This window comes from Schleiferilactobacillus harbinensis DSM 16991, assembly GCF_000425885.1.
Lineage (GTDB): Bacteria > Bacillota > Bacilli > Lactobacillales > Lactobacillaceae > Schleiferilactobacillus > Schleiferilactobacillus harbinensis.
Genome location: NZ_KE384471.1, coordinates 40,343 through 97,014 on the forward strand (window position 1 = coordinate 40,343; position 56,672 = coordinate 97,014).

Annotated in this window: 58 protein-coding genes and 2 riboswitches (1 of these 60 cut by a window edge); of the genes, 26 read left to right on the top strand and 32 right to left on the bottom strand. The window is 54.0% G+C overall.

The features are described from left to right. Positions 1 to 25 precede the first annotated feature (25 nt). The gene (locus H627_RS0115585; RefSeq protein WP_027829656.1) at positions 26 to 1,585 is read right to left on the bottom strand and encodes a hypothetical protein; all 1,560 of its coding nucleotides are present in this window, start codon (positions 1,583 to 1,585) and stop codon (positions 26 to 28) included. Further along, a complete protein-coding gene (locus H627_RS0115590) occupies positions 1,582 to 4,509 on the bottom strand; it encodes a hypothetical protein (protein WP_152319350.1) in 2,928 nt (975 codons plus the stop codon). The genes H627_RS0115585 and H627_RS0115590 overlap by 4 nt, the downstream gene beginning before the upstream one ends. A 688-nt stretch (positions 4,510 to 5,197) precedes the next feature. On the opposite strand from H627_RS0115590, the gene metE reads away from it, so the two are divergent. The 3 genes from metE to H627_RS0115605 are packed head-to-tail and all read left to right on the top strand — an operon-like array spanning position 5,198 to position 8,754. Beyond that, a complete protein-coding gene (gene metE, locus H627_RS0115595; RefSeq protein ID WP_027829658.1) occupies positions 5,198 to 7,486 on the top strand; it encodes a 5-methyltetrahydropteroyltriglutamate--homocysteine S-methyltransferase in 2,289 nt (762 codons plus the stop codon). Next, positions 7,464 to 8,336, top strand: a complete 873-nt coding sequence (gene metF, locus H627_RS0115600; protein WP_027829659.1) for a methylenetetrahydrofolate reductase [NAD(P)H] — start codon at positions 7,464 to 7,466, stop codon at positions 8,334 to 8,336. Before metE ends, metF begins: the two co-directional genes overlap by 23 nt. 55 nt (positions 8,337 to 8,391) lie before the next feature. Continuing rightward, positions 8,392 to 8,754 carry an iron chaperone gene (locus tag H627_RS0115605; RefSeq protein WP_027829660.1) on the top strand — a complete coding sequence of 121 codons (363 nt, stop codon included), beginning with the start codon at positions 8,392 to 8,394 and terminating at the stop codon, positions 8,752 to 8,754. Positions 8,755 to 8,781: 27 nt separating this feature from the next. On the opposite strand, the gene H627_RS0115610 is transcribed toward H627_RS0115605, so the two are convergent. Together H627_RS0115610 and H627_RS0115615 are read right to left on the bottom strand one after the other, a co-directional pair. After that, positions 8,782 to 9,111 (bottom strand): hypothetical protein, encoded by a 330-nt coding sequence (locus tag H627_RS0115610; protein WP_027829661.1) that lies wholly within the window; start codon positions 9,109 to 9,111, stop codon positions 8,782 to 8,784. A 70-nt stretch (positions 9,112 to 9,181) separates the two neighbouring features. Then, entirely contained in the window at positions 9,182 to 10,639 is a 1,458-nt protein-coding gene (locus H627_RS0115615; protein ID WP_027829662.1) for an NCS2 family permease, read from the bottom strand. 224 nt (positions 10,640 to 10,863) lie between these two features. On the opposite strand from H627_RS0115615, the gene H627_RS18830 reads away from it, so the two are divergent. From H627_RS18830 to H627_RS0115655, 8 genes are all read left to right on the top strand, one after another. Beyond that, entirely contained in the window at positions 10,864 to 11,340 is a 477-nt protein-coding gene (locus H627_RS18830; protein ID WP_051225497.1) for a DUF2975 domain-containing protein, read from the top strand. 43 nt (positions 11,341 to 11,383) lie between these two features. Beyond that, positions 11,384 to 11,830: a DUF2975 domain-containing protein gene (locus tag H627_RS0115625; protein WP_027829663.1), complete on the top strand. Its 447-nt coding sequence runs from the start codon at positions 11,384 to 11,386 to the stop codon at positions 11,828 to 11,830. A gap of 13 nt (positions 11,831 to 11,843) precedes the next feature. Beyond that, positions 11,844 to 12,047, top strand: coding sequence for a helix-turn-helix domain-containing protein (locus H627_RS0115630; protein ID WP_027829664.1), 204 nt, complete (start codon positions 11,844 to 11,846; stop codon positions 12,045 to 12,047). A 63-nt stretch (positions 12,048 to 12,110) separates the two neighbouring features. Beyond that, positions 12,111 to 12,812, top strand: a complete 702-nt coding sequence (locus H627_RS0115635; RefSeq protein WP_226999181.1) for an EAL domain-containing protein — start codon at positions 12,111 to 12,113, stop codon at positions 12,810 to 12,812. Between the two features lie 21 nt (positions 12,813 to 12,833). Beyond that, positions 12,834 to 14,219, top strand: coding sequence for an FAD-dependent oxidoreductase (locus H627_RS0115640; protein WP_027829666.1), 1,386 nt, complete (start codon positions 12,834 to 12,836; stop codon positions 14,217 to 14,219). A gap of 9 nt (positions 14,220 to 14,228) precedes the next feature. Further along, a complete protein-coding gene (locus tag H627_RS0115645; RefSeq protein WP_035441401.1) occupies positions 14,229 to 15,377 on the top strand; it encodes a GGDEF domain-containing protein in 1,149 nt (382 codons plus the stop codon). Positions 15,378 to 15,482: 105 nt separating this feature from the next. Then, positions 15,483 to 15,632 carry a 50S ribosomal protein L33 gene (rpmG, locus tag H627_RS0115650; protein WP_027829668.1) on the top strand — a complete coding sequence of 50 codons (150 nt, stop codon included), beginning with the start codon at positions 15,483 to 15,485 and terminating at the stop codon, positions 15,630 to 15,632. 411 nt (positions 15,633 to 16,043) lie between these two features. Beyond that, positions 16,044 to 16,328: a hypothetical protein gene (locus H627_RS0115655; protein WP_027829669.1), complete on the top strand. Its 285-nt coding sequence runs from the start codon at positions 16,044 to 16,046 to the stop codon at positions 16,326 to 16,328. A gap of 37 nt (positions 16,329 to 16,365) precedes the next feature. On the opposite strand, the gene H627_RS0115660 is transcribed toward H627_RS0115655, so the two are convergent. Next, complete coding sequence (locus tag H627_RS0115660; RefSeq protein WP_027829670.1) at positions 16,366 to 17,763, bottom strand: 6-phospho-beta-glucosidase; 1,398 nt, start codon at positions 17,761 to 17,763, stop codon at positions 16,366 to 16,368. A 118-nt stretch (positions 17,764 to 17,881) separates the two neighbouring features. On the opposite strand from H627_RS0115660, the gene H627_RS0115665 reads away from it, so the two are divergent. The 5 genes from H627_RS0115665 (at position 17,882) to H627_RS0115690 (ending at position 23,641) form a co-directional block, all read left to right on the top strand. After that, entirely contained in the window at positions 17,882 to 18,832 is a 951-nt protein-coding gene (locus tag H627_RS0115665; protein WP_223850052.1) for a LacI family DNA-binding transcriptional regulator, read from the top strand. A gap of 208 nt (positions 18,833 to 19,040) precedes the next feature. Beyond that, complete coding sequence (locus H627_RS0115675; protein ID WP_027829672.1) at positions 19,041 to 19,991, top strand: glycosylasparaginase; 951 nt, start codon at positions 19,041 to 19,043, stop codon at positions 19,989 to 19,991. 19 nt (positions 19,992 to 20,010) lie between these two features. Then, complete coding sequence (locus tag H627_RS0115680; RefSeq protein ID WP_027829673.1) at positions 20,011 to 21,297, top strand: PTS sugar transporter subunit IIC; 1,287 nt, start codon at positions 20,011 to 20,013, stop codon at positions 21,295 to 21,297. Further along, entirely contained in the window at positions 21,294 to 22,613 is a 1,320-nt protein-coding gene (locus H627_RS0115685) for a M20/M25/M40 family metallo-hydrolase (RefSeq protein WP_051225498.1), read from the top strand. Before H627_RS0115680 ends, H627_RS0115685 begins: the two co-directional genes overlap by 4 nt. A gap of 128 nt (positions 22,614 to 22,741) precedes the next feature. Further along, entirely contained in the window at positions 22,742 to 23,641 is a 900-nt protein-coding gene (locus tag H627_RS0115690; RefSeq protein WP_027829675.1) for a cation diffusion facilitator family transporter, read from the top strand. A 60-nt stretch (positions 23,642 to 23,701) separates the two neighbouring features. Here the strand turns inward: H627_RS0115690 and H627_RS0115695 are convergent, their stop codons facing one another. The 14 genes from H627_RS0115695 to H627_RS0115760 all read right to left on the bottom strand — a co-directional run bounded on the left by H627_RS0115695 (position 23,702) and on the right by H627_RS0115760 (position 33,779). Continuing rightward, positions 23,702 to 23,998: a thiamine-binding protein gene (locus H627_RS0115695; RefSeq protein ID WP_027829676.1), complete on the bottom strand. Its 297-nt coding sequence runs from the start codon at positions 23,996 to 23,998 to the stop codon at positions 23,702 to 23,704. Between the two features lie 85 nt (positions 23,999 to 24,083). Further along, positions 24,084 to 24,188, bottom strand: a riboswitch (TPP riboswitch). A 46-nt stretch (positions 24,189 to 24,234) separates the two neighbouring features. Continuing rightward, the gene (locus H627_RS0115700) at positions 24,235 to 25,068 is read right to left on the bottom strand and encodes an ABC transporter permease (protein ID WP_027829677.1); all 834 of its coding nucleotides are present in this window, start codon (positions 25,066 to 25,068) and stop codon (positions 24,235 to 24,237) included. Beyond that, entirely contained in the window at positions 25,061 to 26,005 is a 945-nt protein-coding gene (locus tag H627_RS0115705) for an ABC transporter ATP-binding protein (RefSeq protein WP_027829678.1), read from the bottom strand. The genes H627_RS0115700 and H627_RS0115705 overlap by 8 nt, the downstream gene beginning before the upstream one ends. Before the next feature lie 779 nt (positions 26,006 to 26,784). Then, positions 26,785 to 27,201 (bottom strand): Asp23/Gls24 family envelope stress response protein, encoded by a 417-nt coding sequence (locus H627_RS0115710; protein ID WP_051225499.1) that lies wholly within the window; start codon positions 27,199 to 27,201, stop codon positions 26,785 to 26,787. A gap of 26 nt (positions 27,202 to 27,227) precedes the next feature. Then, a complete protein-coding gene (locus tag H627_RS0115715; RefSeq protein ID WP_027829680.1) occupies positions 27,228 to 27,665 on the bottom strand; it encodes an Asp23/Gls24 family envelope stress response protein in 438 nt (145 codons plus the stop codon). Between the two features lie 34 nt (positions 27,666 to 27,699). Further along, complete coding sequence (locus H627_RS0115720) at positions 27,700 to 27,885, bottom strand: hypothetical protein (RefSeq protein WP_027829681.1); 186 nt, start codon at positions 27,883 to 27,885, stop codon at positions 27,700 to 27,702. A 30-nt stretch (positions 27,886 to 27,915) separates the two neighbouring features. After that, on the bottom strand, positions 27,916 to 28,458 hold the full coding sequence (gene amaP / locus H627_RS19520; protein ID WP_051225500.1) for an alkaline shock response membrane anchor protein AmaP: 543 nt from the start codon (positions 28,456 to 28,458) through the stop codon (positions 27,916 to 27,918). Positions 28,459 to 28,655: 197 nt separating this feature from the next. Next, on the bottom strand, positions 28,656 to 28,955 hold the full coding sequence (locus H627_RS0115730) for a PTS sugar transporter subunit IIB (RefSeq protein WP_027829682.1): 300 nt from the start codon (positions 28,953 to 28,955) through the stop codon (positions 28,656 to 28,658). A gap of 45 nt (positions 28,956 to 29,000) precedes the next feature. Further along, a complete protein-coding gene (locus tag H627_RS0115735) occupies positions 29,001 to 30,398 on the bottom strand; it encodes a PTS galactitol transporter subunit IIC (protein ID WP_027829683.1) in 1,398 nt (465 codons plus the stop codon). 32 nt (positions 30,399 to 30,430) lie between these two features. Then, a complete protein-coding gene (locus H627_RS0115740; protein ID WP_027829684.1) occupies positions 30,431 to 30,730 on the bottom strand; it encodes a PTS sugar transporter subunit IIB in 300 nt (99 codons plus the stop codon). Beyond that, positions 30,727 to 31,200 carry a PTS sugar transporter subunit IIA gene (locus H627_RS0115745; protein ID WP_027829685.1) on the bottom strand — a complete coding sequence of 158 codons (474 nt, stop codon included), beginning with the start codon at positions 31,198 to 31,200 and terminating at the stop codon, positions 30,727 to 30,729. The genes H627_RS0115740 and H627_RS0115745 overlap by 4 nt, the downstream gene beginning before the upstream one ends. Next, complete coding sequence (locus tag H627_RS0115750) at positions 31,187 to 31,630, bottom strand: PTS sugar transporter subunit IIA (RefSeq protein ID WP_027829686.1); 444 nt, start codon at positions 31,628 to 31,630, stop codon at positions 31,187 to 31,189. Before H627_RS0115750 ends, H627_RS0115745 begins: the two co-directional genes overlap by 14 nt. After that, positions 31,620 to 33,107, bottom strand: a complete 1,488-nt coding sequence (locus H627_RS0115755) for a BglG family transcription antiterminator (protein ID WP_027829687.1) — start codon at positions 33,105 to 33,107, stop codon at positions 31,620 to 31,622. Before H627_RS0115755 ends, H627_RS0115750 begins: the two co-directional genes overlap by 11 nt. Before the next feature lie 216 nt (positions 33,108 to 33,323). Next, positions 33,324 to 33,779, bottom strand: coding sequence for a helix-turn-helix transcriptional regulator (locus H627_RS0115760; RefSeq protein ID WP_027829688.1), 456 nt, complete (start codon positions 33,777 to 33,779; stop codon positions 33,324 to 33,326). Positions 33,780 to 34,017: 238 nt separating this feature from the next. Here H627_RS0115760 and H627_RS0115765 point away from each other — a divergent pair, with 238 nt between their 5' ends. Both H627_RS0115765 and H627_RS0115770 read left to right on the top strand, forming a co-directional pair. Continuing rightward, positions 34,018 to 34,446, top strand: a complete 429-nt coding sequence (locus tag H627_RS0115765) for a PTS sugar transporter subunit IIA (protein WP_027829689.1) — start codon at positions 34,018 to 34,020, stop codon at positions 34,444 to 34,446. 107 nt (positions 34,447 to 34,553) lie between these two features. Next, positions 34,554 to 36,215: a glycoside hydrolase family 13 protein gene (locus tag H627_RS0115770; protein WP_027829690.1), complete on the top strand. Its 1,662-nt coding sequence runs from the start codon at positions 34,554 to 34,556 to the stop codon at positions 36,213 to 36,215. Between the two features lie 285 nt (positions 36,216 to 36,500). On the opposite strand, the gene H627_RS0115775 is transcribed toward H627_RS0115770, so the two are convergent. The 4 genes from H627_RS0115775 to H627_RS18850 are packed head-to-tail and all read right to left on the bottom strand — an operon-like array spanning position 36,501 to position 41,084. Then, on the bottom strand, positions 36,501 to 37,595 hold the full coding sequence (locus H627_RS0115775; protein WP_027829691.1) for an aspartate-semialdehyde dehydrogenase: 1,095 nt from the start codon (positions 37,593 to 37,595) through the stop codon (positions 36,501 to 36,503). Between the two features lie 24 nt (positions 37,596 to 37,619). Beyond that, positions 37,620 to 38,645, bottom strand: coding sequence for a homoserine dehydrogenase (locus H627_RS18840; protein ID WP_051225501.1), 1,026 nt, complete (start codon positions 38,643 to 38,645; stop codon positions 37,620 to 37,622). Then, on the bottom strand, positions 38,642 to 39,688 hold the full coding sequence (locus H627_RS18845; RefSeq protein WP_051225502.1) for a homoserine O-acetyltransferase/O-succinyltransferase family protein: 1,047 nt from the start codon (positions 39,686 to 39,688) through the stop codon (positions 38,642 to 38,644). The genes H627_RS18840 and H627_RS18845 overlap by 4 nt, the downstream gene beginning before the upstream one ends. 19 nt (positions 39,689 to 39,707) lie before the next feature. After that, complete coding sequence (locus tag H627_RS18850) at positions 39,708 to 41,084, bottom strand: aspartate kinase (protein WP_035441405.1); 1,377 nt, start codon at positions 41,082 to 41,084, stop codon at positions 39,708 to 39,710. Positions 41,085 to 41,600: 516 nt separating this feature from the next. Between H627_RS18850 and H627_RS0115795 the strand changes: the two genes are divergently transcribed. The 4 genes from H627_RS0115795 to H627_RS0115810 all read left to right on the top strand — a co-directional run bounded on the left by H627_RS0115795 (position 41,601) and on the right by H627_RS0115810 (position 45,640). Continuing rightward, positions 41,601 to 42,452 carry a MetQ/NlpA family ABC transporter substrate-binding protein gene (locus tag H627_RS0115795; protein ID WP_051225503.1) on the top strand — a complete coding sequence of 284 codons (852 nt, stop codon included), beginning with the start codon at positions 41,601 to 41,603 and terminating at the stop codon, positions 42,450 to 42,452. A 25-nt stretch (positions 42,453 to 42,477) separates the two neighbouring features. Further along, positions 42,478 to 43,809: a M20/M25/M40 family metallo-hydrolase gene (locus H627_RS0115800; RefSeq protein WP_027829693.1), complete on the top strand. Its 1,332-nt coding sequence runs from the start codon at positions 42,478 to 42,480 to the stop codon at positions 43,807 to 43,809. Between the two features lie 101 nt (positions 43,810 to 43,910). Then, the gene (locus H627_RS0115805) at positions 43,911 to 44,960 is read left to right on the top strand and encodes a methionine ABC transporter ATP-binding protein (protein WP_027829694.1); all 1,050 of its coding nucleotides are present in this window, start codon (positions 43,911 to 43,913) and stop codon (positions 44,958 to 44,960) included. Further along, on the top strand, positions 44,960 to 45,640 hold the full coding sequence (locus H627_RS0115810; RefSeq protein ID WP_027829695.1) for a methionine ABC transporter permease: 681 nt from the start codon (positions 44,960 to 44,962) through the stop codon (positions 45,638 to 45,640). The genes H627_RS0115805 and H627_RS0115810 overlap by 1 nt, the downstream gene beginning before the upstream one ends. Positions 45,641 to 45,685: 45 nt before the next feature. Here H627_RS0115810 and H627_RS0115815 read toward each other — a convergent pair whose 3' ends face one another. Further along, positions 45,686 to 45,919, bottom strand: coding sequence for a hypothetical protein (locus H627_RS0115815; protein ID WP_027829696.1), 234 nt, complete (start codon positions 45,917 to 45,919; stop codon positions 45,686 to 45,688). 216 nt (positions 45,920 to 46,135) lie between these two features. Here H627_RS0115815 and H627_RS0115820 point away from each other — a divergent pair, with 216 nt between their 5' ends. Continuing rightward, complete coding sequence (locus tag H627_RS0115820; RefSeq protein ID WP_309299782.1) at positions 46,136 to 47,047, top strand: phosphatase PAP2 family protein; 912 nt, start codon at positions 46,136 to 46,138, stop codon at positions 47,045 to 47,047. A gap of 64 nt (positions 47,048 to 47,111) precedes the next feature. On the opposite strand, the gene H627_RS0115825 is transcribed toward H627_RS0115820, so the two are convergent. Genes H627_RS0115825 through H627_RS18855 form a run of 4 tightly spaced genes read right to left on the bottom strand, consistent with a single transcriptional unit; the run spans position 47,112 to position 50,974 of the window. Next, entirely contained in the window at positions 47,112 to 48,029 is a 918-nt protein-coding gene (locus tag H627_RS0115825; RefSeq protein WP_027829698.1) for a DNA/RNA non-specific endonuclease, read from the bottom strand. A 2-nt stretch (positions 48,030 to 48,031) separates the two neighbouring features. Then, positions 48,032 to 48,811 carry a YibE/F family protein gene (locus H627_RS0115830; protein ID WP_027829699.1) on the bottom strand — a complete coding sequence of 260 codons (780 nt, stop codon included), beginning with the start codon at positions 48,809 to 48,811 and terminating at the stop codon, positions 48,032 to 48,034. Beyond that, positions 48,811 to 49,860 carry a YibE/F family protein gene (locus H627_RS20785; protein WP_162921626.1) on the bottom strand — a complete coding sequence of 350 codons (1,050 nt, stop codon included), beginning with the start codon at positions 49,858 to 49,860 and terminating at the stop codon, positions 48,811 to 48,813. The genes H627_RS0115830 and H627_RS20785 overlap by 1 nt, the downstream gene beginning before the upstream one ends. Continuing rightward, positions 49,763 to 50,974 (bottom strand): zinc-binding alcohol dehydrogenase family protein, encoded by a 1,212-nt coding sequence (locus tag H627_RS18855; protein WP_051225505.1) that lies wholly within the window; start codon positions 50,972 to 50,974, stop codon positions 49,763 to 49,765. The genes H627_RS20785 and H627_RS18855 overlap by 98 nt, the downstream gene beginning before the upstream one ends. Before the next feature lie 136 nt (positions 50,975 to 51,110). Between H627_RS18855 and H627_RS0115845 the strand changes: the two genes are divergently transcribed. Both H627_RS0115845 and H627_RS0115850 read left to right on the top strand, forming a co-directional pair. Next, complete coding sequence (locus tag H627_RS0115845; protein WP_027829701.1) at positions 51,111 to 52,115, top strand: sodium:calcium antiporter; 1,005 nt, start codon at positions 51,111 to 51,113, stop codon at positions 52,113 to 52,115. A 20-nt stretch (positions 52,116 to 52,135) separates the two neighbouring features. Continuing rightward, positions 52,136 to 52,396, top strand: a complete 261-nt coding sequence (locus H627_RS0115850) for a hypothetical protein (RefSeq protein WP_027829702.1) — start codon at positions 52,136 to 52,138, stop codon at positions 52,394 to 52,396. Here the strand turns inward: H627_RS0115850 and H627_RS0115855 are convergent. Continuing rightward, complete coding sequence (locus H627_RS0115855; RefSeq protein ID WP_027829703.1) at positions 52,393 to 53,289, bottom strand: ROK family protein; 897 nt, start codon at positions 53,287 to 53,289, stop codon at positions 52,393 to 52,395. The genes H627_RS0115850 and H627_RS0115855 overlap by 4 nt on opposite strands. Positions 53,290 to 53,431: 142 nt before the next feature. Between H627_RS0115855 and H627_RS0115860 the strand changes: the two genes are divergently transcribed. After that, positions 53,432 to 54,841 carry an MFS transporter gene (locus H627_RS0115860; protein WP_035441410.1) on the top strand — a complete coding sequence of 470 codons (1,410 nt, stop codon included), beginning with the start codon at positions 53,432 to 53,434 and terminating at the stop codon, positions 54,839 to 54,841. A 405-nt stretch (positions 54,842 to 55,246) separates the two neighbouring features. Here H627_RS0115860 and H627_RS0115865 read toward each other — a convergent pair whose 3' ends face one another. The 3 genes from H627_RS0115865 to H627_RS18860 all read right to left on the bottom strand — a co-directional run. Next, positions 55,247 to 55,558 carry a hypothetical protein gene (locus tag H627_RS0115865; protein ID WP_150392182.1) on the bottom strand — a complete coding sequence of 104 codons (312 nt, stop codon included), beginning with the start codon at positions 55,556 to 55,558 and terminating at the stop codon, positions 55,247 to 55,249. A gap of 246 nt (positions 55,559 to 55,804) precedes the next feature. Further along, positions 55,805 to 56,407: an energy-coupled thiamine transporter ThiT gene (thiT, locus tag H627_RS0115875; RefSeq protein ID WP_146994562.1), complete on the bottom strand. Its 603-nt coding sequence runs from the start codon at positions 56,405 to 56,407 to the stop codon at positions 55,805 to 55,807. A 48-nt stretch (positions 56,408 to 56,455) separates the two neighbouring features. After that, a riboswitch (TPP riboswitch) is annotated at positions 56,456 to 56,551 on the bottom strand. Positions 56,552 to 56,613: 62 nt separating this feature from the next. Further along, positions 56,614 to 56,672, bottom strand: the 3' end of a protein-coding gene (locus tag H627_RS18860) for an alpha/beta hydrolase (RefSeq protein ID WP_226999183.1). Its footprint extends 850 nt past the window's final position; 59 of the gene's 909 nt are visible here — the last part of the coding sequence; the start codon falls outside the window, past its right edge; the stop codon is at positions 56,614 to 56,616.

The following is a 56,672-nucleotide window of genomic DNA, read 5'->3' on the forward strand; positions in this document are numbered from 1 at the left end:
TCTGGGCGCTGTTTTTGACTGTGCACTATTTCAGGGTGCTGCCGCCATCATCAGGAGTCATGGTGTAGGTCACCGTGGCCTGGTACTTGCCGCCGATAAAGCCGCTGGTACCGCCGCCGTCATCTCCTACAGTGAAGATGGTTTGGCCAACATTCTGCCGGAAGCCGGCCGGATACTGACCGCTTGGTCGCTCCAAAATCTTAACCGGTGCCCCGCCAGCGGTCAGCGTCCCACTAGTTGGCGATGTTGGTGGAAACTGCACCATATAATCAAATTGAATGGTCGACCCAGTAATGCTTCTGGTACCCCCAGCGGTATCTGAGAAGCCGCCCAATTGGGCATAAATAGCCCACGGTTCGCGAATCGGCGCATTCGGATTCCCAGGAGTCACTGCTCGATTGTCGAACGCCTCAAAATATTGGTTGTATTCCTGATCTGCAGCTAACTCCTTTTGTGTACCGATTGTGGTACTGCTGACTTGGCCAAAATTCAAATCCGGGACATGCAGCAAACCATACGTATTGTCCCCGCCAGCATTTAAATACACCGCGTTCGAGCTCAACGAAATATCCTGTCCGCTCGCCGTCGTCGCAGTGAACGTATCGCGCAAAACTTGCTGGGCCGGAACGTTTTGCAGGCTGACCGCCGGCACATTCAGTGTATACAACAATTCATAGACGTTGCCCGGTCTAAGGAAATTATCCGAAGATGAACCGGTATCATGATTCACGTTGTACGTGAATGTGTATTGTGTCGGATTGACTGTTTGATCAGGGGTGCAACTGCTGCCCTTGAAGTCAGTCATCTGCCGATTCGTAAACGACTCTACCAGTTGCGTTGGATCGTCGCCGGGAGCGGTATTCATCGTAAAATACGGATGAGCCGGATCATTAGTCTTGGGCATGGCGACGGTCACTTTGAAATTCTTCAGCTGCTCAATCCCCGCCGCGAAAGGAACGGCAAACCGGGTCCGCATCCGGATTTGATCAGTCGGCTGAATTGAACTGCTGATCGTATCGTAGGGCGATGCAAAATTGACAAACTGATTAAATGCGGCATCACTAGTCGATGGCATCTCCTCCGCAAATGACTGATACTGAACCGCCGTGATTTGCGCCGTACTCCCCTCATTGGGATCCGTCACAATGCCTTTGGTGAAATTGATTTGGTTGTAGCTATCGGGCACCACGTTGATGATTTGTTGGGCATCAGTATAACTCGAATACTGCTTGCCCTGATAGGCATACGCAATCTTCGTCCGTACGGTGATGACATGGGAACCAATCGTATTGGCAATCCCAATTGAACCGTCACTAGATTTCGACGGATCAGTGTTGGCCGAAACGTCATTGACCGTGAACGAAAAGCTATGCGGTCCGGGTGCTTCCGCTGAGTTATCTGGCTTCGTCGTCTTCGTCCACGCTCCGGTCGTGCCGGCCTTGAGTGCTTCGTGATCATCCGCAGCAAAGTCGCTGCTGTCACTGGCATGGGCTAACACTTTACCGTTATCGGCTAACGCGGGTGTCCAATCCGCGGTCCAGTTGCCATCGATCGTGATGCCCTTCTTGAGCTCAGCCGCTGTCACGTTATAGACCCGATTGGTGAGGTTAACACGCGGCGTGAAGCCGTTTTGAATGACATAGAGGGTGGCCGGACGCGTATACGCCCCGTCCCCATGATCGCTGAATAATGGACTTGCAGATTCTTGGGAATCGGTGACGTCGTGGTCGGTACCGTCACCGCATTGCCATCGCTATCCGTGACATCAGCGTTCACCCGATTAACGACTTGGGGCTGGTTGTCCACTGGAATGCCGGATACATCTTTGGTATAGATCAGGCTCTGCGTGTTCCGGCCCTCCCTAGTACCCCAGTTATAGGCATCCGTATCAGCACCGCCAATGTTTTCAAAGTTGGAGTAATAATTTACCACTCGGGCAAAGCGAGAGGTGCTCACGGTGTTTTTAGTGATGGCATTCGAATCATAAGCCCCATACGTCATGTCGCTGGATTGCGGCAAATTGGACGACAACAAACCACTGGCTGCCATTTCCAGGGTGACACTGCGGGCGTTATAGCTCTTTGATCCATCCTTGGTCAGCAAAGCACTGCTGTCGCCCGCCGTACAGTTGGGAGAGCCCAGCGGCGTGACACTTTCCCATGGTATTGTACTGCCATAGTTGGGATCGGCCGGATTGGTTACAGCACTCGTCGCTTGAATCTGAGTGTTGTCGGTATTGAGGGCCTTACTCCAATCCCACGGCGATACGTAGGAATTCCAACTGTTCATGCTGACGGCAAAGGCATCAGTGCGGTCAGGATCGGTGTTCACACCAATGGTGCCATCCACGGGTACCGTTTTACCATTGACCGTGGTGGTTTGAATAAAGCCATTATTATCTGTCTTGGCAGCCCCCACAATTTGACCGCCGAGTGTATCGTTCCAATAGAGGCTGGTTTGCCAAGTGCCCATCACCCAGAAGCCGCCCTTGCCGCCCCGAGTGCTTTCTGCTGGTGGTGTTTGATTCCAGGGAATTGCACCAGACTCGGATTTAACGGTCCAGGTATTGTTTTGCTCGGTCGTCTGCAGCACGTTTTGGCGAATTTGACTCACATACTGCGATGTGGGCGGAATTGCTGGGACGGCCCATAAATACTGTTGCAGGACCTTACCCGCGGCATTCAAATGTGATGGATCTTCCGTGTAGTAGTCAGGTCGAATCAAAGCCCGATCCATCGGCGTATCATGGGGTGATACAGCGGGCGTCGCTGTCGTCTTGGTCTGCGGATCAACCAGCTTATCGCTGCCGACAATATCCATGGACAAGTTATAGGTGTGATTCTTCTGTGCTGACGGCATCAGCATTCCCTTCGTCAACGTCTTGGCGGGCGAATGGTCATCTAAGTTGCCATTGTATTTGTCCATGTCGATGAAGAAGTTGACGTAACAGGATCCGGCAAAACCGTCTTTCGCAATATAGCCGACTGCAGCTTGATTTGCCATTTGGGCGAATCGCCCTGGCAAATCACTAGAGTAGTTGTTGCCGTTGGCCATCGTAAACAGCGCTGACAGAAGCGAATACGTATATGGATAACCAACACTATACCCTTTAGTAGGACTCGTACCTGCTCCAGATGAAGGTGCATTAGGATTCCACAACCATTCGGTTTGGACGGCATTCGAATCAAGCACACTATTAATTTGGTAACTCGGATCCATTAATGGGTTGGTACGGACCCAACTGCCATCAGCATTTTTTTGAACTTTTGCCCAAGAGCTCTGAGCACTGGCATACGGATTGCCATTGGGATCACCGCTAACGGTGGGATAACCGGCATCAGCATAATTATGACCTGCCATGGAACCAGTATAGGTACTGACATTGTTCTGGAAATCCCGCAGATCCTGTTGAATAAAGTTTTTGACCAGTGCTAAATTAACCGTCGTGTTCTCAACATTCCCGCTGCTGTCTTTCGTTAGACCGGGAATATTCTTGGCAACTGGCACTTTGGTTAAATAGGCTTGCATATCCGTTGCGGAGAATCCAGCCGCGATTCGCGGTACCGCATCGGCATTATCTTGCACTTTGCCGTTGGCATTAGTACGCGTATTGGCGACAACGGCTGGATTGGCCCCCCGGCTTGTACCAAAAGGCAATACCCCCCGGGTCAGGTTGGGCGACACGGTCATCCCGGCCAATGATGTCGTCGTTGGATTGTCATTAGCAAGGGGAATCCCTTTAACTTTCAAATAGAAAACATTCGGGTGATTAGGATCAAGATAAACTGTATGGTCGAATTGCATCGGCACATAAATTCTGGTGACCCGGTCCGTTGACATCTTGGGGACGTCAATGGCCATCCGGAAGTAAGCACGATCCCAAACAATCGCTTTGGCGATGGCGGCAGCATTAACGCCCTTTTCCATCTTGAAGCGGACCATAACGCCATAATTGCCATCATAAATATTGTTCATTGCATTACCATAGGCAGTGTCAACCATGATATGGACATTAACCACCCCTGTAGCTTGCAAAAAGTGGCCCTGATAGGCTTCTTCTTTTTGAGTCTTGCCATTGGCATCGGTATAGCTGTGCAAATTTGGGACCCACACCGCCTTACCGTTATTTCCAGCCTTTTCTGTTTCCATATCCGTTGTGGAATCGGCTAAACTTTGCGGAACAGCAAAACGCCGATACGCCACCTTAAAAGCAGAATATACCTTCCGGTTAGTATTGGCTTGATCGTGAAAATAATCACCATTCGCGTTGCCGGAAGAATCTCGGGACACATTAGGATTGTATGGTGTGTATGATCGTAACGGGTATACCGACAACGGTGATTGCATCTGATAATTTGAAAAATCATATTTTGCATCCGCAATGCCAGAAGTGACCGTCGTATCGGTGTCGCCTGTCACGAGATTTTTATTCATCCCTGTAGCCAGTGATGAGATATTGTTGGCCGTTTTGCTGGTATTGGTCGGATCCGTTTGATCCGGTAAATCCATTAATTCGGCATGGACGGGTCGACCAGGACAAACCAGTAACAATAATAATACCGTGAAACCAAACAAACTCGAAAAACAACGCCTGGTGCCCCTCCGGCGTTTGCTAAAATGCGTAATCATAAGTATTTCCCCCCAAATAGCAACCATCCAATAAAGCTGTCTACCTATCCTTAACAAGTTCAGGATAACATTTTATCCATCTGGACAACACCCGCGCCCAGAGAAAAGTATTCACCTATTCGAATTAACTGAACAATTTTCTCAATTCTGTCTAGTCAATGAGCAGAGTCTCCGTTTCCCACTTCTGCAAAATTTGAGCTCAGCCGCTTGACATCCCCCACATTTCTGGGTATGCTACGGTCAATTATTAAATCAAAAGCGATGAAGATGAGTAGCTGGTACTACCGTTCTCCAGAGAGTGGCCATTCGGTGCGAGGTCATAACGGCAAGTCAGTGAACATGGTCTTGGTTACGCAGGGTTGGCGAGCATTAGCAAGCCGATCATGGGGACGCCCATTACAGCGTTCAGGTCTCGCCCTCTGGGCCGGACTGAGTGAGGCAAGCGGGCGCGAGCTCCTTGCGAACCAAGGTGGTACCACGGGAATCCGTCCTTGATCTGTTGCAATATTTTGCAGCGGATCGGGGACGGATTTTTTTATTTTCATCACACCCATTGGAGGGACTCTATATGACCACAACGATTATCGGCTATCCACGCATTGGTGAAAAACGGGAATTAAAGTTTGCAACGCAGAAGTATTGGAAGCACCAGATCACCGCAGACGAATTGCACACCGCCGGCCGGGAGCTGCGCCAGCACCACTGGCAAACCGTCCAAGCCGCTGGTATCGATCAGGTACCCACGGGAGATTTTTCCTTCTTCGATACAACCCTGGATACCGCCTTTCTGCTGAACCTGGTGCCCCAGCGTTTCAAGGCGTTGGATCTGAATCCGTTAGACGAATACTTTGCGCTGGCCCGGGGCTATCAGGGGGACGCCGGGGACGAAAAGGCGTTGAGCATGAAGAAGTGGTTCAACACCAACTACCACTATATCGTGCCCGAATTCGACCGGGATACCGAGATCCAAGTGGTCGGCACCAAACTGTTTGACGAGTTCGCCGAAGCTAAAAAGTTAGGCATCAATGCGCGGCCGTCCCTGATCGGCCCCTATACCCTGCTGCGGCTGAGCCGCTTTTTAGACGGCTTGACCCCCGATGACTTTCTGCCTTCCTTGGCGGCTGCCTACGCGCGCATTATTACGAAGCTGCGGGCGCTGGGCGCGGATTGGATCCAACTGGATGAACCCGCCTTGGTCTATGACCAGACGGCCAAGGACCTGGACCGCTTCACCCAGCTGTACGATACCATTCTGGCCGCCAAGGGCGACGGGCATATCCTGCTCCAGACTTACTTCGGCGACGTGCGGGATTCTTACAAGCTGATCACCACCCTGCCCTTCGACGGGTTGGGGCTGGATTTCATTGAAGGGCCGAAGAATAAAGACATTGTGTTAGAAAATGGCCTGCCCGATTCGCTGACCTTGTTTGCCGGCGTCATCAACGGGAAGAATATCTGGCGCACTAATTATCAAAAGGCCTTGGCCCTGCTGGCTGAACTGCATCAGCCGACCACTCGGCTGGTGCTGTCCACCTCCTCTTCTTTGCTCCACGTGCCCTACACCGTCCGGCATGAGCACCATATTCCCGACGACGAGAAAAAATACTTAGCCTTCGCTGAGGAGAAACTGGCTGAGCTGGTGGATCTGGACCACATTCGCCAAAATGGGACTGACACCCTGGCCTACCAGGAAAATGCGGCGCTGTTCGCCGCCCCGCGCTACGTGGAAAACAAAACGCTGAACGCTCAGATCGCGGCCTTGCAGCCGGCAGATTATCAGCGGACCCCGGACCGGGCGACCCGGTTGGCCATTCAGGCCAAGGAATTGAAGCTGCCCCTGCTGCCCACCACGACCATCGGCTCCTTCCCGCAAACGGCGGCGGTGCGCCGCAACCGGGCGAAGCTGCGCCGGGGCGAGATCGATGAAGCCGCATACAATGCCTTCAATGAAGAAGAAACTAAGCGCTGGCTGAAGTTCCAAGAAGACATCGGCTTGGACGTTTTGGTCCACGGCGAATTCGAACGCAACGACATGGTGGAATACTTTGGCGAACAGCTTGAGGGGTTCCGCTTCACGGACAATGGCTGGGTCCAATCCTATGGCACCCGGGGCGTCAAGCCGCCGATCATCTGGGGCGATGTCGCCCGGACCCACCCGATTACCGTCGCTACCACCGTCTTTGCCCAAAGCCAGACCAGCAAGCTGGTCAAGGGCATGCTCACCGGGCCGGTGACCATCCTCAACTGGTCCTTCCCCCGGGACGACGTGTCCAATAAATTATCCACGGAGCAGATTGCCCTGGCCCTGCAAGGTGAAGTCCTGGATCTGGAAAAACACGGGATCAAGATCATCCAAATCGATGAGCCGGCCCTGCGGGAGAATCTGCCGCTGCGCCAAAGCGACTGGTATCGCCAGTATCTGGATTGGGCCGTGCCGGCCTTCCGGCTGGTGGCCAGCAAGGTCCAGCCGACGACCCAGATCCACACCCATATGTGCTACTCGGAGTTCGGTGATATCATTCAGGCCATCGATGACTTGGACGCCGACGTGATCTCCTTTGAAGCCTCCCGGGCAGACTTCACCCTGCTGGACATTCTCAAACAGGTTCACTTCCAGACCCACGTTGGTCCCGGCGTCTATGACATCCATTCCCCGCGGATCCCATCCGAGGAAGAAATCGTTGACATCATTCACCACATCCTGGCCAAGCTGCCCGCCGACAATGTCTGGATCAACCCGGATTGCGGTTTGAAAACCCGGGAAGAACCCGAAGCCAAACAGGCGCTGATCAACATGGTCGCCGCCGCCAAGCAAGTGCGAGGTGAACTGGAACATGCAAATCAACCAACTCTTTAAGGATCGGCCGGTCATTTCCTTTGAAGTGTTCCCGCCCCGCAAAAATGCCACGGCGGCATCGCTGCGAAAAATGGACGAAACCTTGGCAGTGCTCAGCGACTTGCACCCCGATTATGTCTCAGTGACCTTCGGCGCCAATGGCGCGCTCCAGGCCACCGGTACTCTGGCCACGGCGAGTTATATCAAAGACACCTACGGGATTGAAACGGTCGCCCACTTGCCGGCCAGCCAATTATCCGCCGACCAGATCCACGGCCTGCTGAATGAGCTGCAGGCCCACGGCATTGAAAACATCCTCGCGCTGCGCGGCGATATTCCCGCCGGCGGCCGGTTGAGCAACGACTTCCCCCACGCCTGCGATCTGATCCGCTACATCCACCAGTGCGGCGACTTCAACGTGATCGGCGCCTGTTACCCCGAAGGCCACCCGGAATCGCCGGATCTCGCCACCGATATCCATTATTTGAAAGACAAAGTGGATGCCGGCGCCAGTCACTTGATCAGTCAGCTCTTCTTCGACAACCAGGTCTTCTACGATTTCATTGCCCAGGCCCGGGCAGCTGGGATCACAGTACCGATCCAGGCCGGCATCATGCCCGTCATCAATGCCCACCAGATCGAACGGATGGCGACGATGAGCGGCGTCGCCCTGCCGGAGAAGTTCACTCGGATGATGGCCCGCTTCCAAGATAACCCGGTGGCCATGCGGGAAGCCGGCATTGCCTATGCCGTAGACCAAATTATTGATCTGCTGGTCCATGGCGTGGACGGCGTCCATCTCTACACGATGGATAACGCCGATGTCGCCCAAAGAATCTTCGCGGCCGCTGAACAAGTCATCCACGCTTAACTTTTAACCCCCATTTCGCGTTATACTAGACCTATAGCGATTAAGGGGGGATTCCATGCCAGAGAAACCAGAAGTCAAAGACATCCAGGATTATCTCAACCAAGCCAGCGTTGACGCGCGGCCATTGCTCACGGCGTTAGACCACTTCATCAATGAAGAATGGCCCGGCGCTGAACCGACGATCAAGTACGGCCAGCCTTTCTACTTATTGAATGGCCAGCGGCTGAGCATCGCGGCGTATCAAAAACACGTCTCGGTGTCATCCAATCAAGACGTGCCGCAAAAGCTCGCTGCTGAGTTTACCAAGGGCGGGTACGACGTCGGGGCGAAACGCGTGAACATCGCATTTCACCAGGATATCCCAGAAGAACTGCTGCACCAATGGTTGCAGCATATCATTCAATCTGTTGAGGCATAATAAAAAGGAGACCGATCTGGTCTCCTTTTAATATGCCTTCTTCTGAATCGAAATCACCCGATCGTGGTCCAAAACGATGGTCACCTGCCCAACTTTGGGATAGCGCCAATGCATGGTCTGGCGGTGCTTACCAGGGGTGAGCACCTGACTATTGGGTTCGCCTAACTGGTGAATGATCGTAGAGCGGGTCGCCCGCCGCGGCAAGCGTTTGACCCGTCGGCACACCTGGGCATACGCCGCGGCCGCCGACCCGTCCGCGTTGGTTACTCGGGCGTAGGCTAAGGTACAAACTAAAATACCGATGATCAAAGCGCCGGTGATTTTGAGCCAGCGCTTTTTTTGAAATAAAAAGGCCATGGTCGCCACTCCTTTCATCACCAGTGTAATAAAAGGAGAAGGCCCATGGCCTAACATTTCTGCAAGGTCCTTAAAGAATTGCTAAAACGACGAAATTCAGAATGAAGAGAATCGTGACGATCCAAAGAATCGGATGGACCTCTTTAGCCTTGCCGGTGATCAGCTTGATCAAGCAGTAGGCAATAAAGGCGGCGGCGATCCCGTACGAAATGTTGTAGCACAGCCCCATAAAGATGGAAGCCATGAACGCCGGGATGGCAGCAGTCAGATCTGTCCAATCAATATTGGCGAAGGAACCAAGCATCTGAATCCCAACCAGAATCAGTGCCGGGGCAATGGCCTGAGTGGGTACCACGGAAATAATCGGTGCAAAGACGGCACTGATGATGAAGAGCACGGCCACCGTCGCACTGGTCAACCCTGTCCGGCCGCCAGCCCCGATGCCAGCACTGGATTCAACATAGGTTGTGGTGTTGGACGTGCCGAAAATGGCCCCAAATCCAGTGGCTACGGAATCCGCGAAAAGAGCCTTATCCATTTTCGAAGAAAAGCCTTTGCCATTCTTCATGTCGGACATATCCTCATCGGAAAAGATCCCCGTCCGCCGGCCGGTCCCAATGAAGGTGCCCAGTGAATCGAAGGTATCTGAGAAACTAAAGGCAAAAATCGTCATGAGCACCAGCGGCAGCCGGGACCAGGAACTGAACAAGGACTGCATCCCAGGGTTGCCGAAACAGGCCCCAAACGTTATTTTGAGTTGACCGAAGGCACTGGCCAAGGAATTCGTGCCCAAGTTGTGCAGGTCGGTCACTCCCATGGGAATCCCGATGATTGTGGTGATAATAATCGTTAAAATAATGGCGCCAGGAACCTTTTTCACCATCAGGATAATCGCGATCGTCAGCCCAATCAGCGCCAGCAGCGCGCCGGGCTGAGTGAAGTTGACCAGAGCCGGGACAATCCCGCCATTAGACACAACCGACGTGATCCCGCCTTTAAAATGGGTCGTCCCAGCAGAAAAGGCCTTGCCGTTGATCGATGCAATACTGCCGGCATCGCTGGTGAATTGCAGAATATTGGCATTTTTCAAACCAATATAGGCCACAAATACCCCGATCCCAGCGCCCATCGCATGCTGCAGTGCCTCTGGAATAGCAGTAATAATCATTTTCCGAATCTTAGTGACCGTGATCGTGATATTGACTAGGCCGCAAATGAAAACCAATGCCAGGGCTTCCTGCCACTTAAAACCCAAAGCAAAACAAACGGTATACGTAAAGAATGCATTCAGCCCCATGCCCGGCGCCAGGGCGTAAGGCACATTGGCAAACAATCCCATAAAGGCTGTCCCGATAGCTGAAGCAACGATGGTCGCCAGGAAAACCGCCTGGCTGGGCATCCCCGTTTGGGACAGAACAGACGGATTCACGAACAAAATATAAGACATAGCGAAGAATGTCGTGACTCCGGCCAAGATTTCCCGACTGCGGGTGGTGTGATTCTCTTGGAGTTGGAAATAAGTATCCAAAATCAGTTCCTCTTTTCCCGATTAATAGGCCCATTATACCGATGGCCGAGGGGTAATTCAAGATGATTTTAGAACATAAATGGATTATTTTGATATATTGTTCGTCTTTTTAGAATAGAAGCGGCTATCAATTCACGAACATTATCGATTTTCATGTAATATTTATCGTTTATCAATAAACATTGCGGTACAATGGCTTTAAGAGATTAAGGAGGCTGATCATTTTGAAATTACGTTCTTGGTTCTTGCAGTTCTGTTTGGCCGTTGCCTGTGTACTGGCGGTTATTTTTTGCCTGATCGTCTTTCCGCGCATGACGGGGAAGTTGATGGACATCTACCGCCACCCAGTGGCGTCTTGGTTCTTCGCGGCGGGCTGGTACGGGGCGGCTTTGGGCTTTTTCGTCGGCGCCGATCAGGCTTCCCGCTTGCTGGTCGCGGCCAATCGGCACCAGGCCTTCACCCCGCGGGTCGTTCAGCTGCTGCGCCGTTTTAAGTGGGCGATGGCCGGGGCTGCAGCCAGTCTTTGCCTGATCCTGCCGCAATTTTTCGTCGCCGCCGATCAGGAAGATGCACCAGGTCTATTTGTTATTGGTTGCGGCATTGTCGCCGTGCCATTTGTCGTCGCGGTATTTCTGGCGGTCCTGCAACGCTTGTGGCAAACGGCTCTCACTTATAAGGAAGAAAACGACTTAACAGTTTAAGGAAGGTGTCCCAAATGAAGTTGCGTTCCTGGTTCTTACAAGCGTGCTGGTTGGTGCTGGCGCATTTGCCATCATGTGCTGTGTCTTTATCTTTCCGCGGGTCCCGGAACATTTCGTCTACCAATACCATAACTTACCGGTGGCGGTTATTTTCACAGTTGGCCTTTATGGTGCCGCCGCAGCGTTCTTTGCGGCTGCTTGCTACTCGTCCCGCCTGCTCAGCGCATTGACGCATCGGCAAGCCTTCACCATCCGGGCGTTACAGTTGCTCAGCCGGGCAAAATGGGGCGTTGTCGCAATGACTGGGAGTTTGTTCCTGTTTTTCCCGCAAATCGTGGTCATTCTTATTCAAGGAGAAGATCCCGGCTCCGCCATCGTGTTTACCGGCATGGTGGTAATTGCTGCGGTGGTCGCCGTTTTTTTAACCATTCTCCAACGCCTCTGGGAAACAGCGTTGCAAATTAAAGATGCTAACGACGCGATTATTTAGAAAGGCGGATTCCATGCATATTCAAGTCAATCTCGACCTGCTGCTGGTCAAACGGCACATGACGCTCACCGAACTCGCCGATCAAGTCGGCATCACCATCGCCAATCTGTCGGTGCTCAAAACGGGCAAAGCCCGGGCCATTCGTTTTTCTACCTTGGCCAAGCTCTGTGCGGCTCTGGAGTGTCAGCCCGGCGACATCTTGCAGTTTGTTCAATAATTATTTATATTAGGGAGAGCGAATGTCGCACTCCCTTTTTTATTCGCTAGAAAGCAGGTCGCTATGGATACGCACGAAGGCATCTACCGTTATTTCATCCAACCGCAGCTGGACATGATCAACAACTCGTTGATCGGCTACGAATTACTGATGAAACAATACACCCTCGCCGGGTGGCGGCCGCCTAAAAGCTTCGCGGCCGTACCCGCCGAAATCATCGCCAGTGTCCTCATTGCTACCACGCGCAAACTTGCCTTGAAGATTGGCTCCGTCTCCGTTAATCTGAATCGGACGCAAATGCTGAATCCGCAAATCAATGAGGCCTTGATTCAGGCCCAGAGTTATCTGCGGCCAGTACGGTTAAATGTGGAACTGACAGAAGAACCCACCGATCAGGGCATCACGATCACGCAATTGATGCCAATGATCAAGCAATACGACGAACGGGGCATGGAAATCAGCCTAGACGATGTGGGCACCGGCCAGAATCAGCTGGCGGATGTGCAGCCTTTGCTGCCCTACGCTAGCGAAATGAAGTTTGCCCTGCAAAATTTCACCACGGGGTTGGCTGACCCTAATCTGGTGAAGCAGCTGGTCTACTGGCGGGACATCGCGGCCGCCCACAGGCTGCGCTTTATTGTGGAAGGCACCGAAACGGCGGAAGATGATGCCCTCCTTGACACCCTGCACATCGACTTCCGCCAGGGGTATTATTATGGTAAGCCCCATTTACTGAAGATCCACCCGACCGATCCCGGGCAATAGGATCCTGATTGGAGAAAATCAATGAAAGTCATTATCGTTGGCTGCACCCACGCCGGTGTCGCCGCTGTGCGCCAAATTTTTCAAGAATATCCCGATACCGAAGTGACGATTTACGAGCGGGACAATAATGTCTCGTTTCTTTCCTGCGGCATTCCCCTGTATCTCAGCGGCCAGGTAAAACGCTTGGAAGACATGTTCTATGCCACCCCGGCGGACTTGGCTGCTCTTGGGGCGAAAGTCTGCATTCGCCATGACGTGGTGAAGATCGATACAGCAAAAAAAGATTTAACGATTGAAAACTTAGAGACCCATGAAATATTCCACGATACATACGATAAATTGATCATGACTACTGGTTCTTACGTGGTCGTACCGCCGCTGATGGGCATTGACCATGAGCGGGTTTTGCTGTGCAAAGATTATTGGCAGGCCCAGGCGATCCACGACACCGCCGCGCAGCACCGGCGGATCGCCGTCGTGGGCGGCGGCTATGTCGGGGTTGAACTAACCGAGGCTTACGCCCAAACGGACCACGACGTGACCTTGATTCAGGGCCATGATCAGATTCTCAATAATTATATTGACCAAGAAATTTCCGGGGAAATAACGGACTTGTTGACGGACCACGGTGTCCAGATTCACCTCAATGAGCGGGTCCAGGCTTTCAGAGCGGATGAAAAGACTGGCGGCCTCCTAATTGACACCGGCGACCACGCGTACGCCGCGGATCTCGCTATCGTTTGCACTGGCTTCATGGCCAATACTGACCTGCTTCGGGGTCAGGTTACCATGGACCGCCATGGGGCGATCATTACGAATGATTACCAGCAGACTTCCGATCCGGATATTTACGCCGCGGGGGATGCCTGCACGGTCCGGTTCAATCCCACCGGGAAACCGGCCTATATCCCGCTGGCGACTAATGCCGTGCGGCAAGGGATGATCGCTGCTCGTAATCTGTACGGCCATAAGCAAAAGTTTCTCGGTACCCAAGGCTCCACCGCCATGATGCTCTTCGGCAATACTCTGGCGACCACCGGGATCACGCTGACCAATGCCCGCAAGTCCGGGATCGACGCGGCCGGTGTTTTGTACCACGCCAACTATCGGCCGGATTTCATGCACCCGAACACGCCGGTAACGATCAAACTGGTTTACGACCGGCAAGATCGGCGGGTCCTCGGCGCCCAATTGTGGAGTCTCCACGAAGTGACCCAGTCTGCCAACGCCGTCTCGATTGCGATCCAAAACCGCAATACGATTGATGATCTGGCGTATGTCGACATGCTGTTTCAACCGCACTTTGACCAGCCGTTCAACTATTTGAACCAAGCGGCGCAGATGGCGGTGGCCCAAGAAACGGCGGCCACCGCTCGCCACCATGCGCCTGCGGCCAGGAAGGACTGACCCAATGTGATGATCAATGCGTGGTTCCAGCAGCCGCTGATCACTGATATTTTTGTGATGCTTGGCGTGGTCCTGCTGAACCAGCTGCTGCTCCGGGGAATTATGAATTTTACAATCAACGCTGGGCAAAAGATCGATTATTCAGTGGGTATTTTAAATGTGGTCAGCGTCGGCTATTTTGCCGTGCTGGCCATCTATTTCCAATACCTCGGTTACGATCTGCAATCCGACGTTGCCCTGGTCAACTTTCGCATTTTGATCTTAATCTACACCATGATCTACCTCGGCCGACGGGGCAGCGCTGTCGTTGTGCTGGCAGATTGTGCCAGTCGTGCCGCTTTTTACGGGTTGACCCTGAATACGTATGAAAGCTGGACCACTGAAGTAACCGTCTGGCTGATCATGGCGCTGATCGCCACGATTGCTAAACGGATCCATTTGCATCTGCTCACCCTCGTGATGGTCATCAACTGTGTCGGCGGCGGCTTTTGGCTGCTGGCCTATTTTCTTCAGTTGCGCCGCGTCGCACCCCTCAGCGGTGAAGCGGCCTTGGGCCATTTTGTCAGTTTCATTATTCTCAACGGCTTGCTGGCCTATGTCTTGCGCGCCTTGGATAATGAAAATAACCACCTCAGCGCGATCACCTACGAAGCCACCTATGATCCGCTGACCCGGCTGCAAAATTACGGCATGTTCGACAAGCATTACGAGGAATTGTTCAAGCGGTATCACCTGCGCAACGCCCCGCTGTCGATGGTTGCCATTGATATTGACTGGTTCAAGTCGCTGAATGATCAATACGGCCACCTTGCCGGCAATCAAGTATTAGCAACGATTGGCCGCTTGCTGGACAAGGAAACGGCGGTCTACCCCGCCGCCACTTGCTACCGGGTGGGCGGTGAAGAGTTCAATATTCTGCTGCCCGGGGTGGCGTTGATTGATGCTGGAAACTTCGCTCGGCATTTGCAGGAAGAGATTGCCGCGACGGTGATCCGCGTCGACGATCAGCCGCTGGCCATTACCGTGTCAGTGGGTGTTGCCCAGCTGTCGCTGGCGGACGCGACGGCCAGTGATTTCTATGAACGGACGGACCGGATGCTGTACCAGTCTAAGGGTAAGGGGCGAAATCAGATCACGGTGGATACCGGCGAGCAGTGAGAAATCCCCAAAACGAGCTCTTAACCGGCGGCCTGCGCTCTCTATTGACATTTCTCGCTATTCCGGTATCATTGGTAAGTAAAACTATGCATAGAGGTGACTGACATGCGGAACTGGATCATGCTCGAGAACAAAGAAACCGGCGAAAAGATTTATCTGACTTCGAAGAACAAGCGTAACACGCCTGATCGTCTGAAGTTGACGAAGTACTCTCCGAAGCTGCGCAAGCGCGTTGTCTTCACAGAGGCTAAGTAATTGGCACAGCAAATACCGCTCCTGAACGGCTGAGATATGGCGTTAGAGAGCGGTGTTTTTTGTACTATGTGCAGTTCAAAACACTGCAATCTATTGCACCCATATGCTACAATAATATGCAAAAGGGTGACGCGCGCGAACACGTCACCCAATGACGCCGCAAGAAGCGGTGACACTCAGTTTAGCATAAAAAGCCGCCGTGAATGTCGATCAGGAGCGGCTTTTTGTATGCCGTTTTTGCCTTTGGCGTCGGTGCCGTTGCCGGACCTGCTGCCAATTGATGGTGGCGAGTTCGAGCTCTCGCAGCGCATTAACCGCTGTCGTTAACGACTTGATGACGATTAGTCAGAATTGGTATCGTCCATTCCCGACGGTTAGGGTATAATGCGACAGGAAAGGAAGTTTGCCGTCATGATGTATGCTTACCTAATGGGTTTGATGCTAGCCGCCGTACTGGTCATCAATTTCCAACTCTCAAAAGAAAACAAGCGCATGAAAGCCATGTTCCACTTTGACGATAAGGAACTGGTTGAAGAAGCAAAGAAATTGCTGCCGACGAACCATCCGACCGCGGTCGTGCTGGCCTTACGGGAGAATCATTTTCCGCTGGGCATGGTGGAAGCGAAAGGTGCGGTCAATGAAGCTACGAAGCAGTTGAATACTGAAATTTCGGCGGAAAATAACTCTAAGCACTGACAAAAACGGACGCCCGCGCGTCCGTTTTTGTCACTCTTTATACTGTTGCCGGTTCCTTATCTAATTCGGCGGCAATCGGGTCTTTCACGGTTACGCCCGCTGCCGTGAGTTTCGCGATGGTATCCGCAAATTGCGGCAAGTGATCCTGATGGGCAATCAGTAATTCATCCAGGATGCGCTTCGCCGTATGCCCGCTGCGGATCACCGGATTCATGGTGAAGGCCTGCAGGGCTAAGCCGTAATTACCGGTGACGCCGGCTTCGCAGATAACCAATTCCATATTTTTCATCAGCTGCAGCCAGCCGCGTTCCGCCGGCGGCAGGGCCCCGAAGGCCATGGGGATAGCTCCGGCCGCGCCGATTTGGGCGGATACTTCGACGACGTGGTCCTCTGGCAAGTCGGGAATCGCGCCATGATTGACAGTAGACACGACCATGTGGGTTTTCTTATTGGCGTATAGCGACGCAATGGCTTCACAGGCGGCGTCGGAATAATGCGCCCCGCCCCGTTCGGCTAACTGGGGCGGCTTCACGGCCAGGTTCGGGTCCTTGTAAAGTTCAAACAGCTCATGTTCCAGCCGCTTAACCTGCTGAGCCCGGGTGCCGACGCCTTCGTATTCTTCCAGCGCATGCGCCAACATTTCTTCTTCTCGATAGTAATACCGATGATAGCCGCAGGGTATCATCTGCATGTCGTCCAGCTGGGCGCGATAGAACGGCACGTCGAAGATGTTTTTGGGCAGACCGGCGTCATCGCTGTACATTTTGTCCACGATATCCATGGTGACGTTTTTACCGGTTTCGTCCCATACTTTATGCCAGTGGAAGTGATCGATACCGGCAAACTTGTAGGTCAGCTGATCCAGGGTCTTGCCAATCAAGGGCGGTTCCGAAAGCATCGCGCCCACCGGCACGTTGCACAGGCCAATCACTTTGTCCCACTTGCCGTAAGTGGCAATGGCCTCGGTGATCATACCGCTGGGGTTCGTGAAATTGACCAGCCAAGCGTCGGGGCAGAGTTCTTTCATATCTGCCACGATATCCAAAATGACCGGGATCGTCCGAAAGGCCTTGAAGATGCCGCCGGCCCCATTGGTTTCTTGCCCCAGCATACCGTAGCTGGCGGGAATGCGCTCATCCTTGATGCGGGCATTGAGTAAACCCACCCGGAATTGGGTGGATACGAAATCAGCGTCCTTCAGGGCTTGACGCCGGTCCAGGGTGAGATGGATTTGCCAGTCGAGACCGGCTGTTTTGACCATCCGTTGGGCCATGGCGCCAACGATGCGCAGCTTTTCTTCACCGGCAGGAATATCTACCAGCCAGATTTCTTTAATCGGTAATTCGTTTTGGCGTTTGATGAATCCTTCAATCAGTTCGGGGGTGTAGCTGGACCCACCGCCGATGGTGACGAGTTTCAAGGCTTGACGGGACATAGGGAGGATCTCCTTTCGTATTGAACACATCGACATTTTCTTTGCTCACTGTTACTCTAAAGTATGGGAATGTTCCCAGGTCAAGGAGGTTTTTGAAATAACTGCGACTATTTTTGATATTGCCCGGCTCGCCCAGACATCGAAGTCCACAGTATCCCGGGTGATCAGCGGTAAAGGCTATGTGAGCCAAGAAAAGCGCCAGGCCATTCTTGCCGCCATCGATACGCTCCACTATGTGCCCAGCCAGGCCGCGCGCAATATGCGCCGCCAGCAGACCCACATCATCGGTTTTTTGATCAGCGACTATTTCCAACTCGCCGGCGAGTTTCTTACGGCCTTCGGGAAGGCCGCCGATGCGCAGGGCTACCACGTGAATGTCTATTTCACGCAAACCGCCGAGCGGGAACTGACGGTACTTAACGGCCTGATGGATCACAGTCTGGATGCGGCGTTCCTGCTCACTCGGCTGAATCATTGGGACCGGCTCACCCCGTATACCCAATTCGGCCCGCTGGCCACGTGGCAGCGGGTCGATTCACCGGTCATCTATTCGTCTTATGTGGACCATTATCCGCTGTATATGCAATTGCTGCGGCGGCTGGCCGCCCAGGGTTACCGGCGCATCGGCAGTGTCTTCACCGGCACCCGCCACGCCAACACCCAGGCCAAGTTGCAAGCCTTGAAGGACTTCCAAGCTGAAGACCCCGCCGTGGACACGAGTTGGATTCAGTATCATGAAGGCCAGCACGGCGCGGGCAGCCAAGCGGCCGATGTTTGGCTGACTACGCCGCAAAGGCCGGATGCGGTGATTTGTTTTTCGGATTACGTGGCGGCGGCGTTTATTGCCCATCTCCGGGAGGCTGCCATCCGCGTGCCCCAGGATGTGGCGGTGGTCGGCATGGATAACAGCGAGATCAGCCGCTTGATGGGCATCACGACGGTGGACCTGCATATTGAAGCCCAGGCGGAGAACGATTTTGCCTATCTGTACAACCAGCTCAATGAGCCGCAGCAGCCCATGAAGCCAGTCGTGCCGAAAATTATTGAACGGCAAACCACAAATTATTGAAAGCGCGTGCATTTTACTCAAGTAAGCGCTATACTATCTATGTTCAACTTTTGGGGAAAAGGAAGCAGCGGGATATGCGCACCTGTGCATATCCCGCTTTTTATGCCGTTTTTCACAATATAACGCCCGTTATCCTTGTGGCTTATCCCACAAAAGCGGTTTCCTATGCCATAATTGTTCATATATCCATTGAAGGGAGCAGGAAGAAATGACAATTGCAATGATTGGTACGTGGCGCATGGCGGAGACCGGGATCACCCCGGCGATGGCCGAATTGCGTGCTGGGGGCAGCGCAGGAGACGCTCTGGTAACCGCGATTAAAGCGGTGGAGGATTATCCGTATTACCAATCCGTCGGCTACGGCGGCTTGCCCAATGCAGCCGGTGTGGTGGAAACTGACGCGGCCTACATGGACGGCGATACCTTCCGCCTAGGGGCCATCGCCGGTGCCCGGGACATCGCCAACCCCATCGCGGTGGCGCAAGCGCTGAGCCAGGAAGCGGCTAACAACCTGTTGGTGGGTACCGGAGCCACCGAGTACGCCAGTACCCATGGTTTTCAGTTAAAAAATATGCTGACGGAACGCGCTGGTCAGAAATGGGAACAGAAGCGCCAGGAATTAGCCAGTAAGAACCTGAATCCCTATGACGGGCACGATACCGTAGGCATGGTCGCGCTGGACGCTCAGGGCCGAATGACCGTGGGTACATCCACCTCTGGGCTGTTCATGAAGCGCACCGGCCGCGTGGGCGATTCTCCGCTGCCTGGGGCCGGCTACTACGTCGACAGTACAATTGGCGGGGCCGCGGCCACGGGCATGGGGGAAGACTTGATGAAAGCCAGCCTCAGCTACGAGACCGTTCGCCTGATGGGCACCGGGCTTAGTGCCAGTGAAGCCCTGCGTCAAGCCGTATATCCGTTCATTGATCGGCTAACCAAAATTGGCCAGCATCCCCGGGAATTTTCCTACGTTGCTTTGCGTCAGGACGGCGACTGGGGCATTGCGACGAATGTGGAATTCACTTTCGCCGTGGCTCAGGATGATGGCGCGACGCAAATCTATATTGCCCAGCCCAACGGCGACCAGCCGGATATTCGACCGGTCACGGCCGAGTGGCTGGCGGCAGACAAAGCCCGCCGGCAAGCACCATTAGCTTAGGAAAGGAGCGAAAAATGTCATGAATAAATGGATGGAAAAACATGTCTTACCAATTGCGGTGAAATTGAGCAATAACGTGGTGCTCAAATCCATGCGGGATGGCTTCTTGATCATTACCCCGCTGATCATCGTGACCTCAATCTTCTTGCTCCTGGGCAACTTCCCCATTCCCCATTGGGAAGAATTCTGGACCGGTGTCTTCGGCAAAGGGTGGATCGACTGGTTCACCGCCGTATCCAATGCCGTCTTCAGCTTTACTGGGATGCTGTCTTCCCTGGCAGTCGCCTATGCCTACGCGAAAAACCGCGGCGTGGATGCGATTCAAGGGGCGATCGTGGCCCTGGTCTCCTTCTTTATTTTGACCCCGACCACCATGGTCGTTGGCAAGAAGACCATTTCAGCCGTGAATACAACTTTTGTTGGCCCCAACGGGATCTTCCTCGGCCTGGTCATTGCTTTCGTCAGTGTGGAAGTCTACCGCTTCGCCGTCAAACGGCATTGGGAAATTAAAATGCCTGATGGCGTGCCGCCAGCGGTCACGGCCTCTTTCTCTGCCTTGATCCCCAGTGCCTGCGTCATTCTGGTGTTCTTCTTTGTCCGCTTGATTTTTACGTTCACCAGTTTCGGTACCGCATATCAATTTATTTATTCGATATTGCAAGCCCCGCTCAAGGACGTGGGCAACTCGCTGCCGTCCGTCCTGCTGTATAATACGCTGTCCTCGCTGCTGTGGTTCTTCGGGATCAACGGCCCGGCGGTGGTCAACAGCGTCTGGTCACCGATTTTCTTCGTGCTGACCCAGGACAACCTGCACGCGTTCCAGCAACATCAGGTGCTACCCCATATTTATACCCAGCAATTCATTGATATGTTCACCACCTTTGGCGGCGGCGGTTCCACGTTGAGCCTGCTGATCGTCATTCTCTTCTTCTGCAAGTCCAAGCGCATGCGGGAACTGGCGAAACTGGCCTTGGTGCCGGGGATCTTCGGCATCAACGAACCAATCATCTTCGGCTTGCCGGTCGTCCTGAACCCGGTGATCGCGGTGCCGTTCATCATCACGCCCGTTTTGAATACTTTGATTGCCGGGCTGTGCTTCACCTGGGGTTGGATTCCGTATACCAACGGGGTGAATCTGCCCTGGACGACGCCCATCGGTTTCTCCGGCTGGCTGACCACCGGCAGCTGGCGGGGCGTGGTATTGCAGTTTATCCTCTTGATTCTCGGGTGTTTGATCTACTATCCTTTTGCCAAGGTTCAGGACCAGCAGTATTTGGAATCTGAATTGAAGGCCCAACAAGCGTGAAACCATTAGAGCAGAAATTTGAACAGCGGCTGGACCGTGATTGGCCAGCGATTACCGCCGCCCTGCGGCGCTTGATTGCCGTGCCGTCCGTAGAGGGCCCAGCAGCGCCCCGTGCGCCCTTCGGTGTCAACCCCCGGCAGGCGTTGACCACTGGGTTAGAAATTGCCCAAGAAGCCGACCTGACCACCGGCCTGGCTGGGGACGCCGTCGGCTGGGGCGAATACCGTTCGCCAGCTGCCGCCACGGATGACTACGTCGGCATCGTCGGCCACTTGGATGTGGTGGCTGCCGGCAGCGGTTGGCACACTCCGCCCTTCGAGTTAACGATTACGCCGACTCAGTTCTTGGGCCGCGGCGTTTTGGACAACAAAGGGCCCTGGTTGTCTGCCCTCTGGGCCCTGCGCTGGCTGGCGGAAGATGGTGCTCCGCTCAAGCGGCCCGTCCGCGTTCTCGCTGGCAGCAATGAAGAAAGCGGCAGTCAGGATATTCCTAAATACCTGGCCGAGCAGCCCGCGCCCATTTGGGGCTACACCCCCGATGGCAAATATCCCGTCGTCTACGGTGAACGGGGCATCCTGCGAGGCGCGATCACCTGGCCCATCGACACTGCTGTGCTGGGTCCGCAATTCGCCATCAGTGGCGAATTCTCCCCGGCCATTGTTCCCGACCGGGCCGCCCTCACCTTCCCGGATGGTCATCAAGAACACTTCCACGGGAAGAAAGCACCCAGTAACGCGCCAGAATTAGGCGACAATGTTTTAGATCACCTCACTGCCGCCGGTACCCAGCTGCCCGGCGGCGCCGGCGACTTGTTCCAGTGGTATCAAGCGCACTTTGCGGGGGCCTTTGCTGGCGAACACGCCAATATCCGCTTCACCGATCCGGTGAGCGGCGCACTGCAATTAACGCCGTATCGTATTGCGCTTTCTGGCGACCACCTCACTCTGGCCTTCTCCATCCGTTATCCCTTAAATACGACGGAGGACGAAATTGTCAGCAACTTGCGCGGCCTGCTGCCGGCGGGGGCCGCCTTGACGGTGACCAGCCGCATGGCCCCGGTCAAACACGACCCCCACAGCCCGTTCATCCAGGCTTTGGCCAAGGTATACACCGATATCACCGGCACCGATGGCTCACCGGTCACCACCACCGGCGCCACTTATGCCCGCAGTATGCCCAATATTGTCGCTTTCGGTCCTTCCTTCCCCGGGCAAAAGGGGATCGCTCATAAGGAAGACGAGTGGCTGAATATTAGCGATTTCCGCCGCATGCTGGTGATCAATTACCTGAGCATCCAAGCCCTCGCAAACCTATAAACGTTGACACCGAATAGTTTTCACTATTCGGTGTTTTTTAATGGGCGATGTGCTACACTGTACGTATGAACACATGAGCATACATTCATATGTTAGTGAAGCAATATTTCGAGAAAGCAGGTGTTATGATGGCCCATGTTCATTCTCAACCCACGCCGCCGCAGGATCATACGGCAGCCTTCAAATGGGGCATTGGTTTAAACGCCGCCTTTATCATCATTGAGGGCGGGGTCGGTCTCGCGATGGGGTCTCTCGCCCTGGTGGCCGACGCTGGTCACAACCTTTCTGATGTCTTAGGGCTGGCCATTTCCTGGGCCGCGATGGCCCTCAGCCAGCGCGCGGCCACCAAGAAATTCACTTATGGTTACAAGCGCTCGTCTATTCTGGCCGCCCTGCTGAACGCCGTCATTTTGCTGGTGGCGATCGGCGGAATCATTATTGAGGCCTTGCAGCGTATCCAGCACCCAGCGCCGGTCTCCGGTTGGTCCGTGATCATCGTGGCGGCTGTCGGGGTGGTGATCAACGGTTTGACCGCTTTTCTCTTCCTTTCTGGTCAGAAACACGACCTTAACATTCGCGGCGCCTTTCTCCACATGGCTGCCGACACTGCCGTCTCCGTCGGGGTCGTCATTGCCGGCTTCGTGATGCTGTATACCGACTGGTACTGGCTGGACCCAACAATCAGTCTGATCATCGCGGTGATCATCCTGATCACCACTTGGCATCTGCTGATGGATGCCGCCCGGCTCTCCTTGGATGCCGTACCAAAGAATATCGACTTGGATAAGGTGCGGGAATCGCTGCTGGCAATCCCCAGTGTAATTGAGATCCACGACCTGCACATCTGGCCGTTGAGTACGACCGAGAACGCCTGTACCGTCCATCTGGTGCGCAACACCATGGCGGATAACAACGCCTTCCTGGAACGCTGCGACCGGCTGCTCACGTCCCAATACGATCTTTGTCATGTCACCACCCAGGTTGAGCTGGGCCGGCTGACCGATGAGTCCACGGATCATTCAGTATAACGACCGGATACAAAAATGCGGGCCGCCTGAGTTTTAGGCGATCCGCATTTTTTCGTCCGGTTATTCCCGGTACTTCGTCACTTTGTCCGCAATCGTCAAGCCCTTACTCTCCGGGAAATAGTTGATCTTAACGTACACCATCTGCGCGTCGGCCCCAGCTTTCACGGCCACTTTGGGCACTTCTTTGACAATGTCCATCAATTGGTCGTAATCGCCCTCCAAGCTGGTTTCAAAGGCACTGACATCGTAAGTGACGCCGGTGGACTTGATATAATCGAGCACCTTATCCACAATGGCTACCACTTTCTGCTTATCCGGATACATGGGCAGTACTTGAATCGCAACACTGGCATTCATCTGTCAATCACTCCTTGGGGAATAGCAAAAGGCCCTGACCGCCGTCAAGATCACAGCTAGCCAGGGCCTTACACCACATGAATGCGGACTACCATCCGCAACTCCCTACGCCAGCATGATCTGACAGGTTCAAAGGGTCGCGGGTCACACCCGCCTCTCAGCCGCTAACGCGACTCCCCTGCTATTCGATTTTTTGATTCCCCAACAGAATACTCGGAAATGGGGCGTGGCGCAAGCTAGGACAGGGAAACGTCCCGGCGGTTGAAGATGTAGTCGGCGATGAGGTAGAAGATCGCAATATAGATCACTAAGCCAATCAGCCAGCCCCAAACATTCAAGGCCGCCGCCCCGGTTGCTTGCGAACTGGATAACGGATTATAAGCCATCAAATTGAACGGATTCCACTTGATCCAGTACCACTTCTTAGTCGTCATCAGCACGTCCAATAGACCGCTGAAGATACCAAGCACCAGCTGCATCAGAATACTGAACGTGATGGCCAGCCCTTGGGATCGCATCCCTGCTGCCAGCACAAAAACCATCGACAGGTAGAACATACTGCTGAGCACATTCACCCCGACATCAGCTAGGCCATAGAGCCAAGAATTCATCCCATGGCCGACCACTTTATCCAAGCCGCCGAAGCCAAAGAACGCCCCGGTAAAGAGTGCAGCGACTACGTAGATGGTCAAGAGTGAAACAACCAGATATGCAAAGCTCGCTAACAGTTTGGAAAAGAGAATGGCGTGGCGGGAATACGGCCGAGTCAGTAAGATTTTGATCGTATTTTTGGCAAATTCTTCAGTAATGATGATGGCCGTCATGACAATGGCAAAAATCACGACAAAGGCGGCCCCGCTGGAAAAGATCGAGGAAAAAGCATCCGCGGCCTTGATTGCGCCAGTACTGCCGCCAGTTGCGGCACCGTTGGTCCCAACCGTGAAGCTGGTGTTCAATGCCTTGGCGCCCCAGGCGGTCAGACCAGAGATCACCGCTGCGATCAGCAACAGAATCCAGGATGATTTCTTCGCCCAAAGTTTGCGCCATTCATTGCGAAATAGATTAAACATTGGCTTTCTCCCCCTCCTCTTTGGTCAGCGCCAAGAAGCTCTCTTCCAAGCTGGCTTGCTTCAGCTGCATCGTCGTGACCGGGATGCCGGCGTTGAACAATTCTTCAGCCAGCTGCTTCTGGAACGCATGGGGATCGCCAGCAGGTACCTCAATATCAAAGGTATCGGCCTTGCGGGTATAGCGCATTTGCAGTTTTTGCAAAATGACGACCGTGTCGTCCGGCTTGGCGGTGATCAAGGTCAAGTGGTTGGTGCCGTGGGAAATCAACTCATCCATGGTCCCCTGGTACGTCACCTGACCGTGCTGCAAGACCACCAAATCATCAGCCAGAGATTGAATATCGCTTAAGATATGGCTGGAAATGACAATGCTTGTGCCTTGATCGCGCAAATCACTCATCAGCGTCCGAAAATCATGGGCGCCCGCCGGATCCAAGCCATTGATCGGTTCATCCAGCAACAACACTTCCGGTTTGTGCAAAATAGCCTGGGCAACACCCAACCGTTGGCGCATTCCCAGAGAATACGTCTTGACTTTGGCATTGCCATGATTGGCCAAACCGACGCGGTTTAAGACTGCGTTAATATCTTCATTGCTGATCTGTTTCCGGCTCATATCTGCCAGGAGGCGCAGATTCTTGAAGCCGGTCAGATAATTATAGAACTCCGGCGCTTCGATCATTGCCCCGACGTGGGCGATGGCCTTGGTGAAGTTCTTTTCAACATCTTCCCCCATGATGGTCACCGTACCGCTGGTCGGGCGCATCAAATGCACCATGATCCGCAGCGTCGTCGTCTTGCCGGCCCCGTTTGGTCCCAAAAGACCCAGGATGCGGCCCTTACCCACAGAAAAAGTCACATCCTTCAAAATCTGAACGTAGTGCATCTTCTTGGATAAGTGCTCGACACTGGCGGCGTAGTCTGTCGTATCTGCCATAAATCATACCTACCTTCCAATGAGCCGCTTAATTATTACTCATGGGACCAGTCTAGCAGAAATGGGGGTAGGACGAAACTGATTCGATGCGATTGGTCTTACATTATTGACACATTTGGGGCAGGGTGGCGAGGGTGAGGCTTTCTTTAAAAAGGATGGGGCCGGCCGCGGCTTCTTCTCCTAAACGGGCTCCGGCCGACAGCGGCTAGGGCATAAGGAGCAGGATGCATAAAACCTAAGTGCGGGTTTTATGCATCCTGCTCCTTATGCCTACGCCGCTAACCGTCGGCCTGCGCCCTCTGTGTACAAAAAAACCGCTGGTTGGGGGACCAGCGGTAAAAGGAGTAAGGGTGGCTGACGATTGGGGGATCGTCAGTCTTTTTTTCATGTTCACTTGGGGGGAAGGAAATGAAAAAAGTTGAATTATTGGGGTGGTTAAGTTCTATCTCAACCGTTCTCTATACTAACGGATGTTTATGAACAAAGTGTGAATAACGGAGGTTATTCTATTTTTTACAAAGTAGTTTAGCGAAAGTTGGTAGGCACCCGCTGTAAAAGGGTTCTTAGACGAGTATTCACAAAGATTAAGCCAAAGAGAAGCCAAATCCCTAAAAACAGCTGCCTTTTAAGCATCCGTTATTTGTTTGCACGCCGCAAGTAATTTTACTAAACTTTTCCTAACTGAGCTGCACCCCTGCTGGCCGGTACGCACAACGGTCTGGCGCACCGCAAAACACAGCAAAAAGAACGTTGACGAGCGGTCAACGTTCTACAAATGGTTACTTGTGGGTATCGTCGTCGTTCTTCTTAGTCTCTTCGGTCCATTCTTCCCGAGTCAGCATGTCCTTCACGTTCATCTTAACCTCGGTCACCTTCAACCCCGTGAGTTCCGGAATCGTCTTGCAGACCGTGTTCACCACCCGGTCGAAGATGGCTGGCGCACTCTTGCCGTATTCCAGAATGGCTTCGAAGGAAACGGCCACTTCAGCGTCATCAGACACATCCACGCTGACCCCGCGGGTATCGCCGGAGGTGAACATATTCGTCATGTTATCCATCATACTGCCCTTGAGATCTAAGACGCCCTCGATGTCGCTGGCCGCGTGGGCAGCGACCTTAGCGATCACATTGTCATTGAAAGAGAGTTCCTTGTTCACGCCGGTCATTTGCTTGTTGTCCATCGTTGCTGTGGTCATTTAATATCTTCCTTTCGTTTCTGTCCCTACACACCTTGGGTGGCCAGCTTCTTCTGCCGCGCCAATGCATTATCTGTGGCCTGCTTGCGCCACGCTTCTCGAGTTAATACGTCGCTGACGTGGACGTTCAATTCCACGACGGTGAGTCCGGTCATCCCCTCAATCCGGTCCCGGACCCGATCGCAGATTTTTTGGAAAATCTGTTGGGCATCACGCCCGTATTCCAGGACAATATCCACATCAATGGCAACTTGTTTTTCTCCGACTTCGGCACTGATGCCTTTGGTCAAGTCGACCTGATTGCGGAATTTATCTGCGATATCGTCCAAGAAGCCGCCGGTCATGGCCAGCACCCCGTCCACCTCGCGGATCGCCACCCCAGCGATCTTAGTAATGACCCCATCGGCAAAGCTCAGCGTGCTCACCATGGGTGTCTTGGTTACTGCGTCTTGCGTTGCATCCATTCCCCTGCACCTCTGCTTTCTGTCACTTGCTGACTCAATTCGTTTGCAGCATTTGCTGAATGCGTTTCAGCACTGGCAAGATCTCCCCGCTTTGGAAAGCGCCGATCACCCAGCAAATACCGGCAACGGCAACAATCAATAGGGCTGACCAGAATCCGGCCAGAATGATGGCCGTCGTGATCAGACCGCCAATCAAGGCATATTTCATGGCGCGACTCATTGGTTTCACCATCCTTTTCCGTTTCTGTCCCTAGATCACCCGGGCGTTAGCGGATTTGCCCGGGGCCACGGTGACCCGTACTCTTTCCACCGGAATCCCCAAGGTCGTCTGTACTTTGTCCCGCACCGTCTGTTCGATGTCGGCCCCCAATTGCTTCAGACCCTGGTCGTGGTGGGTGAACGCTTGTACTGTGACCCGAGCTTTTTGGCCCCGATCGAGCAGTGCCACGCGGGCGTCCACCCGAGTCACCGGGTGTTCTGCAACGACGGCCCGTTCCACCGTGTTCGCCACTGCCGTTTCCGAAATGTGCAGCTGCCCCTGATTAGTGGCAAAGGTCAATTGATCGGTCGTCGCCTTTTTGAAGAGTATCCGCAACATCGCCCCCAAGAGATAGACCAGTGTCCATAGGCTAAGGATCGCCGCGGTGGTGCCTAACCACGCCTGATCACTCAGCCACCGCCGCAGCGGCATCAGCCAGGACACTGCCGGTGCCGCCAGCACCAGCAGTAGTAATGGCGCGATTAAGGCCACTAGTCCCATGAGCGTTAAGATGACTTTCGTCCCTGAACGCATCCCCTCACCTCGCTTTCGTCTTGCTGAATAGAGAAGCCATCGCTTTTCTATCTAATATCAGTCTAACGAAGCGCCTCGCCCACTGGCAATCAACAGCCAACCAAGGGCGGCGGCACCGGCAGGGCTACAGCGGCATACAAAAACACCCAGTTATCACACGAATGCGACGACTGGGTGTTACTTGTTGATAGAAGAAATTACTTGGTGGGCTTCAAGTCCAGATGCTTGATAATTTCATCCATTGTTTGATCCAGACCAATATTGGTCAGGAACGGCAGGCCGTTAGTGACGGGCTTGCCATTGGGGTTCTTGTATTGGGTGGTGGTGATGACCAAATCGTAGTCATCGGCCATGGACGGTACTTCGGGGATCGAGGCTTGGTCGATCTTGTATTCGTCCTTAGGCACACCGCGTTTGTCTAACTCTTCTTGTAATTTGCCAATGGCAATCGTGCTGGTGACCACACCGGCACCGCAGGCTACGAGAATCTTTTTCATAATTATGAACACCTTTCTTATTGATGGCACTGACTGCCGTCTATATTATTGCGCATTGGCCTTGGCAGAACCAGTCTCGGCGTCGGCAACGATGTGATGGCGATTCCAGAGAACCAATACCGCGCAGAGGGCAATGCCCAGAATGTAGGCCACCCACTTGTAGTTGGCCACTTGCACCAGCAACCAAGGGAACGGGTCGGAACCGTGGTCAATACTGGAAATCAGAGAAGAGCCCTTGGGGATCGGGAACTTCGCGGCCCGAGCGGCCTTCGTGATCAACGGCGCCAGGTTGGTGCCGATCCACAGACCCAGAATAACGTTGATCGCCCCAATGATGAAGGAACGGAAGAAGTCGCCGTGGACCACGGAAACGATCAGCGGAAACATGAAGACGAAGCCGACCAGCCCGATGGTGGGCAGGAATTGGTTGCCCGGCAGGATGAAGGCAAAGATCAAGGCCACCGGAATCATCAAGGTCGCGCAGGCCAGAACGACGGGACTGCCGATCCCAACGGCGGTATCCATCCCAATGTACAGCTTGCGTTTGCCGGAGAACTTCTTCTGAGTCCAACCCGTGATGGCGTTAGAAACCGGTATGACCCCTTGCAGCAGCAAAGCAGCCATCTTCGGCGTGATGACCATGACCGCAGACAGGGTCACGCCCATCAGCAGGATCTTGCCGATCTTATCCGCGACGTTAACCCCCGGCGCGGCCGCATAGGCGATGGCCCCGATAATACAGCCGATGACGAAGCCCAGCAGGGTCGGCTCACCCCAATCACCGAAGCGCTTGTTGAAGTCTTCGGCGTTCAAGTGAATTTTGTTCACGCCGGGAATCCGCTCCAGGATCCAGTTAATGACAATAGCGCTGGGCACGAAAGAACCGGCATAGCCGTGGGGGATAGAAATCCCGGGCAGGCTTAAGTATTTTTCAGATAACGGCGCCATCCGGTCGGCAATGACCATGATCACGATCATGTTGACGGAAGCCAGGAACAGGCTCAAAACAATGTCGTGGGTCAATTGATAAACCAAGGACCCGCTGAAAGCAAAGTGCCAGAAATCCCAGATATCCACATCGATGGTCTGAGTGGTCTGGGTGAGCAGCATGATGATGTTGATCAAAATGCCTAGGGGAATCATAGAAACCCCGACCGCCGTCCCATAAGCAATGGCACTGGCGGACGGCCAGCCGACATCAATAACTTTCAAGTTGATGTGGGCAATGGCGATCATGTTCTTAATCGCCGGATTCATGACACTGGTCAGGATGGACACAGTCGCGTTCAACCCGATGAAGCCGATCCCAACCATTAAACCGCCCCGCAGGGCTTTGGCAAACGGCACCCGCATGCAGAGCCCGAAGATCAGCATAACGATCGGGATCATGACGGTGGGGCCGAGATTGACGATGTACATAATGGCATCGACGATATACTTCATGAGAAAGTACCCCTCTCAAATAGTCTGTTTTATTATTGCGGCAAACCTAATTTGGTAAAAAATATGGTGTAGAACTGGTCCACGCCAACCGTGGAGACCAGTGGCAATGCTGACAGCATATGTTCTGGCATGCCATTGGGCACTACAGTGGTGGTGCAAACCAGATCATATGTATCACCATCCGCCAGGGCATCTTGGAAGTTGCCCTGGGTCAGGCTGATTTGGTGTTGCAAACCGCGCCGGTTGATTTCTTCCTGAAGCCGTTCGATGGCCACTGTACTGGTGACCACTCCAGCGCCGCAGACGATGAGGACCCGTTTCAGCGCGCTCATTGGTCTAACGAGATGCCGGCCAGAGTCTTGTCCAAGTCGGCAAATAACGTATGCGCGTCGTGTTCAGCCAATAACTGGGCCAGATGCTTTTCATCCTGAAACAGAGCCATCGCGTTTTGCAGCACCTGCACTTGTCCATGGGGTTCATGAATGGCCAGCATCATGATCAGACTAACCGGTAATTCTTGATCGGTCAGGGCCATGTTGTGAAATTGAATCGGCTTGGCCAGCGTCGCCACGGCGATGGCGGATTCTTTGACATATTTGGCATCGGCGTGGGGAATGGCCACGTTGATCTTGCCCGCCGGCAAACCGGTGGGGAATTTTTGTTCCCGGGCCCAAACGGCATCGAAGAAGTCGTCATGCACCTTGCCGGCAGCGTTCAATTTCTCCGCCAAAAAGCGCAACGCTTCTTCGTTGTTGGCGAATGTCTGCTCTGGGAATACGAGTGATTCACTAATTAAGCCCATTGTTGTCCTCCATTTTCATCATTTTAGCCGCCACCGCGGCTAACTCTGCATCCGGTGTCTGAATCAGCCGAGCGCCATTGTTGGGATCCGCCAGCGCTCGCAGCAGATCGCGGAACGCCGGTTGAGGCATAGCGGGATCAAAGCAGGTGATCAGCAGCAGCTGGATCGGTTCGCCGTCCACCCCCGCCCAACTGGCGTCGGCATGAATCGGCACCAGCACCAGTCGCGCGGGGGTAAAGCCCGCCGCCATGTAATGCGGCACCATTAGCCCGGCGCCGATACTGGTACTGCCGAGTTGTTCGCGGGCTAATGCCGTTTCGCAAAATACAGACGCACTCGGCACAATGCCCCTTGCAGCAAGGTACGCGCCCACCGCGGTCAGTGTCGGGCGAAAGCCAATGGTGGTCGTCGGATATACGTCAATGCGCATTGGCTGCCTCCACTTGGTCATTCAGGATGTGCCGCAGATTGGTGCGGTCTAAATCGCCGAATAACGCACTGACCAACAGGACTGGCACATGATCAATGGGCTGGACATGAACAGTGGATAAGACCACGTCCGGATGCCACGTGCTCATATTGTCCTCCGTATATTGGGCGGTGGAAATCACCGCCGGCACCACCAGATCCGGGAAGTACTTGTTGACCTTGACCCGCAACAGCTCCGACGTACCCTGCCCGCTAGTACACATGATCACGACCCGCTTGGGCCGATCCTGTTCCTCCATGCAGCGGGCGAAGTACAGAGTGACAAACCCGGCTTCGTCAGCACTGATCGGGGCCAAACGAAAATGTTTAGCCGCTGCCGTCAACGCCTGGGCAATCACTTTGAACAAGTCGCCGTATTGCTTCTTGATCTCTGTCAGCCAGACGTTCTTAACGGTGATCTCGTTGCGCAGCCGATTCAGCATCGGCTGAATATGCCGCTCCAGATCCGTCAAGGAGGCGGCATCCAAGACCAGGTGGCTCTGCTGGGCCACTTGGTCCGTAAGAAATCTGGTGAACGCTGATACCTCGGGGGCCATGGGCAAAAGCTGCGACGCTTCCCCGCCCAATTGAATGGAGAGCAGATACTGGAAGATGTTCAGTTCTTCCGTGAGAGGCAGCTGGGTCACCAGATACCGGTCAAAATCACCGATGATGACCTTGGCTAACTCATAGAGCACCGCATTATCCCGGGCGGTTTGAACATCTACCGGGGTCATTTGGTAATCGGCTTCGGCCCAGCGGCCGTTCCGCGCCCGCATGATCAGGGTATACATATGGGAGAACAAATTAATGTTGTACGGATAGGGAATATCGCCGTCGATCGTGCGCTCAATGCGGTTGATCTCGCCCACGATGAAGGCTTGGTCAAACTTATCCAGACCGGTGGCGCCAGCACTGAATTCGGAAATACTGGTGACCGAGAATAAATTGAGCCGTTCCAGGGTGTGATTGATGGCCCGGCGAATGTTCTCTTCCTTACCGGAAACCGCCACTTGCGTGTGATCTCGGACCAGCTTCAACTCATCGGCGGCCAGCAAATTGCTGATTGCCGTGAGATCACTCTGAATTACGGAATCGCTCACATAATATGCCGCGAAAAGTTGAATTCGCTGAACATAATATGGGGCCTTGAATAACAGCGTCAGCAACACTTTATTCTGCCGCTGCAACGGGGAAAACTCGCTGTGACCGCTGGGCATCACCGGTTTCACCGGGGCCGCCGCGTTTTCGCTCAACAGCTTGACGCCTTTGCCGCGGCTGGTCACGATCAGCGGCTCGGTATGGGCCGCATTGATTCTTTCTACCAGGCGATAAATTGTTTTGTTCGATACTGCTAAGCTGTTGGCCAGTTCTTCAGCGGTGACATAGCCATCGGCGCGGGCCAGCAGAGTCAGCAGCTCTTTTGTCCGTTCTCTCATTTACCTCACCCATCTAATATACTAACGACATTTGTCCAGAAGGCGTCCGGAGTTGTGTCCGATGCTGTGGACAGTTTTCTTAAGCGAAACACAAAAACAATGTTTTAGCAACTGGTATGTCAGTATTAAGAGCTAAATCAGCTTTTCTTATCTCACTCAGTGTTAAACAAAAAGGCCGCATCAGCATATCGCTGATACTGCCCTGTATTCCAGCTGTCAGTTAGGTTTCCCCCGGTTGCGGGTATACTGCCGGTACCGCTCACACACCATATCACGCATGACGAGGAAAGTATCGAGTTCAGAAAGCCCCAATTCTCTCTGAATATCATCGTACAACCCGAATACTTGGGACCGCATGATATGGGACTTCGGATCGTCGTGATAATGAGTTAAAACCGGGTATCTCCTATTCCAGGCATTGGTCCAATCAATGTCCGGCGTTGGATCCGCTGCTGCGGCGATTGTCCGCGTGCCAGTAATTTCACTGGCGAGGCTGTCATATGTAACGCCATAGAGTTCTGCCAATAATTTTCCTTTGATCATTTCCGGTAACGCCTGGTCGTTTTCCCATTTGGAAATTGTCTGCCGGGTGACCCCCACCTTTTCGGCAACTGTCTCCTGGGAATAGCCGGCCTGTTTGCGCAACTTAAATAGCTTTTCCCCCAATGACATGACGTCACCCCCTTTTTGGTTTGCGGCCCATGTCCTACATTATCCAACAAGTGGGAAAATCAGGCTACCAACTCAACCGGACATTTTGTCAACTGTTGCATACATAACAGTTGTTACCTATATACCAGTTGCACAATTTTCCCACTTATGCTATCTCTACTGTAGCATATCCGCATCGTTTTGCACGGATCAAGCAAGTAACGTAAGCGGTTGATTTGCCAAGGGGGGAAAAGGAAAAATGATCGTTGAATTACAACCCGTCGCCACTACCCGGTACGACGCAGTGTTGAAAAAAGTCGGCAAGCGGCTCGCGGAACAACAGGTGATTGCTTCCCCAGACCTGTTTCTCGCCGGCGTCGCGGCTTGGCCCGGGAAGAACAAGACGCTGGCCAAACAAGGCATCCGAGTGCTTTGCTTTGATCCCCCCACATCCGATGATCCCCGGGTGGTGACCGCTCCGCTGATCAATGAGCAAAGCTTCCAACGGGCAGACCAGCTGCCGCTGTGGCTGGTCATTGTCTTGATCGGGCCTAATACGCATAATCAGCCTGAATTCATTCAGCTTTTGCGTATCCTGGCCGACCCGCAAGCCTGCCGCGAACTGCATCAATTGCCGGTCAGCCTGTTATCCGGTGCCATTCGCCGCCTGCTGATCTTGGAAAACTAATGTCAGCTGCCTGATACCGCTAACATTTACGGGATATTTACCCGTTCTGAAACGGTTTCGTGGTAAGGTGGAAGCATAGGCAAAAAAGGAAAGGATGTATTTTTACTATGAACAAGCATTGGTGGCAAGAAGCGGTCGTATATCAAGTATACCCCCGCTCATTCCAAGACTCGAATAAGGACGGCATCGGCGATTTGGATGGCGTTCGGCAGCGGCTGGACTACATCAAGAAACTTGGGGTGGATGTGATTTGGCTCAACCCGATTTATCGTTCTCCGAACGATGACAACGGCTACGACATCAGCAACTATCAGGCAATTATGCCCGATTTCGGTACCATGGCGGATTTCGACGCGTTGTTGAAAGAGGCCCACGCTAAGGGTTTGAAGATCGTCATGGACTTAGTGGTCAACCACACATCCGACGAGCACCACTGGTTCATGGAAAGCCGCAAGAGCAAGGATAATCCGTACCGGGACTACTACATTTGGCAGGATCCGGTGGATGGTCACGCACCCAACGACTGGAAATCGTCATTCTCCGGCAGCGCCTGGCAGTTTGATGATACGACCGGCCAATATTACCTGCATCTTTTCTCAAAGAAACAGCCTGACTTGAACTGGCGCAATCCTAAGGTGCGCAACAGCGTCTTCGATATGATGAGCTGGTGGCTGGATAAGGGCATTGACGGTTTCCGGATGGACGTCATCAACCTGATTTCGAAGACCAAAGAGTTCGCGCCTACCGCTGAGCACCCCGTACCGCGGCAACCGGCCAACGGGCCCCACGTTCACGAATACTTAGAAGAAATGAACCAAAAGGTCTTGAGCAAGTATGACATCATGACTGTGGGCGAGACGCCCGGCGTCCACCCAGATGATGCCCTGAAGTATGCCGGCTTTAACAGCCATGAACTGGATATGGTCTTCCAATTCGAGCATATGGGAGTCGACAGCGACAAAGAACTTGGGAAGTGGCGCCCGCACCAGTGGCAGCTGACTAACCTGAAACGCATCATGAGCAAGTGGCAGACCGAACTGAATGGCAAGGCCTGGAATTCCCTCTATTGGAACAACCATGATCAGCCCCGGGTCGTTTCCCGCTTCGGCAACGACAGTCCGGAGTTTCGGGTCCGGTCGGCTAAGATGCTGGGCGCGGTCCTCCACTTCCAGCAAGGGACGCCGTATATCTATCAAGGGGAAGAAATCGGCATGACCAACGTCATGAACTTCAACTCCATCGAAGATTACAAGGATATCGAATCCCGCAATGCCTATCGTGACTTGGTAGAGCAGCATCAGGTGCTGACTAACGATCAGATGATTGCCGCCCTGCACCATTCTTCCCGGGACAATGCCCGGACGCCGATGCAGTGGGATGATTCAGTTAACGCTGGTTTCACCCCAGAGGGTGTGGATCCGTGGATCCAGCTGAATGCCAACTACGATACGGTCAATGTGAAGGCGGCCTTAGCTGATCCGGAATCGGTGTTCTACTTCTACCAGAAGATGAACACGCTGCGCAAGCAGTATCCAATCATCACGTATGGTGATTACACATTGCTGGATCCGGATGACGAACAGACCTGGACGTATACTCGGGAGTTTGAAGGTCAAAAATTGACCTTGACGGCCAACTTCAGCAAGGATACGATCACGCGTGATTACGCGGCGGCGCCGGCGAATACGAACTTGATTCTCAGCAACTATGATGATGATCAAGGCAGCACGTTGCGGCCTTATGAAGTGAAGGTTTATCTGACGAAGTAAGCTGGGATAGAGTTTGTTCTTCGTACGCCGTGCCAAGTGCTCCGCAAGCTGCGGCGGATGGGGCTGGAACGCCATGACGGCGTTTTGAGCCTGCTGCGCAGTCTCAAAATCGCCTAACAACATCGGCGGCAAAGCCGCCGTGTTGTTTCCATGGCTGAGCCCCATCCGCCTCCGCTTGCTACGCACTTGGCACTAGATACGCAGAACACCAGGATATCTACCACGAAAATATAAGACGCTCCGACGAGAACATTTTCCCGTCAGAGCGTTTTTACGTTCCTGCGATTAATCCTGGTCAGAAAACAAAGCGGCATCACCGGCCGCCACATGGACTAGGTTCTGTTTGACCAACTCTTCGGCGATTTGAACGGTGTTCCAGGCGGCCCCTTTGAGCAAATTATCGGACACGATCCAAAGGTTGTAGCTGCCGGGATTTTCGACGTCGGCGCGGATCCGGCCGACGAACGTATCCCGTTTGCCGGTAGCGGTCAGCGATTGGGGATATAACTGCTGGGCGGGATCATCTTGCACCACGACACCCGGGGCGGCGGTCAGCGTCGCTCGCAAGTCGGCTGGGGATGGCTGCTGTTCTGTCTCAATATAGACGGATTCCCCATGACTGATGGGTACCGGCACCCGGACACAGGTGGCGGTCACTTTGGGGTCGGGACTGTTTTTATCGCCCACCAGAATTTTTTTGGTCTCGTGGATCATCTTCCACTCTTCGTGGGTATAACCGTCATCGTGGAAGACATCAATTTGCGGCAGCAAATTAAACGCCAAGGGATAGTGGTGCGCCGCCCCCTTCACCGGCAAAATGTTCGCCGTCATTTCTTCGCCATTCACAGCCTGCTTGGCTTCGGCATAAAGCTCATTCAGCGCACTCTGCCCGGCGCCGCTGGCTGCCTGATAAGTGGAGACAATCACTTGCTTGAGCCCATACTGTTGGCGAATTGGCGCCAAGGCAACCACCATTTGAATCGTGGAACAGTTAGGGTTGGCGATAATCCCGTGATGTTCCGCCAGCGCCGCCGCATTCACTTTGGGCACCACCAGCGGCACGTGATCGTTCATTCGCCAGTAGCTGGTGTTGTCCACGCAGACTGCACCAGCCACCACGGCTGCGGGCAATAACGCTTTAGACACAGCGCCGCCCGCAGAGGCCAGGACCAAATCGATCCCCTGGAAGGACGCCGGCGTGGCCTCTTCGACGGTAACTGGCCGCCCGTTGAAGGATAATTGTTTACCAGCGGACCGGGATGACGCCAACAGTTTCACCTGTTTCACTGGAATCGTGGAGTGTTCTAACTGCGTGATCAAGCGGGTGCCCACAGCACCCGTTGCCCCGAGGATCGCGACCGTATATGATTTTTCTGCCAATTGATTTCCCTCTGCTTTCCTGAATTACGCTAAGACTGGAATACCAGTGCTGACCGGCTCCGGTGCAATGATCTGCCAGTCGGCGGCCGAGCGGGTCCGTTCATGATACGGATCCGGCACCGTGCCCTGGCGGATCTGGGTCACGAGGTCGGCCAGATCGGCCAATACCGCGCTGGCGGTGGGCCGGGCCCCAGCCCCGGGGCCCATGAGCATCATGTCCTGCATGTTGGTGGATGAAATCAGCACCGCATTGTTGGCGCCGTTCACGCCGCTGAGCGGATTACTGGGCTTGATCACATACGGCCCCACCGCCAACATGAGTTGACGCGGTCCGCGACGTTCGGCAATGATCAACGGTTTGACGATGGCGTCAGGGAGTTTTTGATCGATTCCCTGCCGTGGAATCTGGGCCATGGTTGGCGTCACACCGAAGGCCAAGCGGGTCAAAATCGCCAGCTTATAGGCGGCATCCAACCCAGATACGTCATTGGTCGGATCCGCCTCGGCGAAGCCTTTGGCCTGAGCCTCTCTGAGTGCGCTGGTATACCGGGAGCCAAAGAAACTGGTCTGGGTCAAAATGAAATTACTGGTGCCGTTGGCGATCCCGACGATGCGCTGGATCTGGTCACTTGGATACGTATGGGCCAGAGTATGTAAAATCGGAATGGCACCCATCACGGCGGCTTCGTAATAAAAACCCACGTGCTGAGCCAGTGCCAACTGGGCGAGCTCTTCGCCGTGTTGGGCGATGAGATCCTTATTGGCCGAAATCACGTGCTTCCCCGTGTACAAAGCCGTTTCTAGCAACGGCAAGGTCGGGTCAACACCGCCCATCACTTCAATGATGACATCAATTGTCGAATCAGCGACCACGCTGGCCGCATCGGTGGTCAGCGGGATGTTCGAATATTGGGCTTGGCGGGCCGGGGTGATGTGCCGTACTGCCGCCCGGGTGACCTGGACCGGCCAGGCGGGATGCTGTGCGCGCAAAATATCAATGACCCCGCCGCCCACTGTGCCCAGTCCGAGCAGCCCAATCTTGATCGTCATACGATCCCTTCTTTCGTTGCAATGACTTGAATGTCTGGCTGAATATGATGCAAAATTGCCCAGGCATTAGCCAGATCGACGTGATGCGCCGGTGTGTCCAGCAGCCAGACTCGGTCTGTATGCGGCGTCAGGTTATAAATCAACGTGTCCACATTAGCCCCTTGCCACGGGGTCAAACCAGCGCGCCGGGCCGCGGCCAAACTGGTCAGCGGGATGGTTGGCAAAGCGGTGCCAGTGTCCGCCGCTGCCGGCGGCTGACTGTCCGTGATTTTCGCCAGCCAGCGGCGATAGAAAGCCACGGCATCAGCCCGCCAAGTCCAGGAGTACTGGTTATCGCCGGTAAAATAATGCTGCGGTTTCGGCGCCGCATCACCGTTTTTTGCCTGATCCCGGTAATACTCCAAAGCCAGTGTGTTGGCGCTGTATTCAAAGTGCCCGGCCACATAGGTCGATTGGGTGGTATCGTCGGTGACGATCACAGCGCCCAAGTCCAAGTTGCCAGCCACGATCTCGCCCCGCTCAATCGCTGCCAGCGGCACCAAAAAATACCGGGATTGGGGCATTGTATACCCTTCAACCGTGAATACCCCGGTAATTTTCTCTGGAATGCCATGGCCGACAAATACGCCATCGACCGCCCCAGCGGCATAGGCGCCCCAGCAAAGAAACAGACTGCCCTGAACGTGAGTCCGGCGCCAGGTCAGAATCTCCTGGAGCTCATCCCAATAATCCACATCGGTGAACGGCTTTTGATCCAACGGGGCGCCGGTGATGATCAGGCCATCAAAGAATTGGTCTTCAATTTCTGGAAAAGTGGCATAGGCGGCATGCAGCTGATCGGCATGCCGGCGAATCTGGTGGCTGGCCGGCAGACAGAACGTGAGCGTCACCGGAAAACCCGTGGCCGCAAAAATCGAAGCAAACTGCTGCTCCGTGACCGCCCGGTTGGGCATTAAATTCAAGACCAGAATCTTTTTTGCACCAGTGGTCGGTTGCGGCACCGGATCCCGGGTCAGCCCATTCAATCGGGTCACTGTACTCATTTTTCTTCGCCTGCCTTTCTCATTGGGCGTTATTATAATCCTCCGCGCTCAGCGCGTACAGCGCTTGGATCGCCGCGGCGGCCTGGGTGGTATCAACGCCCATGGTCAGGTTGATGCGGGCGGCGCCCTGACTGATGATCACCGGGGCAATTTCCACCGTGGCCAGTTGCGTCAGAATCTGGGCCACCAAATCTGTCCGATGCGCCAGTCCCTCCCCGACCACGACCACCATCGCCAAATTCGGAATCCAGCGCAGCACATCCGGCTGGACTGCCGCCCGAATCTCCCGGGTCATGGCCGTCTGAACCGCGGGAATCACCTGCTTCTGGGAAAATATAATCGTCAAATCATCCACCCCCGCCGGCATTTGCTCATAGCTTACGTGGTACTTGGCCAACACCTGCAGGATTTGCAAGGGGAACCGCACTTCGCGGTTCAGCAGGTAGCGGTGAATGTACAGGGCAATATGGCCGTTGCTGGCAGCAATTCCAGTGATCAAATGATGATGGTTGACCTCTTTGGTCGGTGCGATGAGCGTCCCCGGGGCCTCGGGGTCGTTGGTATTCTTGACGTTGATCCGCACATTCCCTTGAATGGCCGGGACAATGGCTTCGTCGTTAAAAACAGAAAAGCCGGCACAGGAAAGTTCCCGCATTTCGCGATAGGTCAGCGTATTGATTGCCCGGGGATGGGCAATGATCTGCGGATCGGCAGCATAGATGGCCGACACATCAGTAAAGTTCTCATACAAGTCCGCGTGCAGGCCGCGGGCGAGAATGCTGCCGGTGATGTCCGACCCGCCGCGCGCAAAGGTGGCAATATGGCCCTGGGCGTCGTAAGCAAAAAATCCAGGGACCACCAGAATTTCATCCGCTGGCAATGAGAAATTTGCCAGCCGGTCATAACTATCCGGCAGCAGCTGAGCCAGCCGCGGCGGTCCAGCAACCACCATGCCCAAGTCCTGGGGCGATACCCACCGGGCCGGCAGGCCTTCGTGCTGCAAAACGGCGGCGATCAGATGCGCGTTCATCCACTCGCCCTGGGCTAAAAAGGCCGCTAATAAGTACTCAGAATTGGGATAGTCTGATTCCTGCAAGGTCCGCAAGTGGGTGCGAAAATGATCGGCAATGGTCTCCCCGGCCAAGTCAAAGTAATCGGCAATGCTCCGATACCGGCCCAAAATCTGCCCCAACAACGAGGCCGTGTCCTGCCCCGCCAAAATAGCCGCTGCCAGCTCGCCCAGCAGATCGGTCACCTTAGCATCCCCGCCAAACCGCTTCCCCGGCGCCGACACCACCATCACCCGCCGCCGCGGATCAGCCCGCATGATCTCCACCGCCTTAGCCACCTGCGGCCCATTAGCCAAAGATGACCCGCCAAATTTAACAACCTTCACGATCAGTTCCGCCCACTTTCTCCCAGCCGTACCCAATTGGCTCTTAGTTAATCGATAATTCATCGAATTGTCAAGTGATGAGAGCCAAAAATCTAAAAGCTTGACAACCCCGATTTATCTGTTTATCATCGTGGTTAATCAATCAAAGAGCAGCGTAAACGACGAGAACAGGAAAGTAGCAAAGCCGAGACTGTACAGAAAACTCACACCAGCTGAGAGTGAGGTAGCCAGGCGGCGCGAAAATGGCCTGCGATCGGTGCATCGAACCTTCGGGTAAGACTGCAATGGCCGGCATCCATTACCATGCACGCGTATGACGACGCATTATTTGGCGTCTGTACGTTGGCGAGGTGTTTTGGCGTAAGCTGAAACACAAATTAGAATGGTACCGCGGAAAATCCGCTTCTAGTCACACTAGAGGCGGATTTTTTTATTTGCCAAAAGCTGGTCGGCGCCGACCAGCAAACTCGTACACGCCGCTCAACTCATTTTTTAAACCAAACGGAGGAATCAATCATGAAGAAATCAATCAAACGCACCCTGATCACCATCGCCCTGGCCTTGCCGCTCTTCTTCTTACTCGCGGCTTGCGGCAGCGGTAAGAGCAGTTCCGCCAGCTCCTCGTCAGCATCCCTAAAGACAGTCCGCCTGGGCATCATGGGCAGTGACGACCGAATCTGGAAAGCCGTCGGCAAAGTGGCTAAGAAGAAATACAACATTGACTTAAAGCTCACCAAGTTCACCGATTATAACCAGCCCAACGCAGCATTGAGCGATGGTTCCATCGACCTGAACGCTTTCCAGCACCAATTCTTCCTGGATAATTGGAACAAAGCCCACAAGTCGGACATCGTCAGCATTGGTGAAACCATCCTGGCCCCGATCCGTCTATATTCCCAGAAAATCAAGTCCGTCAAAGATTTCAAGAAGGGGGACGAAATTGCTATCCCCAATGATGCCACCAATGAAGGCCGCGCATTGAACGTCCTGGCCACCATCGGCTTGATCAAGCTGGACAACAAAGCGCTGCCCACCACGGCCGACATTAAGGAAAACAAGCTGGGCTTGAAGATTACCGCTCTGGATGCGGCCCAAACCGCCCGGGCATTGTCTGATGTCACTGCCGCCGTGGTCAACGATGGTGTGGCCAACGACGCCAAGCTGGACCCGAATTCCGCCCTGTATGTCGAGAAAGTCAACAAGAAGTCCGAACCTTACATTAACATCATTGCCGCCAACAAGAAGGACGCCAAGAACAAGACTTACCTGGACCTGGTCAAGGCCTATCAGACGGAAGCCACCAAGAAGCTCTTGAAGGAAATCTACAAGGGTGCCGACATTCCGGCTTGGGACATCACGCTGAAGTAAGACTTGCGAAAGGAGGACCTGTTTAATGAGTGTCGATAAGCAGCAGATCATCAGTCAATTTACCAAATACGTCGCCATTCCGTCGGTGTCCGCCCAAAAGAAAGGCATCCCGGAAACGGTCGCCTTTCTTAAAGAATTGATCACCAGCTTAGGCGGTCAAGCCGAAGTCTTCTCCGACTGGCCCAACCCGGTGATCCACGGAGAATTCACCCCGGCCCGCGTGACCGCGGCGACGCCAACGATCCTGTTCTACAATCACTATGACGTGCAACCGCCGGAACCGTTGGAATTGTGGGATTCTGAACCCTTCACCCTGACCGAAAAAGACGGCCTGCTGGTCGGCCGAGGCACGGCGGATTGTAAAGGCGACCTCATCGCCCGGCTGTGCGCCCTCACCTTGTACCACGAAGAACACGGCGACTGGCCGTGCCGGGTGAAGTTCCTGCTGGAGGGTGAAGAAGAAATCGCCAGCCAGCATTTAGAGAACTATTTAGAAAAATACGCCGACACCTTCAACGCCGACGTTGTGGTCTGGGAATCCGGCAGCAAGAACGCCCAGGAACAGCTCCAAATCACCGGCGGCAATAAGGGCATTTGCTGCATTGACCTGGTGGCCACCACGGCTGCTGAAGACATCCATTCTTCCACCGCGGCCTACATTGAGGGCGCTGGGGTCCGGCTGGTCCAGGCCTTGAGCACGTTGCGGGCTGTGGGAACGAACGAATTGCTGATCGATGGGTTAGCGGCTAAGATCGTGCCGCCCACGGACCGGGAAAAACAGCTGGTCGCGGCGGAATCCGTTGATCCAGCCGCCATCGAGGCCGCGCACGGGCTGACTCGGCCATTTCTGACCAAGGATATCGCGGGCGCAGCGGCTTTCTCCCCCACCCTGAACATTGCCGGCTTGACCGGCGGTTACGAGGGCGAGGGGGTCAAAACGGTGCTGCCCCACACCGCTCGGGCTAAGTTGGATATTCGACTGGTACCGGATCTGGACCCGGAAGAAGTTGCTGAGTTGGTCCGCCAGCATCTGGCCCGTCACGGTTTCGGTGATATTAAGGTAGAATACTTGATGGGGGAAAAGAGTTACCGCTCCGGCCTGGACGCCCCGCTGGTCACCCGGATCACGGATGTCGCCCAGACGGTCTACGGCAGCGACAAAGTCGAATTGCTGCCCAGCTCCGCCGGTACCGGCCCGATGTACTTGTTTAATCACTATCTCCACGCGCCGCTGCTCGCTTTCGGTGTGGGTTACGCCAAGAGCGGCCCCCACGCTCCGAATGAGAACATCCGCATTAGTGATTTCCATCAAGGCATCGACTTTCTCACCGATATATTCGCAGATTTAGCCAAGTAATCAGGCATCGTGGAATAACGTGCGCACCGATCCGCCAACCCCGGATCGGTTTGTGCGTTCTTCTATAGAAAGAAAGGGGCAACGCAACTCACATGGCAACCATCATTGACTTGAAAGACATCACCGTCACGTTCAAGAACAAAGCCAGCACGGTCCACGCCGTTCAGGATGTTTCTTTGCAGGTCGAAGCCGGGGACACTTACGGCATCGTCGGCTACTCCGGCGCCGGCAAATCCACGCTGGTCCGAGTGATCAATTATTTGCAAAAGCCCACCAGCGGTACCGCCATCGTCAATGGCCAAGCCCTGGGCAAGCTGGATAAAGACCAGCTGCGGGTCGCTCGGCGCAAAATCGGGATGATCTTTCAGCACTTTAATCTGATGAATTCCCGCACGATTGCCGGGAACATCGAATATCCCTTGCGCTACAGCAAACTGACCAAGGCCGGTCGGGCCAAGAAAGTACAGGAACTGCTGGCACTGGTCGGACTGAGCGATAAGGCAGACGCCTACCCCGCCCAGTTATCCGGCGGTCAGAAGCAACGGGTGGGGATCGCTCGGGCCTTGGCCAACGATCCGGAGATTCTGCTTTGCGACGAGGCCACCAGTGCCCTGGATCCTAAGACCACTGGGGAAATCATCGACCTCTTGAAACGGCTGAACCAGCAGCTGCACATCACCATCGTTTTCATTACCCACGAAATGTCTGCCGTGAAGTCACTGTGCAACCACGTGGCGGTTATGGAAGCCGGCAAAATCGTGGAACGCGGCGCATTGCTGGATATTTTCTCCAATCCTCAACAGGCGCTGACCCGCGACTTCATCAATACAGCGACGCAATTAGATACGGCGCTGGCAGAAGTGCGCAAGCAGCCAGCGGTGATCAATCTGCCAGCCAATGCCCGGCTCGTGCATTTATCCTACACCGGGGCCAGCACCGACCAGCCGCTGATTGCCGGCCTTTACCAACAATACGGTATCACCGCCAACATTCTGTATGGGAACATTGAATTCTTACAGGATGTACCGGTGGGCAATCTCATTGTTATTCTGACCGGGGACACGACGAAACTGCCCACAGCCTTCTCCCAATTACGGGATCAGGGCGTCACGGTCACCTTGCTGGATCCGAAAGGAGATGCGGTGGACTAATGTCTATTCTGAATAAGTTTTTACCCAACGTGATGCCCATCTGGGACCAGGTTTGGCAGGCGACCTTGGAGACGCTGTACATGACCTTCTTCTCAGCGATCATCGCAGGAATCTTGGGCCTGATCGTTGGCATCTTGCTGGTGGTTTACGATCAAGGCGGCATCATGCCTCACCCAGCGGTCTATAGCATTCTGGATAAGATCGTGAACATCTTCCGGTCTATTCCTTTTGTGATTCTGCTGGCTGTCATTTACCCTCTGACCCGACTCTTAGTGCACACCACAATTGGGAATACTGCTGCCCTGGTACCGCTGGTCGTGGGGACGATCCCCTTCTATGCCCGCCAGGTGCAAAACGCTTTGGTCCAGGTGGACGGCGGAATCATCGAGGCCGCCCAAGCAATGGGGGCGTCGAATATCGATATTATCTTCCGCGTTTATTTGCGGGAAGGCCTGCCGGATTTGATCCGGGTGTCTGTCTTGACTCTGATTTCCTTGATTGGCTTGACGGCGATGGCCGGGGCAGTTGGCGCCGGCGGCTTGGGCAATCTGGCGGTGTCCATCGGCTACCAGCGGTTCCAGAATGATGTGACCTTTGTGGCAATGATCATTATTTTGATTATGGTGTTCATTGTCCAAGGGGTGGGCGACTGGCTGACCCGGTTGACCACGCATGTATAAAAATAAAGACGCAGCCCGCGCGGGGTTGCGTCTTTATTTTTGAATTTATTTGGGATCAGCTTTGCTGAACAATTCTTCTTGGGTGACATCGTAGTAATCGACGTGATCGGCATGGTGAACGCTCACGAGAGCGCCAGGACGGTCATCATCTAATGTTTCCACATGCAGCTCAGTACCGGGTTTGATCACACATAAGTGCAAAGTGCCGTCAACGTGTTCGAACGCCCGCATGGGTTTGTTGACCGCGTATGTAGCGCTGAGTGATTGTTGTGCTAGCATAACGATTTCCTCCTTCTTTTTACCTTCTGACTTATTATACTCATTGACGCAGCAATTACCATGAAGTTTGCTTAAAAAATTCAATAACAATAATGTCACCGCATTCAATGCCGGAATGGAAGTCTTGTGATTTTTACTTTCTATTTACTGAAAACAGGTTATCCTGTGAAGCTGGCAGCGTATCCTAAAAGTATTAATGGGAGGTGATCCATCACCATGATGGAAGAACAAGACAAAACACGATGGTTTGGTATTTCTGCCCTGGTTTGTGTGGTCCTGATGGTAATCGCAACATTTGCGGATTTGGCCATCAGCAATACCGTCATTGACTACGGCAGCTGGTTCGGCACATTTTTCCAAACCTTTGGGGAATTCCCGGTCTATTTTGTTTATATCATCAGCGGCGAAATTGCCATGACTTATGCCTGGCGGAAGAAAGCACGGCCTTTATTCGCCGGCAGTCTCGCCCTGGGCGGGTTCGTCTTGACGGCGTGGCAAACCAAGCAGTACGTCAATGAAGAGGGCAGCTATATCGCGGCGATTCAAAGCAATCTAAAAAACGGTAAACCGATCGGCATGGCCAACAGTGATAGTGCCGCCGGCGCCTTGCCGGTGGCGGCGAATATCACCGTGACCCTGATCTTGCTCGTGGTCATCTCTATTCTGGTCCAACTGTGGCTGGCCAAGAAGAGTGACGCACAAATTGCCCAGCTGATGCTGGTGGCGGTCTTCGCCACGGCCACAGCCTGGTTTGCATCCCAAGCTAACGCCACGCTGAAACAGGATTGGGGCCGTGTCCGGCCCTATGAACTGAATAAAGCCCAAAGCGACTTTACCTCATGGCTGCACCCCAACGGCATCACTGGTCACAAGTCCTTCCCCTCTGGGCACACCATGGCGGCCACGCTGGCCATTGTCTTGTCTTGGTTTGCGACGGGCAAAGCCCGCCAGCGCTGGTTTGTTTTCGGCATCCTCTGGGGCGCTTTGGTCGGTCTCAGCCGGGTGCGGATCGGCGCCCATTTCTTCTCTGATGTGACTTTCTCATTTTTCTTAACAGCCCTGATCATCTACATCTTTGCTGAATTGATAACTTACCTGATCAACAAACGCGAAGCAATCTTACAGTAAGTGTACCGAACGCAAACAGCGCCGCCAGCTCAACTTCTATGAACTGGCGGCGCTGTTTTTGACACTACTGATTAATTTCGGTGACCCGCATGTTCCGGTCAATCGTATTTCTGCCGGTGGCATAGTCGAACTGCAATTGCGGTTCCACGTTCCAAATATAGACGTTGAAATTCAGCCGACCATCCGATGATACGGCTTGGGACCAATAACCTCGGGGCATCAATTCATTCCCCCGAAAAACCGTGGTCACCTGATAGATCACCCGCGCGCCACGCCCCAAGGCGTCCCGCACGGCTTGTTCATAGACCTGCATCGTCTTCTGGTTAGAAAATTCAGTTTGGGTCGCTAGATTCTTCGGGTTGTCGGAACTGCCCTCGGCCCCGGTCTGGGGTACGCCGTCACTATTCAGATTGAAGGTCATCGTATAGGCAATCAGATGGCCGCGATTGACGACGGGGATCCGGTCCCCATTGATCACCCGATACTCTTGATGCCAGCCGGTGGGCTGCCATTTCTGCGCTGGCCGACCGGCAGAACGGCCCAGGTTGGACCGTTGCAGATACGCCGTCACGGTGGTCGTTCGGTTCAGATTATCCAGATTGCCATAAGCAATGTGGTTGCTCTGCCAGGCGCTCATGGCCAGCGTACTCTTGCCGCTGTTGACATTGATCGCGGCCGGGTTGCCGGATTGAAAGGTCAGTTTGGCTAAAGCCGCATAAGTGGCCTGCCAGTTGCTGTCGCCCACGGCTGAGGACGACGCAGCGGTGCTGCTTTGACTCGTGCTGCTGCTCTGGCTGGCTGCACTGCTGACTTGGCTGCTCGGCGCGGCATCCGAATGGGTCGTCCCGCTGGGCGTACTCGCGCCGCCGCCAAAACGGGCGACGGCGAAGGCAATGATGGCAATGACAATCAGGGAGCCGAGGGTGATATGAACGGGTTGTTTCTTCCCTCGGCGATGGGTAGGTTTACGGCGTTTCGCCACGGTTAATGATCTTCCTTTCTGGCGGCTTGGGCCGCTTCATGCTGCAGGGTCACACTGACGACCCAGGTGGACAGGGGCACGGTGGCGACTACGCCCACGGTGGAAAGCAAAACGGAGGCCGCTTCGCTGACGAAGAGTTTATCGTTGAACAGCAGCCCTGGGGCATATTGCAACTGAACAAACCAGATAAACAACGCCAGGTAGGAACCGAAGAAGCCGAAAAACAGCGTGTTCAGTGCGGTGCCGATGATCTTGCCGCCGATTTCTTGACCGTCTTTGAACAGCTGGGCCGGGGTAATATCCGGCACTTGATCAGCGACTTCAAACAACCCGCTGGTCACCGCAATACTGGCCTCGGCGACGGCGCCCAGGGCTGACAGCATCAGGATACTGACGACGATCTGGCCAAAGGACACCCCGATCAGCAGCGAAAAGCCGCCGATATCCTCCCCAACCTCGTTACCAAAGCCCTGGATGTTGCCAAAGAACTGGATCAGCCAGGCCAGCCCGGCCAGAATCAGCATCACCCCGAGAGAAACAACGTAAGCGATCCGCGTCACCCGGTTGCTGGCGGCACTGAAAAAGACAACCACCGCGAGGATCACGGCACTGGCCAGAATCGTCGTCAGCACCGGCGGCGCCCCGAGGCCGAACAGAGTCACAGTAATAAACAGCAGGACAAAGTTCAATAGGAGGCCGAAGAAAATAGTCAACCCGCTCTTACCGCAAACCAGCACGAGCAGGACCAGCAGGATCACCCCTAAGAGACTGATCACACCCATTATTTACGCCCCCCTAAGAACAGCATACTGAGGAAACTCGTCAGCGGTACCGTGACGACGATGCCAATCGCGCTCACCAGAGATTGAACCATGCCAAGATACATCGTCCAGGTGAACGTTTGGCTGAAGCTGTTCCCGTTGTTTAAGTACAGAACGGCCATCGGGAAGGTGTCAGCCATGAAGATCAGAAAGAGGATGCTGATCAGTGGCCCCACGATCTCCCGGCCCACAGTCATACCAGATCGAAAGAGCTGCCAGCGGTGAACGTCTGGGGTTTCAATCACGATTTGCGCCAGCGCGGAGGAAATATCGGAAGTCTCATCCATAATTGCCCCTAAGGAGCCAATCATAATACTGGCCCAGAAGATTGGCTTAGGCTGTTGCAGCGCATAAGCCACCGCCTCATAATGCAGGCCGTTACCGCCGGTGACCTGCAGCACCAGCACAAAAATACCGTAGGCTAAAAAGGTGCCGCCCAGAGTCGCGATGCTGGACACCAAAAACTGCCGTTTAGGGCCTAAAATCAGGAGCAGCGTCACCAGCGTAAACAAAACATTCAGGGCCGCAAAGATCCACAGCATGGACGCCCCATAGCGCAGCAGCTCGAATTGAATGGCCAGCAAAAACAGAGCGATGTTTGCCACCACACTGAGGATGGCGATCGCTCCCTGCCAACGCATCACCGCCAACAAGACAACGGCCACCAGCCAAATCAGAAAAACGATCACCGTATCTCGTTTTTGATTCGTAATCGCCAGTTTAGTCCGGGCCTTATCCTGCCAGCTGATAAATACCTGCTGACCGGTCCGATACTGCTGATCCACCGCCCCGGAACGGGTATATACATTACCCGTACGGTAGGTTTTACCCCGGTTGGCGCCATTGAGCATTTTGACCGTCAGCGTCTGCCGCGTCTGATAATCTGTATTATTGTGTTCATCAAGGTTCTTCTTAGTGCTGCCGGTCTTTACCGCGATCACTTGGCCTACCGGTTGGGTGTACCAGGTGGCGTTGACCCGAGTCAGTACCAGCGCGGCGATCCCCGTCATCAGGACGACGACTAGGGAAAGCCACCAGTGTTTCATCTGCATAAGATTGGGGATCCTTCCAAACAATATCGTCTAACGCTTTGGCTTCCCCATCAAAGGGAGCCTGTAAAGTAATTTTACCAATCGTGTTCTTGGTTTCAAGCATGGCCTGTGCCTGGCGTAAATTACGGGCATTGATGCCGTGAAAATTATAGGCAATGGTTGAGCGCAGCGCCCCAGCGTCCAGCAAGGCACTCAGCCGTTGCAGAATCTGGCCCTGGGTCGCCATTTGATAAGCGTAATCGCTTTTAGAAAAAACATATTCCCAATCCAAACTAACGGATTTGTTCTTCAGCCAGGCCACCGGCAATGAATCATCGGTGGCCACGATTGAGCCAACATGGCCCATGGGTGCGATCAAATCTGCGATTGCCCCAAAATAAGGTACGGGATCATACAGGGTGGCAATGTAGTCCACCATATCGTACCCCAAAGCCTGGACTTGCGGAGTTAAATCACTATGATAATCCGCTAATTTATGGATTCCGTATTTTTGCAGCCAGGGCCAGTTGACGCGACTGGCGACGGCGATCACGTCCAGACCGGCCCACTGGGCGAGCTGGACCAAAATACTGCCCACCCCGCCGGCGGCATTGATCACCAGCATGGACCCATGGGTCGCGTGCGCCGCGGCGGGGATACTCATTCGTTCAAACAGCAATTCCCAAGCGGTGACGGCGGTCATCGGCAGCGCCGCGGTTTGGCCCAGCGTCAAACGCTGGGGGGCTTTGGCAATCAGGCGATAATCCACCAGCTGATATTCAGCATTGCTGCCCGGGCGCTGGGTGGAACCAAAATAAAAGACCCGGTCGCCGACGGTGAAGTCCCGCACATCGACGCCCAACTGGACGATTTCCCCCACCGCATCGAAGCCCAAAACATGCGGCCGCTTTTGGCCGTGCAGCGCATGGCGAATGCGCACATCCACCGGGTTGACTGAGATCGCCAAGATTTTAACCAGTACATCATTCGGTCTGGGCGTCGGCACAGGCAGCCAAACATCTTGCAGACTCGCTTCATCACGAATTGGCAACGTTTGGAAAGCCGCAATCGCCCGCATCATTTTGGGCACCATCTGCTCATCTCCTTGTCCATAGTATAACAGTCCGACCGGTGGGAACATTGATAACTGCTCATACATCCGCCCACACCACACCATACCCGGGCAGGATGGTACAATTAAGTTAAGAAAATAACAAAGGAGTGCCTTTATGACCGCATTCATCACGACCCTCCCCATGTGGGGCCTCGTTGCGATCTTTCTCTTGACCCTCGTTCTCCTCACCCGGGCGGCGGATATTCTCGTGGATCACGCGATCCACTTGTCCCAGGATGCCGGCATCTCAGACGTCGTCATCGGCGCCACCGTGGTTGCGTTAGGCACCACCCTGGCTGAAGTGGCCATCGCTGTGTCCGCCATCTTTCAAGGCGTGACCGACTTCTCCGTGGGCAACGCCACCGGCTCCGTCATCACCAACATGAGTATTGTGCTGGGCGTTGGGGCTATTGCCGGGACGATTCCGGTCGCGCGGCACAATCTCTCCCGGGTGCAGCTGCTGCTCACCGCGTCCCTGCTGCTGATTTTTGCCGCCTGTCTGACCCTAATGTCTGGCCGAGGATATATTCCCCGCTGGGTCGGGATCGTTTTCCTGCTGCTGATTCCCGCCTATTTGTACCTGATCATTCGCCAGAATAATCAGGATAAAAAGAAAACAGCCAGTACGCCGGTACCGGCACCGCCGGATAAAAAAACAGCGACCTGGGTCCGCCTGCTCTGGATTATCGGCACCGGTCTGGTCATTGCCATCAGTGCTAATGCGCTGGTTGATGCCAGCGTGGAAATCGCTGGCCGGCTGCATATCAGTGACGCCATCGTGTCCGCTACAGTGGTCGCGCTGGGCACCAGCTTTCCAGAATTAGTGACGGCTTATTACGCAGCCAAAGGCGGCTTTGGCGGTCTGGCGCTGGGCAACATCATCGGGGCCAACGTCATGAATCTGCTGCTGGTAAACGGCCTGACGATCGCTTTTTCGCCAGCCACCATATATTTGCCTAAAGTTTTTTACTTCGTGACTTTCCCCATGCTGCTGTTGGTCCTATTATTAGTAGGATGGTTCATCATTGACGGCTCCCGGGACGAGATCGACAACAAAGAAGGGATCGCCCTGGTGGCTGTTTACGGGCTGTATGTTGCTGCCTATATTTTTGTCCTATGAGAAGGGAAGAAAGCATACCTATGGAATCCACTCATGCCGTTGGCTGGTTCGCAGTCAGTGCCGTATTCGGCGTGGCCAGTCTGGTCAGTGCCATTATCGTTGCCAACCCGGCGTTCCGCGGTTTTGCCATTTTATTGGCCGGCCTGATCGCGATGTTTCTGACCACGATCTGCTACACGTTGTACATGAGCAAAGAAAAACACCAACGGCGGCTCGTCCTCACCTTACTGGGGGCCGTCGTTGGTGCATTAACGCTGATCTATATTTTTGTGATGCCCTAACTGATTGATTGTCCGCCTTCCGGCCGGCTCTGGCGGAAATCCACCGCGGCACCGATCAAGTTGGCTTGGCTGCGGTAATGGGCCAGGGCTAATTCCGGCATCCAGGGCGCGATTTTGACTTCGTCCAGAATATCCTGCAAATACCGCTTCAGTGTCGGAATCAGCCAATCAGCCTGGGACACGCCGCCGCCAAGAATCACCTTATCCGGATCAAAGGCATAACTGAGGTTGAAAATTGCCGTAGCCAGTGCCTTGTAGAAAGTCCGGGCTTCTTCCTGAGCAAGGGCGTCGCCCTGTTGGGCCAAAGCAAACACGGCCTGGCCATCATAAGTTTTGCCGTCCGCTTTCCGGGCGGTGTAGCGTTCCGCCATGTGCACCGGCGAGCCCAGATCACTGAGCGTATTGTGACTGTCCATGAGCATGAAGCCGAATTCCCCGCCAAATAAATGGCGGCCGTGGATCACTTGATGATTGACGATGACGCTGCCGCCAATACCGGTCCCGATCACAATGAATAAGAGATTGCTGGTACCTGCGCCGGCCCCGCTGGCCAGTTCCGCCAAGGCGGCACAATTGGCATCGTTCTCCATACTGACGGGCAGGCCAAAGTGCTTCTCCAATTCTGGAATAATCGGAAAATTATGAATATACGGAATCGCACTGGCGCCTTCAATGACGCCAGTTTTTTTATTCACTGCCCCCGGTGAGCTGATACCCACGCCCACTGGTGCATAGTCTGCTTGGGCCTGCTGGACGATGGCCGTCAAGGCCGCATAATACCCCGCTAAATCCTTAGGGGTCGGCACACTGCCTTGACTCACCAGCTGATCATCATGCAGTACGCCGTGTTTGATCGACGTCCCGCCCACATCAATGACTACGAGATCTGACATATCGTTTCTTCCTCTCTGAACCATTCTCATTCCAGTTTAGCAGATGCTGAAGCCGGTTGCAGAAAAATGCAATCGGTGCCAGTTTAGAATCATTATTGAAACGGTCATGAAAATAGCTTATGCTAGTTTCGAGGTGATTTTCATGGTAACTCACGATATCCAACTGACCAATGGCCGGCAGCGTACCGCTTTTATCGGCACACTATTGCTGGGCACGTTCGGCATGTCCATCAGTCAGTCGTCCTTATCTACGGCGTACCCCACGCTCATGCGTGAATTCGCCATCCCGGCCAGCATGGTCCAATGGCTCACCACTGGATTCATGCTGGTCATGTGTTTGTTAATTCCCACGAGTCCGTGGCTATTACATAACATTCCATTCAAGAAATTATTTGTCAGTGTCGTGCTCACATTCAGTGCCGGCACCCTGCTCTGCGTCGTGGCGCCAACGTTTTGGGTCCTGGTTTTGGGCCGCATGCTGGAGGCCGTCGCCGTCGGTATTATTTTTCCATCGTACCAAACTGTTCTGCTGATCATCACGCCCGTCCCTGGCCGAGGCAGCGTCATGGGGCTGGCGGGCTTGATCATGGGCAGTGCCCTGGCCGTCGGGCCCATCGTGTCGGGGGTCGTTTTGAACTTCACCAGCTGGCGCGGACTCTTCGTCTTATTCCTGGTGGTCATGGCCATCGTCTTGCTGCTGACTCCCTGGGCGATTCAGGATGTTGTCGGCCAGTATCCCAGTGAGATCGACGGCTTGTCCGTGGTATTGGGCTTGGGCTTTATCGGCGTCCTATACGTGCTGACCGAAAGTGTTTCCGCTGATCCGCAATGGGGTCTTTTAGGCGGTTTGCTGGTGGCCAGTGTCCTGGCGATCGCCTGGTTCATTTATCGCCAGCTGCACCGGGATAAGCCGTTGTTGAATCTGCGGGTCTTCACCAGTGGTATTTACACGAAATCCGTCTTTCTGACCGGAATTTCATACATTGCCCTGATCGTCACAACGATCTTGATGCCGCTGTATTATCAAAACGTGCTGGGCACGTCCGCCTTGGTTTCTGGCCTCGCAATGGTCCCAGCGGCTGTTGTCTTAGCTTTGCTCAACCCGATCAGCGGCCGCTTGCTGGACCGGATGGGCGGCAAATGGGTCGTTTTGATCGGCCAAAGTTTGATCGTTGTCGGTATGGCCGCGATGATTTGGGCCGCCAGCCAACGCCTGCTGGTCCTGTCGATCATCATGGCCGCCTTCATCGAAAGCGGCAACGCCTTCGTCATGATGCCCAGTGTGACCATGGGGGCCAATGATTTACCGGAAGATCTGGTCGCCCATGCCACGGCCGTCACGACCACTGCTCGGCAGTTATTCGGCTCCGCCGGCGTCGCTATTGCGACTGCCCTGCTGACGCTGTTTACCAATCAAAACGCCGGTTTAGGGAAGATTCCCAGCCAAGTCGTCGGCTTCCAATGGACGTTCTTCATCTTCGCGCTGGTTGGTGTCGGTGGCGCGCTGATTGCCTTGACGCTGCCAAAGGGCCAAGTCAAGAATTCCAGATAAGACCACATTTCGAAATTACGCCACCTAAACGTCACAAATTCTTCGCAATTTCCAGATAATATAGAAAATGTCAAGAGCGAGGCAGTTAATGTAAGTCCTCGACTTGATTGCCAACAACAGCAAGCAACCAAAACTTTTTCTTCATGTTGATTTTCCTCCCCCAACAACCTATCCAACAGTTCAGCCAACCAGCCTCCCCCTGGCAGTTGAACAATAAAAAGAAGCACCGTCGACCCGATACCAGGCGACGGTGCTTCTTTTTGTACAGAGGGCGCAGGCCGACGGTTAGCGGCGTAGGCAGAAGGGCGAAGGACCAGAAAACCCGCGCTTAGGTTTACTGGTCCTTCACCCTTCTGCCCTAGCCGCTGTCGGCGGGAGCCCGTTTACGCGGAAGCTGTCAGGCCCTCACTCCGCCGGCCGCTCGCCCAACCGATGCAGCTCACCAGCATAAATTCCAATATACTGACCATCGCCAGCTTCACGGTAACTTTGCAGCGTCACACTGATCGTATACCGGCCGCCGTCCCATGTTTGCCGATAAGTCATCGTCTTGGGCGGTAATTGGCCTTGGAACACCCGCACGACGCCGTCAATATTTCCATCGTAAACGATCACTGAACCGGCGGTATCCGCGCTGGCCGTCGTACTGGGCATGGCCGCCGTAATGCCTAATCCAGCCGCCACCGCCAGCAATGCTGTCATTATCTTAGCTTTCATGGTGCCCACCCTTTCTCTTAACTGATTATCCAATCACCCAACACTATCAGCATAGTCAATAATATCGTCAGTGCCGTTAAATTGCTTTTGTGCAAGCGATTTATTCAGCAAACCAGCATATTGCCGTACTAAGCAAATTAAAAAAGTGATATTCTCGAACCGGCCTATACCAGATTCAAGAGAGAAAATGCCCACCATAGCCAAATTACTGACCACAGCGGGCATTATCTGCTTTGTTTAAATTAACTAATGAGCCTCTTCAATATGCCGATTCCGATTCGACACCACAAATAATTGCGGTGCGATGGAGGCCAGTACGCCCAGGACCACCGCCACGTAAATCAATCCCAAAACAGCACTGATCCCGTTAACATACAGGCTGAACAGCCACACATTCCAGCCTTTGGGGGCATAAGTACCCCAGTAGAAGACCCCAGCAATGAAGTGGAAGAAATACTTGGCAATGGTGCCGATTAGGCCGCCAATGAAAATATAGCCCACGGCCATGCCCAACTTGCGGTCCTTCAAAGCGTCTCGCAGCGGCAGGGCCACTAAGCCAGCCAGACCGAGGACACCGAACGCGACCGGATATTCCATGATAATCTGGAGCGGGTTCAACAGATTGCTGCCGCCGCGGAGCATGGCATCCAGCAAGCCCCAAATCAAACCGGCGATTGTTCCCACCTGCCAACCCCGCCGCTCAGCAACCAGAATCAACGGCAGCAAGCCCCACTGCAATTGAATCCCCAACCCGCCGATACTATGGGGAATATAACTCAGCGCCATGGCCAGCGCGGCCATGATGGCGCCCTCGATCAAACCACCGAGGGTAATCTTTTTCTTCAACATAAAAAAGCCTCCCTAATGTTTGAGTTTCCAAGCACAAAGGAGGTATTTTTCAATACCACGCACAATTCCTACGCTCGCATTAACGAACAGGTTCGAAGGGTCCGATTACTCGTTCTCAGCCAGATGGCTCCCCCTTGTGTGGTTTCTCATTTAGTTTTTCAAAAGCTATCATACCATAACTGGATTGCTTGGCAAGGCCCTTCAGATCACGGCTGACCGTACAAAAACTTATTAATCTTATTCAGCACCAGCGAGTCATCATGAA

What these genes read in the sequence shown, in the direction of transcription:
- H627_RS0115590 (WP_152319350.1), bottom strand. Translation starts at nt 4,509, where the DNA reads ATGGATTTACCGGATCAAACGGATCCGACCAATACCAGCAAAACGGCC.
- metE (WP_027829658.1), top strand. Translation starts at nt 5,198, where the DNA reads ATGACCACAACGATTATCGGCTATCCACGCATTGGTGAAAAACGGGAA.
- metF (WP_027829659.1), top strand. Translation starts at nt 7,464, where the DNA reads ATGCAAATCAACCAACTCTTTAAGGATCGGCCGGTCATTTCCTTTGAA.
- H627_RS0115605 (WP_027829660.1), top strand. Translation starts at nt 8,392, where the DNA reads ATGCCAGAGAAACCAGAAGTCAAAGACATCCAGGATTATCTCAACCAA.
- H627_RS0115610 (WP_027829661.1), bottom strand. Translation starts at nt 9,111, where the DNA reads ATGGCCTTTTTATTTCAAAAAAAGCGCTGGCTCAAAATCACCGGCGCT.
- H627_RS0115630 (WP_027829664.1), top strand. Translation starts at nt 11,844, where the DNA reads ATGCATATTCAAGTCAATCTCGACCTGCTGCTGGTCAAACGGCACATG.
- H627_RS0115635 (WP_226999181.1), top strand. Translation starts at nt 12,111, where the DNA reads ATGGATACGCACGAAGGCATCTACCGTTATTTCATCCAACCGCAGCTG.
- H627_RS0115640 (WP_027829666.1), top strand. Translation starts at nt 12,834, where the DNA reads ATGAAAGTCATTATCGTTGGCTGCACCCACGCCGGTGTCGCCGCTGTG.
- H627_RS0115645 (WP_035441401.1), top strand. Translation starts at nt 14,229, where the DNA reads ATGATCAATGCGTGGTTCCAGCAGCCGCTGATCACTGATATTTTTGTG.
- rpmG (WP_027829668.1), top strand. Translation starts at nt 15,483, where the DNA reads ATGCGGAACTGGATCATGCTCGAGAACAAAGAAACCGGCGAAAAGATT.
- H627_RS0115655 (WP_027829669.1), top strand. Translation starts at nt 16,044, where the DNA reads ATGATGTATGCTTACCTAATGGGTTTGATGCTAGCCGCCGTACTGGTC.
- H627_RS0115660 (WP_027829670.1), bottom strand. Translation starts at nt 17,763, where the DNA reads ATGTCCCGTCAAGCCTTGAAACTCGTCACCATCGGCGGTGGGTCCAGC.
- H627_RS0115675 (WP_027829672.1), top strand. Translation starts at nt 19,041, where the DNA reads ATGACAATTGCAATGATTGGTACGTGGCGCATGGCGGAGACCGGGATC.
- H627_RS0115680 (WP_027829673.1), top strand. Translation starts at nt 20,011, where the DNA reads ATGAATAAATGGATGGAAAAACATGTCTTACCAATTGCGGTGAAATTG.
- H627_RS0115690 (WP_027829675.1), top strand. Translation starts at nt 22,742, where the DNA reads ATGGCCCATGTTCATTCTCAACCCACGCCGCCGCAGGATCATACGGCA.
- H627_RS0115695 (WP_027829676.1), bottom strand. Translation starts at nt 23,998, where the DNA reads ATGAATGCCAGTGTTGCGATTCAAGTACTGCCCATGTATCCGGATAAG.
- H627_RS0115700 (WP_027829677.1), bottom strand. Translation starts at nt 25,068, where the DNA reads ATGTTTAATCTATTTCGCAATGAATGGCGCAAACTTTGGGCGAAGAAA.
- H627_RS0115705 (WP_027829678.1), bottom strand. Translation starts at nt 26,005, where the DNA reads ATGGCAGATACGACAGACTACGCCGCCAGTGTCGAGCACTTATCCAAG.
- H627_RS0115710 (WP_051225499.1), bottom strand. Translation starts at nt 27,201, where the DNA reads ATGACCACAGCAACGATGGACAACAAGCAAATGACCGGCGTGAACAAG.
- H627_RS0115715 (WP_027829680.1), bottom strand. Translation starts at nt 27,665, where the DNA reads ATGGATGCAACGCAAGACGCAGTAACCAAGACACCCATGGTGAGCACG.
- H627_RS0115720 (WP_027829681.1), bottom strand. Translation starts at nt 27,885, where the DNA reads ATGAGTCGCGCCATGAAATATGCCTTGATTGGCGGTCTGATCACGACG.
- amaP (WP_051225500.1), bottom strand. Translation starts at nt 28,458, where the DNA reads ATGCGTTCAGGGACGAAAGTCATCTTAACGCTCATGGGACTAGTGGCC.
- H627_RS0115730 (WP_027829682.1), bottom strand. Translation starts at nt 28,955, where the DNA reads ATGAAAAAGATTCTCGTAGCCTGCGGTGCCGGTGTGGTCACCAGCACG.
- H627_RS0115735 (WP_027829683.1), bottom strand. Translation starts at nt 30,398, where the DNA reads ATGAAGTATATCGTCGATGCCATTATGTACATCGTCAATCTCGGCCCC.
- H627_RS0115740 (WP_027829684.1), bottom strand. Translation starts at nt 30,730, where the DNA reads ATGAGCGCGCTGAAACGGGTCCTCATCGTCTGCGGCGCTGGAGTGGTC.
- H627_RS0115745 (WP_027829685.1), bottom strand. Translation starts at nt 31,200, where the DNA reads ATGGGCTTAATTAGTGAATCACTCGTATTCCCAGAGCAGACATTCGCC.
- H627_RS0115750 (WP_027829686.1), bottom strand. Translation starts at nt 31,630, where the DNA reads ATGCGCATTGACGTATATCCGACGACCACCATTGGCTTTCGCCCGACA.
- H627_RS0115755 (WP_027829687.1), bottom strand. Translation starts at nt 33,107, where the DNA reads ATGAGAGAACGGACAAAAGAGCTGCTGACTCTGCTGGCCCGCGCCGAT.
- H627_RS0115760 (WP_027829688.1), bottom strand. Translation starts at nt 33,779, where the DNA reads ATGTCATTGGGGGAAAAGCTATTTAAGTTGCGCAAACAGGCCGGCTAT.
- H627_RS0115765 (WP_027829689.1), top strand. Translation starts at nt 34,018, where the DNA reads ATGATCGTTGAATTACAACCCGTCGCCACTACCCGGTACGACGCAGTG.
- H627_RS0115770 (WP_027829690.1), top strand. Translation starts at nt 34,554, where the DNA reads ATGAACAAGCATTGGTGGCAAGAAGCGGTCGTATATCAAGTATACCCC.
- H627_RS18840 (WP_051225501.1), bottom strand. Translation starts at nt 38,645, where the DNA reads ATGACGATCAAGATTGGGCTGCTCGGACTGGGCACAGTGGGCGGCGGG.
- H627_RS18845 (WP_051225502.1), bottom strand. Translation starts at nt 39,688, where the DNA reads ATGAGTACAGTGACCCGATTGAATGGGCTGACCCGGGATCCGGTGCCG.
- H627_RS0115795 (WP_051225503.1), top strand. Translation starts at nt 41,601, where the DNA reads ATGAAGAAATCAATCAAACGCACCCTGATCACCATCGCCCTGGCCTTG.
- H627_RS0115800 (WP_027829693.1), top strand. Translation starts at nt 42,478, where the DNA reads ATGAGTGTCGATAAGCAGCAGATCATCAGTCAATTTACCAAATACGTC.
- H627_RS0115810 (WP_027829695.1), top strand. Translation starts at nt 44,960, where the DNA reads ATGTCTATTCTGAATAAGTTTTTACCCAACGTGATGCCCATCTGGGAC.
- H627_RS0115815 (WP_027829696.1), bottom strand. Translation starts at nt 45,919, where the DNA reads ATGCTAGCACAACAATCACTCAGCGCTACATACGCGGTCAACAAACCC.
- H627_RS0115820 (WP_309299782.1), top strand. Translation starts at nt 46,136, where the DNA reads ATGATGGAAGAACAAGACAAAACACGATGGTTTGGTATTTCTGCCCTG.
- H627_RS0115830 (WP_027829699.1), bottom strand. Translation starts at nt 48,811, where the DNA reads ATGGGTGTGATCAGTCTCTTAGGGGTGATCCTGCTGGTCCTGCTCGTG.
- H627_RS20785 (WP_162921626.1), bottom strand. Translation starts at nt 49,860, where the DNA reads ATGACGGGGATCGCCGCGCTGGTACTGACTCGGGTCAACGCCACCTGG.
- H627_RS18855 (WP_051225505.1), bottom strand. Translation starts at nt 50,974, where the DNA reads ATGGTGCCCAAAATGATGCGGGCGATTGCGGCTTTCCAAACGTTGCCA.
- H627_RS0115845 (WP_027829701.1), top strand. Translation starts at nt 51,111, where the DNA reads ATGACCGCATTCATCACGACCCTCCCCATGTGGGGCCTCGTTGCGATC.
- H627_RS0115850 (WP_027829702.1), top strand. Translation starts at nt 52,136, where the DNA reads ATGGAATCCACTCATGCCGTTGGCTGGTTCGCAGTCAGTGCCGTATTC.
- H627_RS0115855 (WP_027829703.1), bottom strand. Translation starts at nt 53,289, where the DNA reads ATGTCAGATCTCGTAGTCATTGATGTGGGCGGGACGTCGATCAAACAC.
- H627_RS0115860 (WP_035441410.1), top strand. Translation starts at nt 53,432, where the DNA reads ATGGTAACTCACGATATCCAACTGACCAATGGCCGGCAGCGTACCGCT.
- H627_RS0115865 (WP_150392182.1), bottom strand. Translation starts at nt 55,558, where the DNA reads ATGAAAGCTAAGATAATGACAGCATTGCTGGCGGTGGCGGCTGGATTA.
- thiT (WP_146994562.1), bottom strand. Translation starts at nt 56,407, where the DNA reads ATGTTGAAGAAAAAGATTACCCTCGGTGGTTTGATCGAGGGCGCCATC.